The 44,409-nt window shown below is 62.8% G+C and carries 48 protein-coding genes, 1 tRNA gene and 1 pseudogene; 27 read left to right on the forward strand and 23 right to left on the reverse strand.

All coding sequences use genetic code 11. The features are described 5' to 3' along the window. Positions 1-224: 224 nt before the first annotated feature. On the forward strand, positions 225-1,346 hold the full coding sequence (locus P9230_RS01625) for a sugar ABC transporter permease (RefSeq protein ID WP_095802242.1): 1,122 nt from the start codon (positions 225-227) through the stop codon (positions 1,344-1,346). 8 nt (positions 1,347-1,354) lie between these two features. Next, the gene (locus tag P9230_RS01630; RefSeq protein ID WP_067328232.1) at positions 1,355-2,272 is read left to right on the forward strand and encodes a carbohydrate ABC transporter permease; all 918 of its coding nucleotides are present in this window, start codon (positions 1,355-1,357) and stop codon (positions 2,270-2,272) included. Between the two features lie 32 nt (positions 2,273-2,304). Here P9230_RS01630 and P9230_RS01635 read toward each other — a convergent pair whose 3' ends face one another. Further along, entirely contained in the window at positions 2,305-3,048 is a 744-nt protein-coding gene (locus P9230_RS01635) for a creatininase family protein (RefSeq protein WP_278117140.1), read from the reverse strand. 4 nt (positions 3,049-3,052) lie between these two features. Further along, a complete protein-coding gene (locus tag P9230_RS01640; protein WP_278117142.1) occupies positions 3,053-3,619 on the reverse strand; it encodes an SIS domain-containing protein in 567 nt (188 codons plus the stop codon). A 188-nt stretch (positions 3,620-3,807) separates the two neighbouring features. On the opposite strand from P9230_RS01640, the gene P9230_RS01645 reads away from it, so the two are divergent. After that, the gene (locus tag P9230_RS01645; RefSeq protein ID WP_278117144.1) at positions 3,808-4,830 is read left to right on the forward strand and encodes an aldo/keto reductase; all 1,023 of its coding nucleotides are present in this window, start codon (positions 3,808-3,810) and stop codon (positions 4,828-4,830) included. 83 nt (positions 4,831-4,913) lie between these two features. Here the strand turns inward: P9230_RS01645 and hupB are convergent, their stop codons facing one another. The 4 genes from hupB to clpP form a co-directional block, all read right to left on the reverse strand. Beyond that, positions 4,914-5,186, reverse strand: a complete 273-nt coding sequence (hupB, locus tag P9230_RS01650) for a DNA-binding protein HupB (RefSeq protein WP_027166452.1) — start codon at positions 5,184-5,186, stop codon at positions 4,914-4,916. Between the two features lie 195 nt (positions 5,187-5,381). Beyond that, positions 5,382-7,793: an endopeptidase La gene (lon, locus tag P9230_RS01655; RefSeq protein WP_067328448.1), complete on the reverse strand. Its 2,412-nt coding sequence runs from the start codon at positions 7,791-7,793 to the stop codon at positions 5,382-5,384. Positions 7,794-8,067: 274 nt separating this feature from the next. Then, the gene (clpX, locus tag P9230_RS01660; RefSeq protein WP_059185169.1) at positions 8,068-9,342 is read right to left on the reverse strand and encodes an ATP-dependent Clp protease ATP-binding subunit ClpX; all 1,275 of its coding nucleotides are present in this window, start codon (positions 9,340-9,342) and stop codon (positions 8,068-8,070) included. A 296-nt stretch (positions 9,343-9,638) separates the two neighbouring features. Continuing rightward, on the reverse strand, positions 9,639-10,268 hold the full coding sequence (clpP, locus tag P9230_RS01665) for an ATP-dependent Clp endopeptidase proteolytic subunit ClpP (protein ID WP_066998854.1): 630 nt from the start codon (positions 10,266-10,268) through the stop codon (positions 9,639-9,641). Between the two features lie 432 nt (positions 10,269-10,700). Here clpP and P9230_RS01670 point away from each other — a divergent pair, with 432 nt between their 5' ends. Next, on the forward strand, positions 10,701-11,249 hold the full coding sequence (locus P9230_RS01670) for a hypothetical protein (protein WP_278118312.1): 549 nt from the start codon (positions 10,701-10,703) through the stop codon (positions 11,247-11,249). Positions 11,250-11,313: 64 nt separating this feature from the next. Here the strand turns inward: P9230_RS01670 and P9230_RS01675 are convergent, their stop codons facing one another. Together P9230_RS01675 and cysE are read right to left on the reverse strand one after the other, a co-directional pair. Next, positions 11,314-11,517 (reverse strand): DUF3126 family protein, encoded by a 204-nt coding sequence (locus tag P9230_RS01675; RefSeq protein ID WP_040969488.1) that lies wholly within the window; start codon positions 11,515-11,517, stop codon positions 11,314-11,316. A 137-nt stretch (positions 11,518-11,654) separates the two neighbouring features. Next, positions 11,655-12,503 carry a serine O-acetyltransferase gene (gene cysE / locus P9230_RS01680; protein WP_067328223.1) on the reverse strand — a complete coding sequence of 283 codons (849 nt, stop codon included), beginning with the start codon at positions 12,501-12,503 and terminating at the stop codon, positions 11,655-11,657. 121 nt (positions 12,504-12,624) lie between these two features. On the opposite strand from cysE, the gene P9230_RS01685 reads away from it, so the two are divergent. Beyond that, the gene (locus P9230_RS01685; RefSeq protein WP_278117147.1) at positions 12,625-13,239 is read left to right on the forward strand and encodes a hypothetical protein; all 615 of its coding nucleotides are present in this window, start codon (positions 12,625-12,627) and stop codon (positions 13,237-13,239) included. 42 nt (positions 13,240-13,281) lie between these two features. Further along, positions 13,282-14,246, forward strand: a pseudogene (gene speB / locus P9230_RS01690) (agmatinase). A 117-nt stretch (positions 14,247-14,363) separates the two neighbouring features. Here the strand turns inward: speB and P9230_RS01695 are convergent. The 3 genes from P9230_RS01695 to P9230_RS01705 all read right to left on the reverse strand — a co-directional run bounded on the left by P9230_RS01695 (position 14,364) and on the right by P9230_RS01705 (position 16,443). Further along, complete coding sequence (locus P9230_RS01695) at positions 14,364-15,131, reverse strand: alpha/beta hydrolase (RefSeq protein ID WP_095779572.1); 768 nt, start codon at positions 15,129-15,131, stop codon at positions 14,364-14,366. A 15-nt stretch (positions 15,132-15,146) separates the two neighbouring features. After that, positions 15,147-15,659: a DUF192 domain-containing protein gene (locus P9230_RS01700; RefSeq protein WP_095825234.1), complete on the reverse strand. Its 513-nt coding sequence runs from the start codon at positions 15,657-15,659 to the stop codon at positions 15,147-15,149. 190 nt (positions 15,660-15,849) lie between these two features. Further along, positions 15,850-16,443, reverse strand: coding sequence for a cold-shock protein (locus P9230_RS01705; protein WP_278117150.1), 594 nt, complete (start codon positions 16,441-16,443; stop codon positions 15,850-15,852). 259 nt (positions 16,444-16,702) lie between these two features. Here P9230_RS01705 and gloA point away from each other — a divergent pair, with 259 nt between their 5' ends. Beyond that, positions 16,703-17,143, forward strand: a complete 441-nt coding sequence (gene gloA, locus P9230_RS01710; protein WP_066998873.1) for a lactoylglutathione lyase — start codon at positions 16,703-16,705, stop codon at positions 17,141-17,143. 118 nt (positions 17,144-17,261) lie between these two features. Beyond that, the gene (locus P9230_RS01715) at positions 17,262-17,549 is read left to right on the forward strand and encodes a DUF2218 domain-containing protein (RefSeq protein WP_278117152.1); all 288 of its coding nucleotides are present in this window, start codon (positions 17,262-17,264) and stop codon (positions 17,547-17,549) included. 12 nt (positions 17,550-17,561) lie between these two features. On the opposite strand, the gene P9230_RS01720 is transcribed toward P9230_RS01715, so the two are convergent. Both P9230_RS01720 and ilvA read right to left on the reverse strand, forming a co-directional pair. Continuing rightward, positions 17,562-18,134, reverse strand: a complete 573-nt coding sequence (locus tag P9230_RS01720) for a DUF1697 domain-containing protein (protein ID WP_278117154.1) — start codon at positions 18,132-18,134, stop codon at positions 17,562-17,564. After that, a complete protein-coding gene (gene ilvA / locus P9230_RS01725) occupies positions 18,131-19,387 on the reverse strand; it encodes a threonine ammonia-lyase IlvA (protein ID WP_278117156.1) in 1,257 nt (418 codons plus the stop codon). The genes P9230_RS01720 and ilvA overlap by 4 nt, the downstream gene beginning before the upstream one ends. 215 nt (positions 19,388-19,602) lie before the next feature. Between ilvA and P9230_RS01730 the strand changes: the two genes are divergently transcribed. Both P9230_RS01730 and P9230_RS01735 read left to right on the forward strand, forming a co-directional pair. Beyond that, positions 19,603-20,712, forward strand: coding sequence for an alpha/beta hydrolase (locus tag P9230_RS01730; protein ID WP_164746833.1), 1,110 nt, complete (start codon positions 19,603-19,605; stop codon positions 20,710-20,712). A gap of 106 nt (positions 20,713-20,818) precedes the next feature. Further along, positions 20,819-21,982, forward strand: coding sequence for an alpha/beta hydrolase (locus tag P9230_RS01735; protein ID WP_278117158.1), 1,164 nt, complete (start codon positions 20,819-20,821; stop codon positions 21,980-21,982). A 55-nt stretch (positions 21,983-22,037) separates the two neighbouring features. On the opposite strand, the gene ade is transcribed toward P9230_RS01735, so the two are convergent. Further along, positions 22,038-23,849 carry an adenine deaminase gene (ade, locus tag P9230_RS01740; RefSeq protein ID WP_278117160.1) on the reverse strand — a complete coding sequence of 604 codons (1,812 nt, stop codon included), beginning with the start codon at positions 23,847-23,849 and terminating at the stop codon, positions 22,038-22,040. 191 nt (positions 23,850-24,040) lie between these two features. Between ade and P9230_RS01745 the strand changes: the two genes are divergently transcribed. The 4 genes from P9230_RS01745 (at position 24,041) to P9230_RS01760 (ending at position 26,161) form a co-directional block, all read left to right on the forward strand. Then, positions 24,041-24,223, forward strand: coding sequence for a hypothetical protein (locus tag P9230_RS01745; protein ID WP_278117162.1), 183 nt, complete (start codon positions 24,041-24,043; stop codon positions 24,221-24,223). Positions 24,224-24,313: 90 nt separating this feature from the next. Then, on the forward strand, positions 24,314-24,982 hold the full coding sequence (locus P9230_RS01750) for an outer membrane protein (RefSeq protein ID WP_127215175.1): 669 nt from the start codon (positions 24,314-24,316) through the stop codon (positions 24,980-24,982). Between the two features lie 275 nt (positions 24,983-25,257). After that, complete coding sequence (locus tag P9230_RS01755; protein ID WP_278117164.1) at positions 25,258-25,914, forward strand: class I SAM-dependent methyltransferase; 657 nt, start codon at positions 25,258-25,260, stop codon at positions 25,912-25,914. 161 nt (positions 25,915-26,075) lie between these two features. After that, positions 26,076-26,161 (forward strand) — tRNA-Leu (locus P9230_RS01760). A gap of 33 nt (positions 26,162-26,194) precedes the next feature. On the opposite strand, the gene P9230_RS01765 is transcribed toward P9230_RS01760, so the two are convergent. Continuing rightward, positions 26,195-26,773 carry an NUDIX domain-containing protein gene (locus P9230_RS01765; RefSeq protein WP_127241121.1) on the reverse strand — a complete coding sequence of 193 codons (579 nt, stop codon included), beginning with the start codon at positions 26,771-26,773 and terminating at the stop codon, positions 26,195-26,197. 153 nt (positions 26,774-26,926) lie between these two features. On the opposite strand from P9230_RS01765, the gene P9230_RS01770 reads away from it, so the two are divergent. The 3 genes from P9230_RS01770 to P9230_RS01780 all read left to right on the forward strand — a co-directional run bounded on the left by P9230_RS01770 (position 26,927) and on the right by P9230_RS01780 (position 28,671). Then, complete coding sequence (locus P9230_RS01770; protein WP_278117166.1) at positions 26,927-28,030, forward strand: NADH:flavin oxidoreductase/NADH oxidase; 1,104 nt, start codon at positions 26,927-26,929, stop codon at positions 28,028-28,030. 90 nt (positions 28,031-28,120) lie between these two features. After that, complete coding sequence (locus tag P9230_RS01775; protein WP_066998903.1) at positions 28,121-28,399, forward strand: DUF982 domain-containing protein; 279 nt, start codon at positions 28,121-28,123, stop codon at positions 28,397-28,399. Between the two features lie 32 nt (positions 28,400-28,431). Further along, complete coding sequence (locus P9230_RS01780) at positions 28,432-28,671, forward strand: DUF2188 domain-containing protein (RefSeq protein ID WP_067328195.1); 240 nt, start codon at positions 28,432-28,434, stop codon at positions 28,669-28,671. 68 nt (positions 28,672-28,739) lie between these two features. Here the strand turns inward: P9230_RS01780 and P9230_RS01785 are convergent, their stop codons facing one another. Both P9230_RS01785 and P9230_RS01790 read right to left on the reverse strand, forming a co-directional pair. Then, positions 28,740-29,021, reverse strand: a complete 282-nt coding sequence (locus tag P9230_RS01785; RefSeq protein WP_095802225.1) for a hypothetical protein — start codon at positions 29,019-29,021, stop codon at positions 28,740-28,742. A 193-nt stretch (positions 29,022-29,214) separates the two neighbouring features. Beyond that, the gene (locus tag P9230_RS01790) at positions 29,215-30,183 is read right to left on the reverse strand and encodes an alpha/beta fold hydrolase (RefSeq protein ID WP_095802224.1); all 969 of its coding nucleotides are present in this window, start codon (positions 30,181-30,183) and stop codon (positions 29,215-29,217) included. 132 nt (positions 30,184-30,315) lie between these two features. Between P9230_RS01790 and P9230_RS01795 the strand changes: the two genes are divergently transcribed. The 5 genes from P9230_RS01795 (at position 30,316) to P9230_RS01815 (ending at position 33,840) form a co-directional block, all read left to right on the forward strand. Further along, a complete protein-coding gene (locus P9230_RS01795; protein WP_095802223.1) occupies positions 30,316-31,056 on the forward strand; it encodes a competence/damage-inducible protein A in 741 nt (246 codons plus the stop codon). A 103-nt stretch (positions 31,057-31,159) separates the two neighbouring features. Continuing rightward, on the forward strand, positions 31,160-31,993 hold the full coding sequence (locus P9230_RS01800) for a universal stress protein (RefSeq protein ID WP_095802222.1): 834 nt from the start codon (positions 31,160-31,162) through the stop codon (positions 31,991-31,993). 210 nt (positions 31,994-32,203) lie between these two features. Further along, positions 32,204-32,704, forward strand: a complete 501-nt coding sequence (gpt, locus tag P9230_RS01805) for a xanthine phosphoribosyltransferase (RefSeq protein ID WP_066998919.1) — start codon at positions 32,204-32,206, stop codon at positions 32,702-32,704. A gap of 220 nt (positions 32,705-32,924) precedes the next feature. Continuing rightward, on the forward strand, positions 32,925-33,413 hold the full coding sequence (locus P9230_RS01810) for an NUDIX hydrolase (RefSeq protein ID WP_095802221.1): 489 nt from the start codon (positions 32,925-32,927) through the stop codon (positions 33,411-33,413). A gap of 115 nt (positions 33,414-33,528) precedes the next feature. Continuing rightward, positions 33,529-33,840: a PilZ domain-containing protein gene (locus P9230_RS01815; RefSeq protein ID WP_095802220.1), complete on the forward strand. Its 312-nt coding sequence runs from the start codon at positions 33,529-33,531 to the stop codon at positions 33,838-33,840. Between the two features lie 51 nt (positions 33,841-33,891). Here P9230_RS01815 and P9230_RS01820 read toward each other — a convergent pair whose 3' ends face one another. The 3 genes from P9230_RS01820 to P9230_RS01830 all read right to left on the reverse strand — a co-directional run bounded on the left by P9230_RS01820 (position 33,892) and on the right by P9230_RS01830 (position 38,609). Next, a complete protein-coding gene (locus tag P9230_RS01820; RefSeq protein ID WP_095802219.1) occupies positions 33,892-35,697 on the reverse strand; it encodes an ABC transporter ATP-binding protein in 1,806 nt (601 codons plus the stop codon). A gap of 408 nt (positions 35,698-36,105) precedes the next feature. Further along, positions 36,106-37,785 (reverse strand): NAD+ synthase, encoded by a 1,680-nt coding sequence (locus tag P9230_RS01825; RefSeq protein ID WP_278117171.1) that lies wholly within the window; start codon positions 37,783-37,785, stop codon positions 36,106-36,108. Positions 37,786-37,889: 104 nt separating this feature from the next. After that, positions 37,890-38,609 (reverse strand): DNA-3-methyladenine glycosylase I, encoded by a 720-nt coding sequence (locus tag P9230_RS01830; protein ID WP_278117173.1) that lies wholly within the window; start codon positions 38,607-38,609, stop codon positions 37,890-37,892. A 197-nt stretch (positions 38,610-38,806) separates the two neighbouring features. On the opposite strand from P9230_RS01830, the gene P9230_RS01835 reads away from it, so the two are divergent. Next, positions 38,807-39,367, forward strand: coding sequence for a DUF1003 domain-containing protein (locus P9230_RS01835; protein ID WP_127215169.1), 561 nt, complete (start codon positions 38,807-38,809; stop codon positions 39,365-39,367). After that, a complete protein-coding gene (locus P9230_RS01840; RefSeq protein ID WP_067328172.1) occupies positions 39,367-39,975 on the forward strand; it encodes a DedA family protein in 609 nt (202 codons plus the stop codon). The genes P9230_RS01835 and P9230_RS01840 overlap by 1 nt, the downstream gene beginning before the upstream one ends. Positions 39,976-39,998: 23 nt before the next feature. Here P9230_RS01840 and P9230_RS01845 read toward each other — a convergent pair whose 3' ends face one another. Together P9230_RS01845 and P9230_RS01850 are read right to left on the reverse strand one after the other, a co-directional pair. Further along, positions 39,999-40,358 carry a diacylglycerol kinase gene (locus P9230_RS01845; RefSeq protein WP_067328170.1) on the reverse strand — a complete coding sequence of 120 codons (360 nt, stop codon included), beginning with the start codon at positions 40,356-40,358 and terminating at the stop codon, positions 39,999-40,001. A 77-nt stretch (positions 40,359-40,435) separates the two neighbouring features. Then, positions 40,436-40,855, reverse strand: coding sequence for a GFA family protein (locus P9230_RS01850; protein ID WP_278117175.1), 420 nt, complete (start codon positions 40,853-40,855; stop codon positions 40,436-40,438). 323 nt (positions 40,856-41,178) lie between these two features. Between P9230_RS01850 and P9230_RS01855 the strand changes: the two genes are divergently transcribed. The 3 genes from P9230_RS01855 to P9230_RS01865 all read left to right on the forward strand — a co-directional run bounded on the left by P9230_RS01855 (position 41,179) and on the right by P9230_RS01865 (position 43,425). After that, positions 41,179-42,249: a diguanylate cyclase gene (locus P9230_RS01855; RefSeq protein WP_278117177.1), complete on the forward strand. Its 1,071-nt coding sequence runs from the start codon at positions 41,179-41,181 to the stop codon at positions 42,247-42,249. A 71-nt stretch (positions 42,250-42,320) separates the two neighbouring features. Next, the gene (locus P9230_RS01860) at positions 42,321-42,698 is read left to right on the forward strand and encodes an antitoxin Xre/MbcA/ParS toxin-binding domain-containing protein (RefSeq protein WP_066998964.1); all 378 of its coding nucleotides are present in this window, start codon (positions 42,321-42,323) and stop codon (positions 42,696-42,698) included. After that, positions 42,658-43,425, forward strand: coding sequence for an RES family NAD+ phosphorylase (locus tag P9230_RS01865; RefSeq protein WP_066998946.1), 768 nt, complete (start codon positions 42,658-42,660; stop codon positions 43,423-43,425). The genes P9230_RS01860 and P9230_RS01865 overlap by 41 nt, the downstream gene beginning before the upstream one ends. Here the strand turns inward: P9230_RS01865 and P9230_RS01870 are convergent, their stop codons facing one another. Further along, a complete protein-coding gene (locus P9230_RS01870) occupies positions 43,426-44,130 on the reverse strand; it encodes a hypothetical protein (protein ID WP_067000338.1) in 705 nt (234 codons plus the stop codon). Between the last annotated feature and the right edge of the window lie 279 nt (positions 44,131-44,409).

A 44,409-nucleotide genomic window follows, 5' to 3' on the forward strand; every position in this document is an offset into this window, starting at 1 on the left:
GGGTACACGCCCCCCCCCCATCGGGCCCGCTACAACAAAAACCCCCCAAACAACCCCTCGCGCGGATGTTCGGCGGCCCCGTCATACGGCGGGCCCGGGCCCCCGCGGCGCGGGGCCGCATGTTGACCGGCAATGGCCGGTCATTTGGACTTCCAGCAATTCCAGGAAAAGCGTGAAGCGGTTTTCCTCCGGAATTGCATCAAAGCAAGGTAGAGGCGAGAGGCGTGGCTGAGCAGACTTCAACCGCCAATGCATGGCCGGCTAACTCCGCAGCGGCCGATCTGATCCCTCCCGGCCGCAAGCGCCTCGGCTGGGCCCTGATGATCGCCGCGACGCTCGTGCTGCTGGCGACGATCGTCATGCAGATCCTTTACAAGACTGAGGTCGACACGATCGGCTTCTATACCTGGCGTCCGGTGGTCTACGCCTATGTGCTGTGGGGCGTGGCGCTCGGCGCCTGGCAAGTGCTGACGCGCGGCGAGGACGGCCAGCGCGCGCTGTTCCTGCTGCCGGCGCTGCTCTTCACCGTCGCCATGGTGATCTTCCCGACGCTGTTCGGCTTCTATATCGCGCTGACCGACTGGAACCTCAGCTCCTTCGCTGGCCGCAGGTTCAACGGTCTCGACAATTTCTGGCAGATGCTGGCCGACCCCTACTACCGCAACGCGCTCTTCAACATGGTCCTCTATGTGCTGGCGGTGCTAGTCGAATATGTCATCGCCTTCGGACTGGCGCTGCTGCTCAACGCGCAGATCCGCGCCAGAAAATTCTTCCGTGTGGTCTTCCTGCTGCCGCTCATGCTGTCGCCGGTGGCGGTCTCCTGGATGGTTGGCAAGTCGCTGATGGAATACCGGTTCGGACCGGCATCGACGCTGGCGCGCCATCTCGGCTGGGACAATCCCGCCTTCTTCTCCGACCCGATCATCGCGCGCATCTCGATCATGGTGCTCGACGCCTGGACCTTCATTCCGTTCATGATGATCATGCTGCTCGCCGGCCTGCAGGCCATGTCGCGTGAGGTGATCGAGGCGGCGCGCGTCGACGGCGCGACGACATGGCAGACCTTCTGGCAGGTTACCTTCCCGCTGATGCTGCCCGTGTCCGTGACGGCGGTGATCCTGCGCATCATCTTCAAGCTGAAGCTCGCCGACATCATCATTACGGTGACGTCCGGCGGGCCCGGCGGCGCGACCGATTCCGTTTCGAGCTTCATCTACCGCGAATATCGCGACCGTTCGAATGTCGGCTACGGCACCATGCTCGCCATGGTCTATCTGATCATCATCGTCGTGTTTGTCACCTGGCTGCTGAAGCTCGCCAGTCGCTTCGTGCGCAACGTCAACTGAGCGTCCATATGAGCGTCCAGACCACCGAATATACCGTTTCCGAAATCCGCTCCCCGGCGGCCTTCCTCGCCAGCCGCGTCTTCATCTATGGCGCCCTGGTGTTCTGGTCCTTCGTCTGCCTGTTCCCGATCTATTGGACGATCACCACTTCGTTCAAGTCGGCGGTCGATGTCACGCAGGGGCACCTCATCCCCTTCGTCGACTTCCAGCCAGACTGGAAGGGCTGGCGCTCACTCGGCCTGTCGCCGGATTCGATCGTCCAGACCTCGACGGTGCGCGACGAGTTCCTGAAACGCTTCATGAACTCGGTCATTACCTCTGTCGGCGCGTCGAGCCTCGCCATCATTATCGGCAGCCTGGCCGCCTATGGCCTGACGCGTTACCGCTACAAGTTCGCCTGGTTCAAGAACGAGGATATCTCCTTCTTCTTCCTCTCGCAGCTGATCCTGCCGCCCGTGGTGCTGGCGCTGCCCTTCCTGGTGCTTTACCGCGAAGTGGCCCTGCTCGACACCCGCATCGGCCTTGTGCTCCTCTACACGCTGATGGTGCTGCCGATCGTCATCTGGATCATGCGCGACCAGTTCAACTCCATTCCCGTCGAGCTCGAGGAGGCGGCACTCGTCGACGGCCTGTCGATCTGGGGCGCCTTCTTCCGCATTGTCATGCCGATCGCGCTCCCCGGCATGGTCGCCGCCTTCATCCTGGCGATGGTGCTCTGCTGGAACGAATATTTCTTCGCCGCCCTTCTGACGTCGACGGATGCCAAGACCATCCCCGTGATGGTGGCGAGCCAGACCGGCTCGCAAGGTATCAACTGGTGGTCGATGGCAGCCCTGGCGACGGCAGCCATCACGCCGCTGGCGATCATCGGCATCGCGCTCGAACGCTATCTGATCATGGGCATGACGGCCGGTTCGGTGAAGTAGCCGCCTTCCCCCCTTCTTGTGGGAGAAGCGAGCTAGGCCCGCAATATCGCCCGCAAATGCTCGAGGATCATCGCCACACCCTTCCGGCCCAGCTCGGCCGAGGCATCCGATGCGCCTTTTGTGTACCAGCCGGTATTGTCCGCGAAATGACCGGCATCCACCGCTTCGGGACATAGCGCCTGCATCAGCGATGTCTCGCCGATGCCGGCATGGTCGAACGGATATTTGCCGGTCATTGTGGCCGGCATCAGCGGGTGCACCTGCACCCAGTTGAAGACGTTCTCGCCCTGGGCATGGCCGGCATAGTAGTCGACCATCGTGTCCGAGCCCCACCAGCCCTCGCCGCGTTCCTTCTCCAGGAAGCGGAAAATCGCCTGCCGGCCGGCGGTCTTGAAGGCGAGATCGGTCGGCATGCCGGCAACGAAATTCTCGGTCTGGTGATGGATGATGGCGTGGATGTTGCGGAAGCCGATGCGCAGCAGGCCGTAGAACAGTTCCTCCGCAAAGGGCGCCAGCACCGGACCGCCGACCTGCACCGAGCCGCTGCCTTCCGGCGGCGCCACGGCATAACTTGCCGCGCCATAATAGAAGGGCGGCAGGATGACGATGTCCCGCTCCTTCTCGATAAGCTCGAGCGTCTTGATGACGGCCAGCGTGTCCATGCCGACCGCCATGTGCTCGCCATGGTATTCGAGCACGCCGAGCGGCAGCGCGACCGGCCAGTTCTCCTCGATCGCGTTGCGGATCTGGTGCGGCAGCATCAGTTCGTAGCGCATGCCCCTACTCCATGTTGGTGTGCCGGGTGCGCATCGTCTCCGGCGTTGCGCCGGTGAGCGCCTTGAGTTTCAGCACCATCACCTCGAACACCAGGAAAAGCGCTCCCTCGAACAGCGAGCCCATGGGCAGCACCGAGCTTCTGGCGGCGCCTTGGTCGCTCGCCATGGTCTGGGCCGGAACGAGCAGCGTGAAGTCCGCAAGCTTTGCCGCGCTGCCCGCCGGTTCGGCCGTGAGCAACACCACCTTGGCGCCGGCCGCCCTGGCCACGCGCATCAAGGTGAGAACGGTGGCGGTCTCGCCCGGTCCGGAACTCGCCAGGAATACATCGCCCTGGCCGAGTGGCGGCGTGGTCATATCGCCGACCACCGAAACCGGCAGGCCGAGATGGAAGAGCCGCATTGCGAAACCCTTGACCTGCAGCGCTTCGCGGCCGCAGCCATAGACGACGATCTTCCCAGCGCCGGCGAGCATTGCGCAGGCGGCGTCAACCCGACCGTCATCGATGCGCCCCAACACGGCGCCGAGCTCGCCCAGCGCTGTCGCAAACAACTCCGATCCGGCTTGCGTCATGGCTGCCTAATCCTGTCTGCCGATGTCTTGATAGGCATGCGGCTTTGCGGTCGCGTTCGGCGCGAAACGCTTGTTTTCGTTCATGCTATCACCGCGAAAATTCGTGTCCAACGAGCCTCGGCGCTTTTGCTGTGCCACCGGCGTGATAGTGTCATGTCAGACAAATCAATCCAGGACATCGTGCGGATATGAAGACACGGCATTTCGACCGCATCGGCAATGGCGGCATCACCTTCACCGAGCTTGGTTTCGGCACCGCGCCGCTCGGCAATCTCTACCGCGCCGTCTCGGACGAGGATGCCAATGCCACGCTGGAGGCGGCATGGAAAACCGGCTGCCGCTATTTCGACACCGCTCCGCTCTATGGCCTCGGCCTTTCCGAAACCCGGCTCAACCCCTTCCTGCGCGGCAAGAAACGCGAAGACTATGTGCTGTCGAGCAAGGTCGGCCGCCTCATGCGCGTCTCTGCGCCCGACCAGCGAACCGGCATCGGCAAGTTCTTCGAGACGCCCTCGCGCCGGGAAGTCTACGATTACAGTTACGACGGCGTGATGCGTTCCTTCGAGGCCTCGCTGGAGCGTCTCGGCGTCGACCGCATCGACATCCTTTATGTGCACGATGTCGACATCTTCACCCATGGCAGCAAGGAGGCTTCCGACCGGCGCATCGAGGAGTTCATGTCGTCGGGCTATTACGCGCTGCTCGCGCTGCGTGACCAGGGCGTGATCAAGGCCTTCGGAGGCGGTATCAACGAGTGGCAGGTTTGCCAGACGCTCGCCGAGCGCGGCGATTTCGACCTCTTTCTGCTCGCCGGCCGCTACACGCTGCTCGAGCAGGATGCGCTTGCGAGCTTCCTGCCGCTCTGCGAGAAGCGCGGCATCGGCATCGTTCTTGGCGGGCCCTACAATTCCGGCATCCTGGCGACAGGGCCGAAGCCCGGCGCCTTCTACAACTACACAGAGGCGCCAAAAGACGTGCTCGATCGCGTGGCACGCATCGAGGCGGTCTGCAAGCGCCATGGCGTGCGTCTGATCGAGGCGGCGTTGCAGTTCCCGCTGCGGCACCCTTCCGTCATGTCGGTAATACCCGGCGGCCAACGGCCGGCCGAAGTCGAAAGCAACCGTGCGCTGCTCGACGTCAAGATCCCGGCAGCCTTGTGGGCGGATCTCAAGCAAGAAGGCCTGATGCGCGCCGACGCGCCTACCGGCTGATGCCACACATGTGCCCCTGCCGCGGGTCACAAAAAGGAAGAGCCGGGCAAGCCCGGCTCATCTGATCTTAAAAAGAAAAGGTCTTAGTTGACCGCGTCCTTGAGGCCCTTGCCGGCCGAGAACTTCGGCACGGTGCGCGCCGGAATCTTCACTTCCGCGCCGGTCTGCGGGTTGCGGCCGGTCGAAGCAGCACGTTTTGACACGGTGAAATTTCCGAAGCCGACAAGCCGGACATCGCCGCCCTTCTTCAGTTCGCCAGTGATCACAGAGAACACCGCATCGACGGCGGACTGCGCATCAGCCTTCGAAATGCTTGCGGAGTCGGCGACGGCGGACACCAGTTCGTTCTTGTTCATAAAAATTCCCTTCCATGAGAAAACCGGAACTACGACTCATCCGGCAGGAAACGGACTTTAGAAAGAAGCGTTCCGGAACCCAAGCCGAAAACCGCAGAATTCCGGGCTTTTTTCCACTTTTTCGGAGATTTTTCACATGAAAAAGCCGGGCTGAAAGCCCGGCTCTCTCTTTGTGCATTGCAACCTTAGAAGAAACTAATGCGCAAGCGACTTGCCGGCGTCGTCGCCGGCGTCCGCGCCGGCCGGCGGATTGACCGGCTCGACCCATTCGATCGGCTCCGGCATCCTGACCAGCGCGTGCCTCAGCACCTCGCCGACCCGCGACACCGGAATGATCTCCATGTTGTTCTTCACGTTGTCCGGGATCTCCGCCAGGTCCTTGGCATTGTCTTCCGGGATCAGCACCTTCTTGATGCCGCCGCGCAGCGCGGCAAGCAGCTTCTCCTTCAGGCCGCCGATCGGCAGCACCCTGCCCCGCAGCGTCACCTCGCCGGTCATTGCCACATCGGCGCGGACCGGAATACCCGTGAGCACGGACACGATCGCCGTCACCATCGCCACACCCGCCGACGGGCCGTCCTTGGGGGTCGCGCCCTCCGGCACGTGGACGTGGATGTCGCGCTTGTCGAACAGCGGCGGCTCGATGCCGAAATCGATGGCCCGCGAGCGGACGTAAGAGGCCGCTGCAGAGATCGATTCCTTCATCACGTCGCGCAGGTTGCCGGTCACCGTCATGCGTCCCTTGCCGGGCATCATGACGCCCTCGACCGTCAGCAGCTCGCCGCCGACTTCCGTCCAGGCAAGACCCGTGACGACGCCGACCTGATCGTCGGCCTCGACCTGACCGAAGCGGAAGCGCGGCACGCCGAGATAATCGGCGAGGTTATCGGCCGTGATCTTCACCGTCTTCTTCTTCGTCTTCAGGATCTCGGTCACCGCCTTGCGCCCGAGCTTCATCAGCTCGCGCTCGAGGCTTCTGACGCCCGCTTCACGGGTGTAGGTCTGGATGATGCCGCGGATCGCGTCCTCGCCGACCGAGAACTCGTTCGGCTGCAGCGCGTGATCGCGGATCACCTTCGGCATCAGGTGCCGCTTGGCGATCTCGATCTTCTCGTCCTCGGTGTAGCCGGCGATGCGGATGATCTCCATGCGGTCCATCAGGGGCGCAGGGATGTTCAGCGTGTTCGCCGTCGTCACGAACATCACGCTCGACAGGTCGTATTCGACTTCGAGGTAATGGTCCATGAACGTCGAGTTCTGCTCCGGATCGAGCACCTCGAGCAGGGCTGACGACGGATCGCCGCGGAAGTCCTGGCCCATCTTGTCGATTTCGTCGAGCAGGAAGAGGGGGTTGGACTTCTTGGCCTTCTTCATCGACTGGATGACCTTGCCGGGCATCGAGCCGATATAGGTCCGCCTGTGACCGCGGATCTCGGCCTCGTCGCGCACGCCGCCGAGCGCCATTCGGATGAACTCACGCCCCGTGGCCTTGGCAATCGACTTGCCGAGCGAGGTTTTGCCGACGCCGGGCGGGCCGACGAGGCACAGGATCGGACCCTTGATCTTCTTCTGACGGCTCTGCACGGCGAGATACTCGACGATGCGCTCCTTGACCTTGTCGAGGCCGAAGTGATCGGCGTCGAGCACGTCCTGGGCGTAGCCGAGATCCTGCTTGACCTTGGAGTTCTTGCCCCACGGGATCGACAGCAGCCAGTCGAGATAGTTGCGCACGACCGTCGATTCAGCCGACATCGGCGACATCGACCGCAGCTTCTTCAACTCGGCTTCCGCCTTCTCGCGGGCTTCCTTGGAAAGCTTGGTCTTCTTGATGCGCGCCTCGATCTCGGCAGCCTCGTCGCGGCCGTCCTCGCCCTCGCCGAGCTCCTTCTGGATCGCCTTCATCTGCTCGTTGAGGTAGTACTCGCGCTGCGTCTTCTCCATCTGGCGCTTGACTCTGCTGCGGATGCGCTTCTCCACTTGCAGCACGGAAATCTCGGCTTCCATGAAGCCCATCGCCTTCTCGAGACGCTCCTTGACGGAGAGCGTGGCGAGCATCTCCTGCTTCTCGGGGATCTTGATGGCCAGGTGAGAGGCAACGGTGTCGGCGAGCTTGGAATAGTCGTCGATCTGACTGGCGGCACCTACCACTTCGGGCGAAATCTTCTTGTTCAGCTTGACGTAGTTTTCGAAGTCGGTGACGACCGAGCGGGCCAGCGCCTCGATTTCGACCTCTTCCTCCTCCGGCTCGACCAACGCGGTCGCGCGGGCCTCGTGGAAGTCGGCACGTTCGGTGAACGAGACGATCTTGGCGCGCGAGGCGCCCTCGACCAGCACCTTCACAGTGCCATCGGGAAGCTTCAGGAGCTGCAGCACATTGGCGAGCGTGCCGATGTCGAAAATCGCATCGGGTTCAGGATCATCGTCGGCTGCGTTCATCTGGGTGGCAAGCAGGATCTGCTTTTCCTGACCCATCACTTCTTCCAGCGCCTTGATCGACTTTTCACGCCCGACAAAGAGCGGGACGATCATGTGCGGGAACACGACGATGTCGCGCAGTGGGAGGACTGCAAACACGCCGTCGCCGGAAGCCCTGGATATTTTGGCCATTGTCCAACCTTTCATGTCGCGGCCGCTAATTGAGCCAACCGCGAATCTTATATTAACGACCGAGCGTCGTTCCGCCTACCACCGTTTGTGACGGGAATTTTACAGCGCAGAATTGAGGCCCTCGGCCTTCCGCTGTTAGGTGGATGCGGGCGGTGCAAAGATCAAGGGTTAGCATGCTTTGATCAGCCACTCCATCACCTACAGGTAAGCCCCTCACAGCAAAACGGCGCCACACGGGCGCCGTTCCATGAAAATTTGCCGGATCAGTGCCATTTCAGGCGCTGACATTGCCCTTCTTTTCCTTCTGCTCGGAATAGATGTAAAGCGGCCGGGCGTTACCCGAGACCACCTCTTCCGAGATCACCACCTCGCGCACGCCTTCCAGCGCCGGGAGCTCGAACATCGTATCGAGCAGGATCGCTTCCATGATGGAACGCAGGCCGCGCGCGCCGGTCTTGCGCTCGATGGCGCGCTTGGCGATCGCCGACAGCGCGTTCTCGTGGAAGGTGAGATCCACATTCTCCATCTCGAACAGCCGCTGATACTGCTTGACCAGCGCGTTTTTCGGCTCCGTCAGGATCTGGATCAGCGCCGGCTCGTCGAGGTCCTCGAGCGTCGCCAGAACCGGCAGACGGCCGACGAATTCCGGGATCAGGCCGAATTTCAAAAGATCCTCCGGCTCGACCTGGCGGAACAGGTCGCCCGTGCGGCGATCCTCGGGCGACGCCACGGTTGCGCCGAAGCCGATCGAGGTCTTGCGGCCGCGATCCGAGATGATCTTGTCCAGTCCGGCAAAGGCGCCGCCGCAGATGAACAGGATGTTGGCGGTGTCGACCTGCAGGAATTCCTGCTGCGGGTGCTTGCGGCCGCCCTGCGGCGGCACGGAGGCCACTGTGCCTTCCATGATCTTCAACAGCGCCTGCTGCACGCCCTCGCCCGAGACGTCGCGGGTGATCGACGGGTTGTCCGACTTGCGCGAGATCTTGTCGATCTCATCGATATAGACGATGCCGCGCTGCGCACGTTCGACATTGTAGTCGGCCGACTGCAAGAGCTTCAGGATGATGTTCTCGACGTCCTCGCCGACGTAACCGGCTTCGGTCAGCGTCGTGGCGTCGGCCATGGTGAAAGGCACGTCGATGATGCGGGCGAGCGTCTGGGCGAGCAGCGTCTTGCCGCAGCCGGTCGGCCCGATCAGCAGGATGTTCGACTTTGCCAATTCGACGTCGTTGTTCTTGCCGGCATGCGCGAGGCGCTTGTAGTGGTTGTGGACCGCCACCGACAGCACCCGCTTGGCGTAGGGCTGGCCGATGACATAGTCGTCGAGAACCTTGAGGATCTCTTGCGGGGTCGGCACGCCCTCGCGCGACTTCACCATCGAGGTCTTGTTCTCCTCGCGGATGATGTCCATGCAGAGTTCGACGCACTCGTCGCAGATGAAGACGGTCGGACCGGCGATCAGCTTGCGCACTTCGTGCTGGCTTTTGCCGCAAAACGAGCAATAGAGCGTGTTCTTTGAATCGCCGCCGTTGTTGCTAACTTTGCTCATTTTTCTGTCCTTTCACCGCCCTGCCAGCCGATGGTCTGGTCGCATTGGCGTCTCACCAATCTATCGCAGGAATCCGGCGGCGCCAGTGCCCCGGCTCACACAGCGCATTCCGTCCGAAACACAATCAGAAAACGCGACAATGATTCGCAGCAACCCCATGCAAAGCTAAGCCGTCGAAAATCAACATAGCCTTAACGTAGGCAATCCCGAACCTTGAGGGAACAGGCAATTGTGGCCGAAATGCCGCAAGCCGCGCCAAAAGCGCGTTATCCCGCCATTCAGCCCCCAATCAGAGCCTATGCGGCGGGGGTTTCGCCAAGTTCGCGCGTCGTGATGACCTTGTCGATCAGACCAAACTCCTTGGCCTCGTCGGCGGTCATGAAATGGTCGCGGTCGAGCGTCCGCTCGATCTCGTCATAGCTCTTGCCGGTGTGCTTGACATAGACCTCGTTCAAGCGGCGCTTCAGCTTGATGATGTCCTGCGCATGACGTTCGATGTCCGACGCCTGGCCCTGGAAGCCACCGGACGGCTGATGGACCATGACACGGGCGTTCGGCGTGGCAAACCGCATATCCTTGTGGCCGGCGCAAAGCAGCAACGAGCCCATCGAGGCTGCCTGGCCGATGCAGAGCGTCGATACCGCCGGCTTGATGAACTGCATGGTGTCGTAGATCGCCATGCCCGATGTCACCACACCGCCCGGCGAGTTGATGTACAGGTTGATTTCCTTCTTGGGGTTCTCCGCCTCGAGGAACAAAAGCTGTGCACAAACCAGCGTCGCCATCCCGTCCTCGACCGGGCCGGTGATGAAGATGATGCGTTCCTTCAACAGGCGGGAGAAGATGTCGTAGGCACGCTCGCCGCGATTGGTCTGCTCGACCACCATCGGAACGAGGTTCATGTAGGTTTCGACGGGGTTCTTCATGGACTACCCTTGTTGGATGGATTCCGGCGCCGTAGACGTGAGCAATCGGGCGGAATCGGTTCTGGATCGTTGAATCCTAAATAGGATGCCGGCTCACCCTAGCGCAAGGCCGCCCCTCCTAGCCATCTGGTTAAGTCGAAGCAAGCGGCTCGGCCCAAGGAAATGCTGCGGGTTGCGCCGGAGATGGCCCTTTGCCCGAAATGCGAGGGCGCTACCCGGCCGCCACGGTAGCAGTTTCTTAACCGCGCTGCTTAACGACAAGCCGTGAAATCCCCGTCCATGGCGGACCTTCCGATACGCTCCCGCGTTGAACCGGCGTCCTTTTTTCAACGGGTGAACGTCGTGTTTAGCCAGAGTTCCTTTTGCACGAGTTCCTTTTGCAAGAGCTCCCTTCGCAAGGGTGCCGCATCGCTCGCCTCGACCAGCCTCGCAATGCTTGCGGCCGTGTCGCAGGCCGCGGCCGGCGGCCGCACGCTCGAATGCTACGAGCCGGTGCATCGGCCGGCGATCTGCGACACGGTCTATGAAGACGTGGTGGTGAGCCCCGGCGGCCAGCTCGTCCACTATGACCCGCCGATCTACGGCACGACCGAGAGCATCGAACAGATCGCCACGCCTCGCATCAGCTATGAAGTCGTACCGGCCGTGACGCGCACCGTCTATGACACGGTCAAGGTGGATAACGGCGGCTATGCCTGGGAATGGCGGGTCATCCACGGCCGCAAGGTGCTGTGCAAGGTGTGGCGTAAGGCGCGCTACGCGCGGGTTGCCACAACGGTCATCGTCGAGCCGGAGCGCGTCCGGCGCGTCGTCTTTCCGGCCGAATACGAAGGCGTCGCCCGCGAGGTGCTGGTGCGGCCAGGAGAGCGGCGCATCACGGAAATCGCGCCCTCATACCGTAGGGTGGCGCGGCGGGTGGTGGTGCGGGAAGGCTCGACCGACTGGCGGCGGGTGCATATCCCGCGGCACTGCGTGGACTAGCCGGAAAATCACGCAGGGGTGTTTCCGACCGGGGCGGCATGGCGAGCCCGGCCGGAAAGCCGGATTAGGCCAGGTCGACGTCGAGGATCGCCATCGAGAAGTTATAGTCGCCGTCGTCCTCGTCCTTGAAGACGATGCCGAGGAATTCGTCGCCGACATAGACCTCGGCAGAGTCTTCCTTGCGCGGGCGCGCCTTCACCTGCAGCTTGGGATTCTGGAAGACGCGCTTGAAGTAGGCGTCCAGCTTTCTGATTTCGTCTGGCTTCAAAAGTCTTCTCCGAATGCGGCTGTTCGTTGGAACGCGCTTCTGACACGCCGACGATGGCGATGTAAAGGCAAGCCGGCAGCATTACAACCGAGCCTTGAGTGGCGACCGGACTCCGGCCACTGGCGATGACCGCAGAATCAGATGTCGAAGCTGACGACGTGGTCCATCGTCTGCGAGGGCAGGAGCTGGTCCATCTGTCGCGAGGGCTGGTCGCAGCCGGTCTCGCCGACGACACGCGCCGGCACGCCGGCGACCGTCTTGTTATGCGGCACGGGCGACAGCACCACCGAACCGGCCGCGATCTTCGAGCAATGGCCGATCTCTATGTTGCCGAGGATCTTGGCGCCGGCACCGATCAGGACGCCGCGGCGGATCTTCGGATGGCGGTCGCCGCTGGCCTTGCCGGTGCCGCCCAGTGTCACGCCGTGCAGGATCGAGACGTCGTCCTCGATGACGGCGGTCTGGCCGACCACCAGGCCGGTGGCGTGATCGAGGAAAATGCCCTTGCCGATGCGGGCAGCCGGGTTGATGTCTGTCTGAAACACCGAGGACGAGCGGCTCTGCAGATAAAGCGCGAAGTCCCTGCGGCCCTGGTTCCACAGCCAATGCGCCAAACGGTGCGTCTGGATGGCATGAAAGCCCTTGAAATAGAGCACCGGCATGATGAAGCGGTCGCAGGCCGGGTCCCGATCGTAGTAGGCTTGAATGTCGACGCGGACCGTCGTGCTCCACTCCGGATCGTCGGCAAGCATCGCCTTGAAGGTCTGCCGGATGAGGTCGGAACCGATATCCTGATGCGCCAGGCGCTCGGCCAGGCGGTGAATGACCGCTTCTTCCAGGCTCTCCTGGTTGAGGATGGTGGAATAGAGGAAAGCAGCCAGCAACGGATCGCGGTTTACCGCTTCCATCGCCTCATCCCTGATCGCGCGCCAGATCGGGTCGACCGGCTGCACCATGCTGGGGCGGGCTATCGTAACGCTGTTCATCGGCGGTCTCCGGCCTGCTCATTCATCCGGCGGCACATATAGGCCAGATCATAACACGGTTGAACTCAATTTTCCTTAGTGCTTTGTCAAATGAACTTGGTTCACCGAGATTCAAGCGGCGATGGAAAACGAACCCTTGATCGACGATGCGCTGAAAAGCGAGCTTGCCGCGCTCTATCAGACCGCGGATCGCGACTATCACGGCTTGCCTCACATCGAAGCGATGCTGGCGTTGGCAGCCGAACACCGGCACCTTCTTGATGATCCAGAAGCAGTCGAAGCGGCGATCTGGTTCCATGACGCAGTCTATGACAGCCGCGCCAAGGACAACGAGGCAAAGAGCGCGGTGCTCGCAGAAAGGAAACTCTCCGGCCGCACCGACCCGGCCCGGCTTGCCCGGATTCTGGCCATGATCAGCGCCACCGCCACGCACGAGTTGCCGCCGCTCGAAGATGAGGGTGCCGCGAGTGATGCCGCCCTTTTCCTCGACATGGACTTCGCGATCCTCGGTGCCGACCCGAACCGCTTCGACGCTTACGAGAAGGCGGTCCGGCGCGAATATGGCTGGGTCGAGGAACCGATGTGGCGCGCCGGTCGCGCGGCTGTCCTGACGAGCTTCCTGGCCCGTCCGCATATTTTCTACACACAATCGTTTCGCGATAGGTTCGAGGCGCGGGCCAGGGAAAATCTGGTCCGATCGCTGCAGGTCCTGCAAGACCAGTCTCAACAGACCTGATCGCCACGCCAAACGTGAACGCCCTCTGAGATGACCGACACCATCGAAAACAACTTCTTCCAACCCGTCGACGCCGCCCAGGTGCCGCGATTTGCCGGGCTTTCCACCTTCATGCGGCTGCCGGCGGTGCCGAACGCGAAGGGGCTCGATATTGCCCTTGTCGGGATTCCTTGGGATGGCGGCACGACCAATCGGGCCGGCGCCCGCCACGGTCCACGCGAAATCAGGAACCAGTCGAGCCTGATGCGCCGCGTCCACCACGTGTCGGGAACCGAGCCGTTCAGCATTGCCAATGTCGCCGATGTGGGAGACCTCTCGGTCAATCCGATCAACTTGCTCGACGGATTGAAGCGCATCGAGGACGGCATTGCCGCCATCGTTGCTGACGGCGCTCTTCCTTTGGCCGCCGGCGGCGATCATCTGACGACCTTGCCGGTGCTGCGCGCCATCGCCCGCAAGGAACCCGTCGGCATGATTCACTTCGACGCGCATTCCGACACGAACGACCGCTACTTCGGCGAGAATCCCTATACACACGGGACGCCCTTTCGCCGCGCGATCGAGGAAGGGCTGCTCGACCCGAAGCGGGTTATTCAGATCGGAATTCGAGGCTCGATCTATGAGCCGGGCGAACACGACTGGGCGACCGCTCAGGGCGTGCGCATCGTATATATGGAAGAGTTCGTCAAACGCGGCACCGCTTCCGTCATGCAGGAAGCACGCGATCTTGTCGGCGACAGCCTCACTTACGTGACCTTCGACAACGATTGCATCGATCCGTCGATGGCCCCTGGCACCGGCACACCGGAGCTCGGCGGCTTCACCACCCGCGAGGTGCAGGAGCTGGTTCGATTGCTCGACGGATTGAATTTCGCCGGAGCCGACGTCGTCGAGGTCGCGCCTCCTTTTGATATTGGCGGCATGACGGCGCTTGCCGGCGCGACCTGATGTTCGAGCTGCTTTGCGTCATGGCGAAATCCATCGCCGACAGGAGAACGCGCGGCTAAAGCATTCTCCCCGAAGTGCTTCCAGTTTCGGGAAAAGGACATCGCAAAGGTCAAAAGCAGGTCGCGTTTCGCGCAACCTGCTTTAGACGCGTCGTCGCCCGCAGCGGACGGTATGGGTCAGAGCGGATTTTCGGCGTAGAACTCCAGCACGCGCTGCTTGAAGCTCTTGTCGCCGACGGCGAGCATGTGGTCGCGGCCCTCGATGCGAAAAGCCTCTGCGTGGGGCATCAGCGCGGCAAGCTCGTCGGGCGAGCCGGCGATGTCGTCCTTGGTCCCGACGGCAATCAGGGTCGGCTGGGCGATCCGCGCGACATCGTCCTCGCTCATTGACGCGCGTGAGCCGACTATGCAGACGGCCAGCGCCCGGCGGTCGCTGCGCGTCTGGTCGGCGAAGGCGCGAAACGAGCGGCCGCGCGCATGGCTGATCGTACCAGCATCCTCGGCCAGAAGCGCATCGGCGATTGGATCCCAGTCGCCGACGCCGTCGACAAGACCGATGCCGAGGCCGCCGAACACCAGCGTCGCCACCTTGTCCGGATTGGACAACGCCATGAAGGCGGATACCCGCGCGCCCATCGAATAGCCCATGACATGGGCGTGCTCGATGCCGAGGTGATCGAGCAGCGCGGCCGCGTCCGAGGCCATCTTGGCCGGCGTGTAGTCCGCCTCCTGGTAGCTCTTCGTCGACGCACCGTGGCCGCGATTGTCGACGGCGATGGCGCGGTACCCCGCGTCGTTCAGCGTCTTGAACCAGCCCGGCGAGACCCAATTGACGTAGTGGCTGGAGGCGAAGCCGTGGATCATCAGCACCGGATCGCCCTGACCGGACGCCGGCCGGCGGTCGAGGTAAGCGAGTTCGAAGCCGTCATGGGAAAAATATTGCATCTGGTGCAGCCGCGGTCAGTTGGAGCCGGCGCCCGAGGTCTTATCGATCGCTGGGTGACGCAGGAGATCGCCGTCCTTCAGACCGTCCTTGGCGGCCGTTCCCGCCTTCAGCTCAAGCACGAAGCTTACCGGCTGTCCGGGCGAGATGATCGCCTCCGACTCCGGTTCGCCACGCTTGACGGCCTTGATCCTGCCGTCCTGGCCGATAAAGACCAGGTCGAGTGGCATCGGTGTATTCTTCATCCAGAAATTCACCTCAGCGGGCCGCTCGAACACGAACAGCATGCCGTGATCGTCGGCCATGTCCTTACGAAACATCAGCCCGGCCTCGCGTTCTTCCGAGGTGTCGGCGATCTCGATGGAGAAGGAATGCTTGCCGGAGCCGGTGATCGCGACGAGCGGCGTCGGATCGGCAGGCAGCATCATCGCCTGACCGTCCGCCGAACTCGGTTTCAAGGCGCTGAAAATGGCGGCCAGAGCGATGGCGGCGCAAAGCGCGCCTGCGGTCAGCCAGTTGCGATGAGCCATGTGATACCTCGTCCAGGCCCTGTCCTAGACCATGATCCGAGCGAGTGGAACTGGTTTTTGGACAGGAACGGCCTTGCACCGGGCAGGGCATCCCGATCGTATCGAGAGAGCCCGATGCATGTCGCCCAAAACTGCCAAGCGGTTTTGGCGAACATACATCAAGCAAAAATAAAGTGCGTCGGGCCGCGCTTTAATGCGAGACCGGCAAGGTGCCCATATCGGGGTGTATTTCGGCGGCCATAAGGCCTTTCTCGCCGCGTCCGAAGCGAACCAGTACGACCTGGCCGGGCCTCAACTCGGTAATGCCATAGCGGCGCAGCGTCTCCATATGGACGAAGATGTCCTCGGTGCCCTCGCCCCGGGTCAGGAAGCCGAAGCCCTTGGTGCGGTTGAACCACTTCACCAGCGCCCGCTCGAGCCCGCTCTCGGCAGTCACGGTGACATGCGTGCGCTGCTCCTGCTCGGCCGGATGCACCGCTGTCGAGGCGTCCATGGAAAGAACCCGGAACGCCTGCAGGCCACGCTCGCCCTGCTTGACGAGACAGACGACGCGCGCGCCTTCCAGCGCGGTCTGAAAGCCATCTCTTCGAAGACATGTCACATGGAGGAGAATATCACCCGAGACGCCGTCGTCCGGAAGAATGAAGCCGTAGCCCTTGGCCACGTCGAACCATTTGATAGCGCCGGCGATTTCGACAAGCCCGGCGGAGTCGCCGCCACTGTCTCGCGTCAAGGCGTCGTCAAGGCTTCCGTCCCGCCTCGTAAAAGAGGCTTTTTCCCCCATAAGAACGCCCCCTTTTCCAACTGCAACCGCTAGTGATTCTTGCCATCAGATTAACACTGCGGCTTCCGGGGTGTGCAAGACCTGACGTGCCTTTTTTCACCGTTGAGCACCGGAAAGCCTCAATTGTTGTTTACCGGCGCGGCCTGAAGCGCAAAGGCGCGGCTGAAATCGATCACTCCATCGGTTTTGTCGGACGATTGCCCTTTGGCGGAGCGGCTCCTATGGTGCGCCGCAAACGTAACGCCGCGAGGAATCCGATATGCGCTATCTTCACACAATGGTCCGCGTCGCCGACATCGATCAATCGCTCGATTTCTACTGTAACAAGCTCGGCCTCAAGGAAGTGCGTCGCTACGAGAACGAGCAGGGACGCTACACGCTGATCTTCCTCGCCGCGCCCGATGACGAGCAAAGCGGCATTGCAGAGAAGGCGCCGCTGGTCGAGCTGACCTACAATTGGGATCCGGAGGAGTACAAAGGCGGCCGCAACTTCGGCCACCTCGCCTATGAGGTCGACGACATCTACGCCACCTGCCAGAAGCTGATGGACAATGGCGTGACCATCAACCGGCCGCCGCGCGACGGCAACATGGCCTTCATCCGCTCGCCGGACGGCATTTCCATCGAGCTCCTGCAGAAAGGCCCGGCCAAGGCAAAGGCGGAGCCATGGGCCTCGATGTCGAATACGGGAAGCTGGTAGGCGCCTGCCCCTCCCGGGGATTTGACCGGCCGGTCTATGGCGTTTTGCCGGATCGCGCCTATCTAAGCGCTTGTGGCGCCAGCCAGATCAGGCTGGCTTGATCCGCCGGGAGAATTTCATGCCGACCAGCCGCGCCGACGTCGCCACTGAAAACGCCAGCCGCTATCTGCAGCAGCTCTGCAAGCACTGGGCGCACAAGTTCCCGGTCGAATTCGACCCGCATCACGGCGCCATCCAGCTCTCGCTCGGCCGCACCGTGATGGATGCAGACGACAAGGCTCTCCACATCGCGGTCGCCGCTGACGACGCCGCCTCGCTCGAGCGGCTGGAAACCGTGGTCGCCGACCACATCAAGCGCTTCGTCTTCCGCGAGGAGCTGACCTTCGACTGGCAGAAGGCTGCCTGAAAGAATTGAGCGTCAGCCGGCGGCCTTGCTGGCCATTTCGAGCAGCGCAAGCACGCTGCGCCAGTTGCGCGCCGTGCCCGGCACCTTGAGCGTTCGCCCAATAAGATTGGCAAACACCGATTTGCCAAGCCCTTCCGGCGCATGCAGGTAAAGCACGTCGCCTTTGATCTCGAAGCGCTCTGGGCCGGCACACTTTTCCGCCAGCCGCTTCGCCTCTTCCGCGGTCGGCTCTCGCTCCAACGCATAGGCATGCAGCTTGGTAGGCTCGCCCGCAACCTCCGGATAGGGATTGTCCTTCACCAGGCGCTCGAACCAGCCGGCATTGCGCACCATGATGCGGGAATTGAACCCCCATTTCTTCTCGAAGGCCGCTTCGAGTGCTTTGGTCAGCGCCACAGCATCGCTGTTGTTGGCACGAAACACGACGTTGCCGCTTTGCACGTAGGTCGATACGTCTGTGAAGCCGAGGTCTTCGAAGAACGACCTCAGCTCCGCCATCTTGACGATGCGGTTGCCACCGACATTGATGCCGGAAAACAGGGCTACGAACACCGTTCCTTTGTCGCCCGTTTTTGGCCCGCTCATATGATGAACCCCGCGAGCGTCTCGTTGTCGGTGATGTCCTGATACTGCACGCCCTCGGCGTCGAAATTGGCCTTCAGCAGATCGAAATTGCGCCGGTCCTTGGTCTCTATGCCGATCAGCACCGAGCCGAAATTGCGCGCCGACTTCTTGAGATACTCGAAGCGCGTGATGTCCTCGTCCGGGCCGAGCATTTCGAGGAAATCGCGCAATGCGCCCGGCCGCTGCGGGAAGCGGATGATGAAGTACTTCTTCAGCCCTTCGAAACGCAGCGCCCGTTCCTTGACGTCCGGCAGGCGCTCGAAATCGAAATTGCCGCCCGAGACGATCGCGACGATGGTCTTGCCCCTCATCTCCTTGCGGGAAAAATCCTTGAGCGCGTCGATCGCCAATGCGCCGGCTGGCTCCAGCACCACGCCCTCGACATTGAGCATCTCGATCATCGTCGCGCAAAGCCGGTTTTCCGGGACAAGGCGCACCGCGTCGGCGGTGAATTCCTTGAGATGGCGCAGCGGCTCGCGGCCGATTTCAGCCACCGCCGCCCCATCGACGAAGTTGTCGACCTTGGCGAGCCTGATCCGCTTGCCGCCGGCGAGACTCTCGCTAAGGCTAGGCGCGCCCGCCGGCTCGCAAAACACGAAGCGCAATTCACGGTGCTGGTCGGCGAAATAGTGGGTGACGCCGGCAGCCAGGCCGCCTCCGCCCACCGGCAGCATGACGATGTCGGGCATGCGCCCGCCCGGCATCTGGGCTGCGATCTCATAGGCGACCGTCGCCTGCCCCTCGATGATATCCTTGTGGTCGAAGGGCGGCACCATATGCGCGCCGGCGGCTTCGGTGAACTCGAAGGCGGCGCGATAGCAATCGTCGAAGAAGTCGCCGACCAGCCTGATCTCGACGAAATCGCCGCCGAAAAGGCGCGTCTTGTCGATCTTCTGCTGCGGCGTCGTCACGGGCATGAACACCACGCCCTTTTTGCCGAAATGACGGCAGACGAAGGCAAAGCCCTGCGCGTGGTTGCCGGCCGAGGCGCAGACGAACAGCTCGGCATTGTTGCCGGCGGCGAGCGCCTTGCGGAAGAAGTTGAAGGCCCCCCTGATCTTGTAGGAGCGGACCGGCGTCAGGTCCTCGCGCTTCAGGAGGACGCGGGCGCTGGTCTTTTTCGACAGATAGTCGTTCTCCTGCAGCGGCGTTTCCGGAAAGATCCCGCGGATCGCCTCCGCGGCGCCTGCGACGCGGGAAGAAAAACTGTTCATGAGGCAACCGGCTCCGAGACCATGTGGTTCGCAGCCCAAGCCTATTGCATAGTTTGGTTTTCGCGGCCACCGATGCAGCCGCTCGCCGGCCTGCTGCCGCCACTTTGGTTTTCGCGCAACAGTGCCAAGGCGGTTGGCACCCGCCGATCAAATTTCCGCTGGACACGACTTACTTCCGCCGCACTTCCCCTGTCCGGGAGATTTCGCGGAGGCAGATGGCCAATTGCGGCCGGAATGGAAGTTTCGACGTGCATTTGAAGACGATTTGCATCATTGCCCTGGCCTTGCTGGTTGTAGGCTGCGCGGGACGACCGTCACAGGAAATCCTGGGCAGCGTCGTGGTGCCGACTACGGCGACCGAGATCGCCGGCAACCATTCGATCTTCATAGCCACCACCCGCAAGCGCTCAGACGACCCGAACAAGGTTTTCGACGGCGAGCGCTCGGCGACGCTCAATTACGCCCGCGTCAACGTCACCGTCCCGCCGGTTCATGAGACCGGTCAGATCGAGCGTCGCTCGCGCGGGACGTCGAACGATCCGACCAAATATTTCATGGCTTCCGAGGTCGTCGGCTACGACACGCAGCCGAAATTCTCCAGCGCGCTCAATGCCGACATCGACGCCCGCGGCGGCCGCGTCATGGTCTTCGTCCACGGCTACAACACCGGCTTCGACGATGCCGTCTACCGTCTGACCCAGATCGTCCATGATTCCGGCTATCCCGGCACGCCGGTGCTTTTTTCATGGGCTTCGGGCGCCAAGACCACCGACTATGTCTATGACAAGGAAAGTGCCGCCGCCGCCCGCGACCAGTTGGAAGTGACGCTGAGAATGCTGGCGCAGACCGGTGCGCGCCGCATCGACATCGTCGCCCATTCGATGGGGACGTGGGTGACGATGGAAACACTGCGACAGCTCGCCATCACCGGTGACCGCGACCTCGGCGGCAAGCTCGGCGATGTTCTCCTGGCCTCGCCCGACATCGACGTCGATGTCTTCAAGAGCCAGATGCGCCGCTACGGCAAGCCCGACAAGCCGTTCATCCTGCTCCTGTCGGACGACGACCGCGCTCTCCGGCTCTCCGGCCTGATTGCCGGTGCACGGCCGCGCGTCGGCGACTACAGGGACGCGGCCGACCTCGCCTCCTACGGCGTCACGGTGGTCGACCTCTCCAAGGTGAAGGGCAACGACAGCTTCAACCACACCAAATTCGCCGACAACCCGATGCTGGTGAAGATGATCGGCCAGCGGCTGCGCGAGGACGACGGCTTTGCCAGCGACCGCGACGTCACCGACCGGATCAGCCAGCTCGCCACTCAATAACCGTGTTCACGCGGTTGCCGCCCTGCACGGACTTTGAACTGGACCAGACCGCTCGCTGGTTTTATCGAAGGAGCCCGAGAGGTTTGCCGCCCTTGGGGGATCCCGGGTGATCGTGCGTTCGAAGATCGTCCTTGGCCTTGCCATCACGCTTGCCCTGACGGGCTGCGCTGGGCAGAACGCGCATGACCTGCTCAATCGGAAGGCCGTTACCGCGCCTGCATCGGACATTGCCGCCAAGCACGAGATCTTCGTCGCCACGACCCGGCAGCAGGCGACTAAGGACCCGCGGCAGGTTTTCGACGGCGACCGTTCGCTGACCACCAGCTACGCCCGCGTCGATGTCACGGTTCCAAAGATCCACCAGGTTGGCGCGATCGAGCGAGCCAAGGGTTCGGCCGACAGCATTCCGGCCAGGCAGTTCACCGCAACCGATGTCGTCCACTATGGGAACGCCTCGCAATTCGCCAAGGCGGTCGGCACCGATATTGCCATACGCGGCGACCGCGCCCTGGTCTTCGTGCACGGCTTCAACAACGGCTTCGACGATGGCGTTTACCGCCTGACGCAGATCGCGCACGACACGAATTATCCGGGCACACCGGTGCTGTTCTCGTGGGCGTCGAGCGGCAAGACGACCGGCTACATTTATGACAAGGACAGCTCCACCGCCGCGCGCGACGACCTCGAAGCGACACTGAGGATGCTTGCCAAGTCCCGCGCCAAAAGCATTGACATCATTGCCCATTCGATGGGGACCTGGCTGACGATGGAAGCTTTGCGCCAGCTCGCCATCACCGGCGACCGCGATCTCAACGGCAAGCTCGGCTACGTCATCCTCGCCTCGCCTGACATCGACGTCGATGTCTTCAAGAAGCAGATGATCCGCTACGGCAAGCCCGACAAGCCTTTCGCCATCCTTCTCTCGGGCGACGACCGGGCGCTCAAGCTGTCCAGCTTCATTTCCGGCGAAAAGCCGCGCGTCGGCGATTACGACAACGCGGCAGATCTCGCCAACTACGGCGTGACGGTGGTCGATCTGACCCGAACCAAGGGCGGAGACCGGTTGAACCATGCCAAATTCGCCGACAATCCGATCCTGGTGCAGTTGCTCGGCAATCGGCTGCGCACGCCTGCCGGTCTTGCCTCCGACGAGCCGGATCCAACGCAGCTCAACAATATCGGTCAGGGTCTCGGCAGGGCGGTCGGCTCGGTCGCCGAGGTGGTCATCACCACGCCGTTCAGGGTGCTGACGATCGCCACTGGCGGCTGAGCACCGGTTAGGGCGTGTCGAGGTTCGGGTCAGGCTGACCTCACCCGAACATCGACTAGACGAACAGATCGACCTTCTGGAACGACGTCACGTCGACAAGGCCGACATCGGAAATCCTGAGTTCCGGGATGACGACCAGCGCCAGCAGCGAATGCTGCATGTAGGCGTTGTTGAGCGAACAGCCGACCTTGCGCATCGCTTCCGTCAACTGCTCGGCTTTGGCCGCGACGATCTCGGCGCGCTCGTCCGACATCAGCCCTGCGATTGGCATTTCCACCAGCGCCAGTTCCTTACCCTTGGAGTAGAGCACGACGCCGCCGCCGACCTCGCTCAGCCGGTTGACGGCTAAAGCCATGTCCTCCTTGTTGGTCCCGACGGCGATGATGTGGTGCGCATCATGCGCCACGCTCGAGGCCATCGCGCAGTCTTCCATATAGCCGAACCCCGACACGAAGGCGTTGGTGACGCCGCCCGTGCCCCTGTGGCGTTCGACCAGGGCGATCTGGCAAATGTCGTTGCGGCGATCCATGGCGACCAGCCCGTCCTCGACGGGCAGGTCGGCCTCGAGCGCTCTTGTCGGCGCCTGGTTCTCGATAACGCCGATCACCCGCGCCCGCACCTCGTTGGCACCCTGTGGCGCGGCGATGTCAAAGTCAGACGCCTTGAGCCTTTTGCCGAGCTTGACCGTGTTTTTCGCCGTCCCGGGATAATCATAGGCCGGAATGTCGATCTCGAGCTTGCCGGCTTTCGCCAGCCTGACGCCGCGGCCATAGACCTCGTCTATCGTCATCTGGGCGAGATCGGAGACGATCAAAAGATCAGCCAGCCGCCCCGGCGCGATCGACCCGATCTCGCGCTCCAGCCTGAAATGCTGGGCGGTGTTGAGCGTCGCCATCTGGATCGCCGTCACCGGCTTCAGGCCCTGGCGGATGGCGTGCCGCACCACACGATCCATATGGCCCTCATGCACCAGCGTGCCGGAATGGCTGTCGTCGGTGCATAGGATGAAGTTGCGCGGGTCGATGCCGCCTTCGGTGACCGCCTTGATCTGCGCAGCGACGTCGTACCAGGCGGACCCCAGCCTCAGCATCGCCTTGATGCCCTGGCGCACGCGGGCGATCGCATCCTCGGCGCGCGTGCCCTCATGGTCATCCTCGGCGCCGCCGGCGACATAACCGTGGAACGGCAACCCGAGATCGCGCGAGGCATAGTGGCCGCCGACGGTTTTGCCGGCCTTCACCGTCTCAGCGATCTCGCCCGACATCACCGGATCGTTGGCGGCGACTCCCGGGAAATTCATCACTTCGCCAAGGCCGATGATGTTCTCCCAGGTCATCGCCTCGGCGACGTCTGCGACCGTAAGCTCCGCGCCGGCATGCTCCAGGCCGGGCGCCGAAGGCACGCAGGACGGCATTTGCACATGGACGTTGATCGGCATCGCGACCGCCTCGTCATGCATCAGCCGAACGCCCGGCAGGCCCAGAACGTTGGCGATCTCGTGCGGATCGATGAACATCGAGGTGGTACCGTGCGGGATCACCGCGCGGCAGAATTCCGTCACCGTGACCATGCCGCTTTCGACATGCATGTGCGCATCGCAGAGGCCGGGCACCAGATAGCGGCCGCCCGCATCGACCACCTTGGTCCCCTGCCCGATCGTGTGGCCGGCATTCGGCCCGCAATAGGCGAAACGTCCGGCCGCGACGGCGATGTCGGTGCCCGGAATGATCTCGCCCGAATGGACATTCACCCAGCGCCCGTTGCGGATCACGAGATCGGCAGCCCGGCGCCCCATCGCGACGTCGACCAGTTGCGTCGCCACTTCGGTCCAGGGCTTGGGTTTCGTCGGATTGGTGCGGCTCGCCATGAAGAAACTCCTGTTTGCCCGACTGTGCCAAGCTGGCGCGGTTTTGACCAGTTGGCAAAACTGCTTTGTTTTTAAGGCAGGACCGGTTCCCGACAGATCTCTCCTGCGGCAGGGCGAAATCTCGCCTAGACTGGATCTCCGGCTATTCGGGTTGCAGAAGAGATGGCAAAAAGATCCGGTTCGCAATTTTCATGCTGTCGGCATGTAGCGCCGGCCTGGCCTTCTTCACCTTGCATTCATTCTGGGCATGGGCCGCGCCGATCGCCATCTTCATCGCCGGTTCGTTACTAGCCGAATATGCTTTCACGCGGCTGGCCACTCCCGAGGAGAACCAGCGCGACCTGGAGGATCGCGTGCGCAACCCGCCGAAGTAAACCACTGTTGCAGGAATACAATTCCGTTTTCGGGCGAATAACGCTAGGTTGCACCGAGAAGTTTTCGAAACCGCCATTTCGGAGCGCTCGATGGGTCGCCTGACACTTGCCAGTGCCGGCTTTTTCGCCCTGCTGTCCGGGCCGGCCTTGGCCGCGGACGCGATCGCCGACCTGCCCATGACTGCGCCGGGCTTCGATTGGACAGGCTATTATGCCGGCCTGCAGGCCGGCTATGGCTGGGGCTCATCTGACATCTCCGGCACGGAAGGCGAGCCGTTCGCCGCTTCTCCCGATGTCGACGGCGGCTTCGTCGGCGGCCATGTCGCCGGCCTCTGGCAGTTCAATCAGGCGGTGATCGGCGCGCGCGCTGAGCTCAACTATGCCTCGATCGACGCTTCGGCCTTGCTCGACCCTGGCAATGCCGTCGGCACCGAGGTCAAATGGCTGGGATCGATCAATGCCGAAGCCGGCTTGGCGGTCGATCGCTGGCTGATCTATGGCGTCGGGGGCGTCGCCTTCGCCGGTATCGAGACCTCGCAAGACGTCGGCGGCAGCGGCTTCGCCAAGACACGCACCGGCACCGGCTGGACGATCGGCGCCGGGGTCGACTATGCGCTGAGCAGCAACATCGTCGTCGGCGCCCAATACCGTTACTACGATTTCGGCAAGGAGCATTTCGACGTCCCGGACGACTTCTCCGATCGTGATCAGGACCTGAAGCTCCATACCCTGGGCGTAAGCTTCAGCTACAAATTCTGATTTACGGAGCAGCACGGAACGAAGGTGGCCGGCGACCGCGGGATCAAAACAGAGTCGACCCACCGGGTTATTTGATGTCCGCCCTATAAGCAGCTCTCGAAGCGGCCGGCGCCGACTTCATTCCCGAGTACGGCGGCGGTGCCGGGGTGAGAACTGCGGAAGCCATGAAGCGGATAGCTGCTCCCCTTGGCAAGCCAGCTTGCGTGCGCCTCCTTTGCCTTTGACGGCCAATCCCTCTAAAATGTGCGGCCAAGAAGAAAGAGGGGGGAAGGCTTATGACTGAGCCTGACGCTGCGCACGAAGCAATCGTCGATACGTGGCGTAGTTTTGGCGCCTCCGATTATGAGTACTTTGAGAAATACGAAAACCCTGAGTTGGTGGCTTGGTTTTGGGCACCGGCGAGCCGCTTTCGCAAAGCTTTTGAGCGATATTTGAACTTGGATGATGTGCTCGAAATAGCCAGCGGTGCCGGACGTCATTCGGCGCAGATCGTCGGCCGTTGCAGGCGACTGACGTTGATCGATACTTCGGTCGATGCCACTGCATTGGCTAGGAAACGGTTTTCAAGCGCTTCTCATGTGACCGTGACGCTTTCACCGGACGGCAAGAGTCTACCGTTTGAAAAGGGGCGCTTTTCCTCCGTTTTCAGCTACGACTCGATGGTTCATTTCGAACCGCTGACCGTGGCGTCCTACATCATGGAAGTCGCCTCCGTCTTGAAACCGGGGGGACGAGCTCTCCTTCATCATTCGAACTACTCGGATAATCCAACCGCATCCTTCAAGGAAAATCCCGATTGGCGGAATTTCATGCCAAAGGGATTTGTCGAGCATGTCAGCGATCGTGCAGGGCTGACCGTCATCGAACAGCAGACGTTCCCGTGGAACGGGAACAGCGAGACTGACGCTCTCACCGTCGTGGAGAAGGGTTAACAGCGCGCCCTGCACTGGTCTTCTGCGGCCCGGAAGGCGAGCCATAGCCGGTCCAGTTGCGATGAGAACCGATGCGGAAGAGCAATATTCGGTGGCAATACGGTGCCATCCCGCCCACAAGGCTGGACTCGTGTCGGCCCAAGTGCTTGAAATCGCGGCGCGCGGACGTGGCGGAATTGGTAGACGCAAGGGACTTAAAATCCCTCGATCTCTGATCGTACGGGTTCGATTCCCGTCGTCCGCACCACCTTCGCTCCTCGAGCTTCGGGTGGCAGGCCACTCAAACCTTGATCGGATTGAGCTTCAGGTGCTGGATCAAAATGATGGTCTTGGCGTCGACGATACGGCCGTCGGTGATGCCGGCCAGTGCCTCGTCCAGCGGCATTTCCAGCACCTCGATGTCTTCGCCCTCTTCCGGAGCTCCGCCGCCGTCGGAAATACGGTCGGCCGGCGAATAGCGCGCGGTAAAGAACCAGAGCCGTTCCGTCACGCTGCCGGGGCTCATATAGGGCGCGAACAGCCGCTCAACGTTCTTCAAATGATAGCCGAGCTCCTCTTCCGCTTCCTTGCGGATGCAGGTTTCCGGATCGTTTTCGTCGAGCAGACCGGCACAGGCCTCGATCAGCGGCTCGCGATGACCGGTGACATAGGCCGGATAGCGGAACTGCCGCACCAGCAGCACCGTCGAGCGCTGCGGATCGAAAGGCAGGATCACCGCGCCGTCGCCGCGATCGTAGGTTTGGCGGATCTGCGTCTCCCAGCGCCCATCACGGCGGCGATAGTCGAGCACCGTCTTCTTGAGCACCGCCCAATCGTCGGACAGGACTTCTTCAGACTGGATGCGGACGCGATCTTCCATGATTGGCTCCGTGCTGTCGGCAAGCGTTATCGGCGAACAGGCGCGGGCGCAATCCTGGAAACCGACTGGTCCAGCGAGACTTTCACTGGCTGTTGTCTGGCGCGAAGTGCCGCGGCTGCCTAGATAGCGATATCTCTCCCAGGAGCCGTTTCCATGACATCATCGCTTTTCCAGCCGATCACCCTCGGCGGCCTGACCTTTCCAAACCGTATTGCTGTAGCGCCGATGTGCCAGTATTCGGCCGAGGACGGTTCCGCCAGCGACTGGCATCTGCACCACTGGATGAACCTGGCCATGTCCGGCGCCGGCATGGTGACCGTCGAGATGACCGACGTCGAGCGGCGCGGCCGCATCTCGCATGGCTGCCTTGGCCTCTACTCCGACGGCAACGAGGCGGCGGCCAAGCGCACGCTCGATGCGGCCAGGCGCGTCGCTGCGCCCGGCACCAAATTCGGCGTCCAGCTCGCCCATGCCGGCCGCAAGGCATCCAACAGAAGGCCTTGGGAAGGCGGCGGCCCCCTGCAAGCGGGCGAGGATCCCTGGCAGACCGTTTCGGCTTCGGCCATCGCCTATGACACAGGGTGGAATATACCGCACGCATTGGGCGAGGAAGAGATCCGGCAAGTCATCCAACATTTCGCCGATGCGGCCAAGCGGGCCGAGCGCGCCGGCTTCGACTTCATCGAGCTGCACGCCGCTCACGGCTATCTGATCTTCCAGTTCCTGTCGCCGCTTTCCAACCAGCGCACCGACCGCTGGGGTGGCCCGCTGGAAAACCGCATGCGCTTCGCCGTGGAGATCGCCAGAGCGGTGAAGAAGGCAGCGCCGGGCCTGATGCTGGGGGCCCGCCTTTCGGTGAAGGAATGGGTCGACGGCGGCTTCGAGATCGAGGAGGCGATCGAAGTGGCCAAGGCGCTGAAGGCGGAAGGCGTCGCCTATCTGTGCTGTTCCAGCGGCGGCAATTCGCCGTTGCAGAAGCTGCCCAGCGGCCCCGGCTACCAGGTGCATCTGGCCGAGGCTGTGCGCAAGGGCGCCGGCATTCCGACGCGCGCCGTCGGCCTGATCGACGATCCGCAGCAGGCCGAGGCGATCGTGGCCGACGGCCGCGCCGACATGGTGGCTCTGGCGCGCGCCTTCCTTGCCGATCCGCGCTGGGGCTGGCGCGCGGCGGCGACGTTCAGCGAGGAAATCCGTCCGGCGCCGCAGCTGGCACGCTCGGTCACGACGATGCAGCACTGGATGAAGGCCGCGGGCTGAACGGCTTGCACAGGTGACGATTGGCTGAGACCTTTGGGCGCAGCCTTCCGCCACCATTGCAACCAAATTGGCCGTTTTACGTTGGCGGCCATGACAGACAGCAAGCCATTTGAGAAGCCGGTGGTGGTCGAACTCGGCCATGTCGGCAAATATCGCCAAATAAGCAGCACCCGCGAAGCGGCCGAGTGCCTGATGACCGTATGGCCGCTCAATCGCGGCCAGCGGCATCGTGATGCTCTCGATACTTGCCTGAAAGCGCTGGAGGGGTATCGTTCGACGGCGGACGCGCGCCGCGCGCTGATCGAGGCAGCCGAGGAATCTGAAGTGCTGGTTCCCGAAGAAAGGCTGTCCGACGGAAAGCTGCATTGAGCAGGCAAAGGGCTTCTCGACCGGAGGATTCCATGGCGAAACTGACCTACAAGATCGTCGAGCATGACGGCGGCTGGGCCTACATGGTCGGCTCGACTTTTTCAGAAACATTTCCCACCCGCCAGGACGCGCTGCGCGCGGCTGAAATTGCTTCGGCCGAGCAGCAGGTCGCCGGCACCACGGATGGCATCCAGTATGAGGATTCCGAGGGTGTCTGGCATGACGAACTGGCCGATGGCCGCGACCGGCCGCAGACCGAAGTCTCAGATTAATTTCCGTCGCTCGACCTTGCTGCGACCGACTGTAAAAGCTTCACGTCGGTCGCTCGCTGGCGAACGGACTACTTGCCGCAATACTGGTCGTTGACGTTCGGGCCGGCATTCGCGTCGGGGCCGGCCGTATCCGAGGCGCATGGGCCGACGGCACCGTTGCCGAAGCTGTTTAGCGCGCTGGCGTCGCGATCGGAGTAAATGCTGCCCGTGGTGTAGGGATCAACCGGCACTTGCTTGCTATGGACCGGGCGATCACGATGCCACCACCACCAAGCGTCCGACGATTGTGCCATAGCCGAGGTGCCCATGGCCAGAACAAGCGCCGAGGCTGCAAAAATCTTCGTAAGCATGATTGGTCTCCATCTGGTGATTTGCCGCATTCTTGCTGGCCGGAAATTCGCCAGCCCGACACGGATTAGAACCGAGGGTTGGAGCCGAAGTTCCCGTTTAAAGTGTAGGTGAGGCAGAATGTCCGACACTTTTGTGTGACGGTTCGTGAACGGACGCGATCCCCTCTCGGCCTTTGACCCGAACGGGATCAATTCACGCTGGGAATGCGCGCGCGGCGATGCGCTCGATGAAGGCCACGACGCGTTCCGGTTCCACGAATTGCGCCATGTGCCCGAGCCCTTGGACGCGTTCGAAATCGAGCTCCCTGATCCTGCCCGGCATCGGTTCGCCATGAGCAGCGATGCCGATCACCCGGTCATCCGCGCCGAACAGAATGCCGGCCGGCATCAGGATCTCGCCATAGCGCTGTTCGAGGCGGCCGAGATCCTCTTCCACCGCCACGATATCGGTGGAGGTCGCCTGAAAATGGGCGGGCCGCAACCCGAGCCAACCACCTCCGGCGATCATGTAGTCCCTCGGCACGGCTTGCGGCGCAAAGATGAACTTCATCGTCGGCTCCGCATATTTCAGGCTGTACGGTATCGCTAAAGTATGGGCCAAGATCCAGCGCTTCAGGCGCGAGGGAACATAGAGCAGGTCGAATTTCTGGCGCACCCTCGCCTCCAGATGCGTCAGCGGCGCGATGAGCGCGATGCCGGAAATCGCCGTCGGATGCTCGATCGCAAGTGCAAGCGCGATGGCGCCGCCCAGCGAATGACCGACGATCAAAGGCCGTTCGAGCCCAAGCTCCTCGATGAAGCGCCGCACCACTTCCGCCTGTTCGGGCAGACGGCCGCTCGCCCCGCCCGCCCGCACCGAGTATCCCGAGCCCGGCCGGTCGAGAGCGATCAGCCGGTAGCCGGCGCCGAAGCGGCCGAACAGCGTGTGCCGGAAATGGTGGAGTTGGGCGCCGAGCCCGTGCAGGAACACGATCGGCCTGCCCTCGCCTGCTTCGACATAGTGGATGCGGCTGCCGCCGATCTCGATGAACTTGCCGCACGCCGGTACCAGCCTCTCGGCCTTGGTCGCAATCCACCAGGTTGCGAGCATGAAGCCGAGCACGACCGCGGCGGCCGCAACGAGCAGGCCACCGATCAGCCACGGCAAAATCGATATCAGCATCTCATCTTGCACCCGAGCCCTACCGACGCACCTTACTCGCAACCGTGTCTGCCACAAGAGCCCCGCCTCGCGTGCGCATTGCGGCCGGCTATCCGCCGCGTTATTTCAGGCCACCTGCAGCCGGAGTGAGCCATGCCCGAAATCGTCACAGCCGCCATGCTCGTCATCGGCGACGAGATCCTCTCCGGCAGGACCAAGGACAAGAATATCGGCCATCTCGCCGATATCATGACCGCGATCGGCATCGACCTGAAGGAAGTGCGCATCGTTCCCGACGAGGAGGACGAGATTGTCGCCGCCGCCAACGCGCTGCGCGCCCGCTACACTTATGTCTTCACCACCGGCGGCATCGGCCCCACGCATGACGACATCACCGCCGATTCGATAGCCAAGGCCTTCGGCGTGTCTTGCGAATACGATGCCAGGGCTTACGCCATGTTGGAGGCAAGCTATGCCGAGCGCGGTATCGAATTCACCGAGGCGCGCAAGCGCATGGCGCGCATGCCGCGCGGCGCCGACCACATCGATAATCCGGTGTCGATCGCGCCAGGCTTCCGTATCGGCAACGTTCACGTGATGGCCGGTGTGCCGTCGATCTTCCAGGCGATGCTCGACAATGTCGTGCCGACGCTGAAAACCGGCACCAGGATGCTGTCGGCCACCGTGCACTGCCCCTTCGGCGAAGGCCTGATCGGCGGACCGCTCGCCGACATCCAGAAGGCGCATCCCGACACCATTATCGGCTCCTACCCGAAATATGGCGACGGCAAATTCTGGACCGAGCTCGTGGTACGTGCCCGCGACGAAGCGGCTCTCGAGGCCGCGCGCCAGGACGTTGCGGCCATGGTGGCGGGCCTGTCGGCTGCGAGCTGACCCCGGAACCAGAAGGCGCGCGCCGACGTTTCTGGCACGGCACTTTCGTTGCGGCTATTGATGCCGGTGGCGATCTTGCGCCGATAAATTTGAGGGATCTGCCATGCGCTTCAAGACGATCGTCGCCATTCTGCAGAACGAACAGGACGCCGAGCGCGTGCTCGATTGCGCCATCCCGCTTGCCGAGCGGTTCGAAAGCCACCTCGTCGGCATCCACGCCGAAGCGCTTCCGGTCCCCTATACGTCGGCAACCGGTTTCCCCGACACCGAATTCCTGCAAGTCTCGGCCGAGATGAACAAGGAGCGCGCCGACAAGCTGCAGGCTGTCTTTCTCAGGCGCGTCGAGGATTCCGACCTGTCCTTCGAGTGGCGGAGCCTCGAAAGCTTCTCCGGCGACAGCGCGCTGACCGGCATTTCGAGCGTGCGGGCGGCTGACCTGATTATCGCCGCGCAGCGCGACACCGGGGGCGATCCGGGCGCCGATGTCGATACGCTGGTCTACGATGCCGGCCGGCCGGTGCTTGTCGTTCCGCATGCCGGGCCGCTCGTCACCACCTTCAGGCGTGTGCTGCTAGCGTGGAACGGCAGTAAGGAGGCGGCTCGTGCAGCATTCGATGCCCTGCCCTTCATCAGCGAGGCGGACAAGACCGACATTCTCGTCATCGATCCGCCGGAAACGCTCGACGAGGCTCCCGAGGCGGCGGGCGCCGAGATCGCGGCTGCCTTGTCACGCCACGGCGCCAATGTCAGCGTTTCCGTGCAGAAATCGGGGGCAAGCTCGGTCGACGACATCATCCAGGAGAGGATCGCCGAATCCGGCGCCGATCTGCTGGTGCTCGGCGCCTACAGCCACTCATGGCTGCGACAGCTCCTGTTCGGCGGCGTCACCCGCACCGTGCTGCGCACGGCAAACGTGGCAGCCTTCCTGTCGAGATAAGCCTGTCTCCGCGAAGTGGGAATCGGGTTCGGGGGACAAGGACATGTACCAAATAGGAACTTGCACCGCGTCGCCTGAACAGCGCGACGCGGTATAAGTACACAGCCATCCCTGGCGGCCACCTTGCCAAGGCCGGCGCTTTCCGGCTAATTCCGGCTGCATTCCATTGTATCTGCGCGCTGCGGCGCGCGCTTGCGGAGTGCACGAACCATGTCCCTTCCCGAAAAAGCCTTTCCGGTCTCCTGGGACCAGTTCCACCGCGATGCCCGCGCGCTCGCCTGGCGGCTTTCCGGCACCAACAAAGGCCAGTGGAAGGCGATCGTCTGCATCACCCGAGGAGGCCTGGTGCCCGCCGCGATCATTTCGCGCGAGCTTGGCATCCGCGTCATCGAAACGGTCTGCGTCGCCTCCTATCACGACTACACCAGCCAGGGTCAGTTGCAGGTGCTGAAGGAGATCTCGCCTTCGCTTCTTGCCGATGACGGCGCGGGGGTGCTCATCATCGACGACCTCACCGATACCGGCAAGACAGCCGGCATCGTGCGCGCCATGATGCCGAAGGCGCATTTCGCCACCGTCTATGCCAAGCCGAAGGGCAGGCCTCTGGTCGATACATTCGTCACCGAGGTCAGCCAGGACACCTGGATCTACTTCCCGTGGGACATGGGCTTCACCTATCAGAAGCCGATTGCCGACGATCACGCCGGCTGATCGTTGGAAGCTGCTGTTTCCGTCCAGCGCCCGCCCAAATCACTGTTTGCTGCATAGAGAAGGCTCTCGGGGAGAAGGCTCTCGGCGGCGATGATTTCGCAATGGCCTGCCCTGTCCGGGTTAAGCAAACCGAGTGAAGTTTTTTACTTTTATCGTCCACAATACGTCGTAAGATTCGTTTGACGGCAAATGATTCTAGAGGCTCGGGGCAGCTTCTACGATGTTGACGAGGCCAACGACGCACAACCAGATGGCCGAAAGAGTCCGACGACTCTTCGGCTCAGTGCCTTGCCGCCTGCAGGTTGCAGCCCTGCCTTGGCGTGAGAACGAAAACGGCGTCGAGATCATGCTGATCACCAGCCGCGATACCGGGCGCTGGGTGCTGCCGAAAGGCTGGCCGAAAGCCAGGGAGCCGCTTTGCGTAGCTGCCGCCCGCGAAGCGGGCGAGGAAGCGGGGTTGCACGGCACGGTCTCGCATCTCGAAGCCGGCCGCTATTTCTACGGCAAGGTCCTGGCATCCGGCGAGGAAGTGCCTTGCGAGGTCCTGGTGTTCCCGCTCAAGGTCGACCGGGTCGCGGACCGCTGGAAGGAAAAGCGCGCCCGCACCCGCAAATGGGTCGGCTCCGCCGAGGCCGCCCGCATGGTCAACGAGCCCGATCTTTGCCAGATCATTGCCTATTTCTGCGCCGATCCGCGAAAATTCGCCTGAGTCATCGCTCACATAACGCATATGTGACCCGACGAGCATGCCGCGCGTTGCGGTGCGCGAACATCGGTGCTTTGTGTGGTTAATGCAGTGCCGATTCGGCTGATGGCGTCGATCGATGACGAACTCCGCGCAACCACTTGAAGAAGACTCCGGCGAACACCGGCGCGAGCACCGCCAGCGCGTGCTCAAGGGCGGGACGATCATCACCGGTATCCAGAATTCCGAGGTCAGTTGCACGTTGCGCAATCAGAATGCCGGTGGCGCCGAGCTGAAAGTCGCACCGGAATCACGCGTTCCCGATCGTTTCCTGCTCTACGTCCCGCTCGATGGCGTGGCGTATCGCGCGGAAGTCCGCTGGCGCCGCAACGACCGCGTGGGCGTCAAGTTCACCGGTACCGAGGCCAAGCCCAAGTTGCACTACGGCTAACGGTCGGCCCGCAAGGCGGGAAGGCACCCGGCCGAAGCCGGATGCCTTTCCTCAGGCGACCAGGCCTTTGGTGAGTTCGAGCGCCTGGCGCTCGAACAGCCGGCGGTAGATACCGCCGTTCAGCCGGATAAGCTCGTCGTGCGAGCCTTCCTCGATGATGCGGCCGCGGTCGAAAACCAGCAGCCGGTCGAGTGCCCGCACGGTCGAAAGCCGGTGCGCGATGACCAATGTCGTGCGCCCGACCATCAGCCGCTCCATCGCCTTCTGGATGAGCACCTCCGATTCGGAATCCAGGCTCGATGTCGCCTCGTCCAGGATCAGGATACGCGCATCGGCCAGGAAGGCGCGCGCGATCGCCACGCGCTGGCGCTCGCCGCCCGACAGTTTCACGCCGCGCTCGCCGACCAGGGTTCCGTAACCCTTGGGCAGATCGGCAATGAAGTCGTGCGCGCTGGCGAGCTTCGCGGCATGCTCGATCTCGGCCTGCGTTGCGCCCGGCCTGGCATAGGCGATGTTCTCGGCCAGCGACCGGTGAAACAGGATCGGCTCCTGCTGCACGATGGCGATCTGGCTGCGCAACGATGATTGCGCAACCTTCGAGATGTCCTGGCCGTCGATCAGGATCCGGCCCCCGTTCACGTCATAGAGGCGCTGGATCAGCTTGACGAAAGTCGTCTTGCCCGATCCCGAATGCCCGACCAGCCCGACGCGTTCACCCGCGGCGATCTCGACCGAGAAGTCGCGATAGAGCGGCAGCCGGTGATTGCCGTAATGGAACGTCACCTTCTCGAACGCAATGCTGCCGTCGGTGATCCGGATCGGAGCGGCACCGGGCCGGTCCTCGATGCCGAGCGGTTCGGACTGGAAGTCGACCAATTCCTCCATGTCGTTGATCGAGCGCTGCAGGTTGCGGATATGCGTGCCGATATCGCGCAGATAGCCCTGCAGGACAAAGAACGACGTCAAAACAAAAGCGATGTCGCCGGCACTCGCCTCGCCCCACGCCCAAAGCATGAGCGCAAGGCCGATCACGGCCGCCCTCATCAAGAGCAGCATCGTGCCTTGCGCGGTGCCGTTGAACGTGCCGCGCACCCAGGTACGGCCCGTGCGCAGACGCCATTTGGCGACCACGCGGGCAAGCCGCGCTTCCTCGCGCGCCTCGGCGCCAAAACCCTTGACCACGGCATTGCAGCTCACCGCGTCGGCCAGCGCGCCGCCGAGGCGTGTATCCCAGCTGTTGGCGAGGCGTGCCGCCGGCGCGACGTAGCCAAGCGACAGCATGGCGGTGACGGCGATGAACAGCACCGAGCCGATCGCGACCACCAACCCCATCATCGGCCAGAACCAGCCGAGCAGCAGCGTCGAGCCGACCAGCATGACGAACGACGGCAGCAGCGCGATCAGGATCGTGTCGTTCAGCAGGTCGAGCGCCCACATGCCACGCGTTATCTTGCGCACCGTCGAGCCGGCGAAGCTGTTGGCGTGCCAGTCCGTCGAGAAGCGCTGGACGCGGTGGAACGCGTCGGCGGCGATGTCCGACATCATCTTCAACGTCAGTTCGACAATCCCCATGAAGGCGGCGTTGCGCAGCACCACAGCCGCCAACGCCAGCGCCATCAGGATGGAGAACGCCGTCATTGCGGCATGCCACGCAACCTCGTCGGCGCCGGCGCTGCTGGCGACCGCGTCGACCAGCCGGCCGGAATAGAGCGGCGTCAGCACGTCGGCCAGCGTCGAGAGCAGGAATGCGCCCATGATGAGCGACAGGCGCCACGGCTGGCGGCGCCAGTGGCCAAGCGTGAAGCCGAGCACGCTGCGAAAGGCGCTGGCGCGCAGATCTATTCTGAAACGAGCCATGATGTCATCCGGGAGCAGAGAGGCCCGGTCCCGCTAAAATCAAATTGGAAAACCCGCGCCGGCGCCCTATGGCGCCCTTAAAACGGGGAGGTTCAGTATGGCTGGTCGCGCGCCCTCGGTGGCGACCGGCAGAGCCAGATGCCTGCCTGCGGATGGCCTTCCGAACGGAGTTCGGACGGCCGGTGCAGATCTAGGCTTCGCGGCCTCGCATAACGATGTCAAATCCTGCCATACGGTCCTCCCGAAAGGGAATCGCGGAAGCGCTCTTATAGACGCGGCTCACCATCTCGCCAAGGCAGGGCGGCGCCAGGAGGGCTTCTTGTCCGGCCACTGAGACGATTTTGCAACAATGGTGGATTGCGCTGCGAACAGCGCCGGTTCAGGCGAACAGCTTTGCGTTTCAGCGGACTAGCGGCGATCCCGGAACCGATTGGTGATCGGGTAGCGGCGGTCGCGGCCGAAATTCTTCTTCGTGATCTTCACGCCTGGGGCCGCCTGCCGGCGCTTGTACTCAGCAATGTAGAGCAGATGCTCGACGCGCGTCACCGTCGCCCGGTCGTGGCCGCGCGCGACGATGTCGTCAACGCCCATCTCGTGCTCGACCAGGCATTCGAGAATGTCGTCCAGCACCGGGTAAGGCGGCAGCGAATCCTGGTCGGTCTGGTTTTCGCGCAGCTCCGCCGACGGCGCCTTATCGATGATGTTCTTCGGAATGACCTCGCCCGATGGGCCGAGCGCCCCCGGCGGCACATGCGCGTTGCGCCAGCGCGCCAGCGCATAGACCTGCATCTTGTAGAGGTCCTTGATCGGGTTGAAGCCGCCATTCATGTCGCCATAGAGGGTGGCGTAGCCGACCGACATCTCACTCTTGTTGCCGGTGGTGACGACCATCGAACCGAACTTGTTCGAGATCGCCATCAGGATCGTGCCGCGCGCACGGCTCTGCAGGTTTTCCTCGGTGATACCTTCCTGAGTGCCCTCGAAGAGCTGGGTCAGCGCATGCCGGAAACCTTCGACCGGCTCGGAGATCGGCACGATGTCGTAACGGCAGCCGAGCGCGCGGGCGCAATCCTCGGCGTCCTTCAGCGAGTCCTTCGAGGTATAGCGATAGGGCATCATGACGGTGCGCAGCCGCTCCTCGCCAAGCGCGTCGACCGCCAGTGCAGCGCAGATCGCGGAGTCGATGCCGCCGGAGAGGCCGAGCACCACGTTCTTGAAGCCGTTCTTGTTCACGTAGTCGCGCAGGCCCAGCATGCAGGCCCGGTAGTCGGCCTCCTCCCGCTCCGGAATCTTCGACATTGGGCCTTCGGAACAGACCCAGATGCCATCCCTTCGCTTCCAGGTGGTGACGTCGACGGTCTCCTCGAACTGGCTCATCTGGAAAGCAAGCGTCTTGTCCGCGCCAATGGCGAAGGAGGCGCCGTCGAAGATGAGTTCGTCTTGGCCACCAAGCTGATTGGCGTAGATCATCGGCAATCCGCATTCGATGACCTGACGGATCACCACCTGGTGGCGGACGTCGATCTTGGCGCGGTAGTAGGGCGAGCCGTTCGGCACAAGCAGGATCTCGGCGCCGCTCTCGGCCAGCGTCTCGCAGACGGCGATGTCGCCCCAGATGTCCTCGCAGATCGGGACACCGATGCGCACCCCGCGAAAATTCACCGGCCCTTGCAGCTCCGGCCCGGCCTGGAAAACGCGCTTCTCGTCGAACTCGCCATAGTTCGGCAGGTCGAGCTTGTAGCGCTCGGCGATGATCTTGCCGCGATCGGCGAAGACGATGGAGTTATGCGTGCCGCTCTTGCGCTTCAGCGGCGTGCCGATGATGACGCCAGGACCGCCATCGGCAGTGTCGCCGGCGAAATCCTGCGCTGCCTTTTCGCAAGCCTTCAGGAAGGCCGGCTTCAACACCAGGTCTTCCGGCGGATAGCCGGCGAGGAAGAGCTCGGTGTAGAGCACCAGATCGGCGCCCTGGCGGGCCGCATCCGCCCTTGCCTCGCGCGCCTTGGCGAGATTGCCGGCGACGTCGCCGACGGTCGGGTTGAGCTGGGCGACGGCAATGCGCAGTAGGTCGGGAGCGGTCTGGGTCATGAATTGGATTTAGCGTGGCGGCAATCGCCGGGCAATGGCGATTGCTTGTGCCACCCAGGACTGGCCGGCGAATGCCGGTCAAGTCCCGCTGCAGCCGCAGGCGATCAGGCCAGCTCGCCCATATATTCGCGCAGCGTCTCCGGCGAATGGTTCTCGCCGATCGACATCGCCAGAATGCGCGAGATGTGCCGGCGCGGCAGCTCGGTCTCGGCGGACCATCGGTTGATCTGCGCCTGGATCTTGTCGAGGTCCCGCTTCGAGGTCGGGCTTTCGGCGATGTCGAGACCGGCGTCGCGCAGCGCCGCCGCCATGTCGGCGGAAACAATGAAGGTGTCCCACTCCAGCCAGCGCAGAAAATACTGGCCGGTGTTGCCGCCGAGCCGGCTGCCATGCTTGCCGAGATAGGCGGTCAGCCCGACCTGGTCGTCGGCCGGCCAGTCGGCCAGGAACTTGCCGAAGCCGCCATGTTCCTTCGAGACGCGGTCGACGAAAGCCGCGTTGTCGCGCACGGATTTGATCTTTTGCGGGTTGCGCACGATGCGCTTGTCGGACGCCAGCTCGTGCCAGAAGTCGTCCGGCTGGAACAGGAGCCGCTTCGGCTCGAAGCCAAGGAACGCCTCCTCGAAACCAGGCCATTTCTGCTCGATCACCCGCCAGACGAAACCGGCGGCAAAGATGCGCTCGGCCATGGTGGAGAGGATGCGGTCGTCATGAACCTTCGCCACGGCAGTGTTGTCGGGCATGGGTCCGAGCAGCGACGCCAGCGCCTCTTCACCGCCCTTGCGTTTTGCCGCCCGGGCACGAATTTGCTGAAAGTCGGCCATTTCCGCCCTCGCCTGTTCCGACCAATCTATCACTTCCCGTCAGGCTCGGTAGCCTCTACCTCTATAAGCAATTCCAGGAAAAGTGCGCAGCGGTTTTCCGTCCGGAATTGCGTGAGGTAAGTGAGCAATCTCAGGAAAAACGCGCAGCGGTTACCATCCGGATTCTTGGAAACGCGGGCCTGACGACGGAGAGGACGATGAACAAGACGGTCGAGGATCTGTCGAACCGCTGGCTGAAGCGACAGCCGGACGGTCTCTCTCCTCTCGAGAGCCGCGTGCTCAAGTCGACGCTGGAACGCACCACCATCACCAGGGACACCAACGAGGCAGTCGCCTTCCATCAGAGCTATGGCGATCGCGTTGCCGACACGATCGCCCGTATCGGGGGCTCATGGTCCTTCATTCTGGGCTTCATCGCCTTTCTGGTGCTGTGGACCTTTGGCAATGTCTGGCTCTTGTCGCGGAACGCCTTCGATCCCTATCCCTTCATCTTCCTCAACCTCGTGCTCTCGATGGTCGCCGCCTTGCAAGCACCGGTGATCATGATGTCGCAGAACCGCCAGACCGAGCGTGACCGCATCGACGCCGCCCATGACTATGAGGTCAACCTGAAGGCCGAGATCGAGATCATGGCGCTGCATGAGAAGCTCGACGAACTGCGCCACAGTGAGCTCATCGGCATGCGCGACGAGATCCTGCGCATGGCTGAGCAGATCAGGCGGATCGACGAGAAGCTGTCGGCGCGGTCGGCGGGCTGATGACCGAGGCCATCCATCGTCTCATCGAGCAATACGGGCTGATCGCGGTCTTCCTTGGCTGCGTCGCCGAGGGCGAAAGCGCTGCCATCCTCGGCGGCTTCTTCGCCCATCAGCACATATTCGTGCTCTGGCAGGCTTTCCTGGCCGCGTTTCTCGGCGCCTTCGCCGGCGACACGGCTTTCTTCACCCTCGGCCGCAGCTTTGCCGATCATCCCTATGTCGTCAGGCTGCGCAGGCGGCCGGGTTTCCGCCGCGCCTACCGGCTGCTCAACACCCATCCCAACATCTTCGTGCTGACGAACCGCTACATCTACGGAATGCGGCTTGTCGGCGGCATCGCCGCCGGGCTGTCGACCGTGTCGGTGCCGCGCTTCGTCATCCTGAACGCCATCTCGTCGGCAGTCTGGGCAGCCCTCTTCGGCACGGTCGGCTATGTCTTCGGGCTGGGGGCGGAGCGCATGGTCGGCCAGGCATTTGCCCGCCATGAGCGCGTGCTCGTAGCCCTCGCCGTCGGCATCGCTGTGGCCGTCCTGGCCGGACTGGTTGCCCGCCATTTTGCCGGAAGGGAGCGCGCAAAGGACGCAAAAGAGGATCAGGCCGAATCCTAAGCTGTCGGACCGATGCCTCCCGGTCAGATCGGCGCGCCGATGATGCGCTCGATGATGGCAATGCCCCAGACGCCCCCCGCGATCACGATCGAAATCAGCACCGCCAGCGAGCCGCAGTCCTTGGCGAGCTGGATGTCGATGTGGAACTCGCGGGAGATCGCGTCGCACGCAGCCTCGATGCCTGTGTTGAGCACCTCGACCAGAATCATCAGCAGAACCGCGCCGATCAGCAAGGCGTAGCCGCGCCAGGATACCGAGATGAACCAGCCGGCCGGCAGAGCGAGCGCAAGCAGCATCAACTCCTGCTGGAACGCCTTTTCGTGAGCAGCCAGCTTGCGGAAAGCCCGCACCGAGTTGATGAAAGCGTCGATCAGCCGCTGCATGCCCAGCCCCGTTTCGAATCACCGTGAGGGGATATCGCAACAGCCGGGTCAAGGGAATAAGGCAGGCGGCCCAAAAGTCACTCGTCCGCGACCTTTATCGACGGCGTCGACTTGTCGAACTGCGGCAGGCCGTCGTCGATTGCATAATAGTCGCCCTTGTCGCCGACGAAGATGTGGCTTTCGGCCGAAAGCCCGGTCGGCTTGTCGAACGAGCCGGCCATGATGGAGATCGTGTCGAGCTCGTTGCGCTTCCAGAACAGCACCGAGCCGCAGCTGCGGCAAAAACCGCGTTTCGCTATGTCGGACGCGCCGTACCAAGCAAGCGCGTCGGCCCCCTCGATGTCGATGTCGGCGTCCCTCGAAGAAGTCGCTGCAACGAAATGGCCTGTTTGCTTGCGGCACTGCGAGCAGTGGCAATAGACCACCCCGCGCAACGCTCCTCTCGTCGTGAAGCGCACCGCTCCGCACAGGCACGATCCCGTGTGATTTTCGCCCATCCCCGGCCTCCTTCAACGCCATACGCCTCGATCGCGCCACACAAGATTCCAGTTTTGCGCTCTTCCGGCGCAGGCAAATGCGACACCGAAGCGGCGCGTTTCAAAAGCTGCGCCTGCACTGCAGTGCAACCTGAAGCAGCAAAAACGGTCTGGAAACGCCCGCCATTAAGGAAACTTTAGCGCAGCTGCATTTATGGTTCCTGCAGGCGATGGTCGTGTTGGGGACGCGGCCTAACATCGCAATTCTGATTCGATCCCCGCATTGGCGGCTCCCGGCGGTGGCAGGTCTCCGGTCGCGCACTGAAGGGGGTAGTGAACAGACTATGCAGCCGGCAGCCGTCCCGAGCGACAGAAATGGCGACATCGCCAGCACCGTTGTGGCGACCATGCGCCAGCTCGGCCTGCTCGGCCTGCCGCGCAACTACGAAATCTTCTATGAAGCGCTGAGCGGCAGCAATCACGAGCTCAGCCTCGCTGTCGTCTCGTTGAGCAACCGCCCGACGCAAGAGGATCTCGATCGCATCGGACGCACCTTCTTCCCGCAGCACCACGGGCCTGCGATCGTCGAACACGCCCGCGAGGTGGTCGCCAAGGAGCTTGAGGACGTCGCCGCGCTGCTGCGCAGCGAGCGCAGCCATATCGAAAAGTACGGCCGCATCCTCGACGAGACGTCGAGCGGCCTGAGCAATCGCAGCCTGCTTTCCCAGGATCTGCTGCAAAAGATCGCCGGCGCGATGTCTGCCGCCACCAGCTCGACGCTGGATCACAACCGCCAGATCGCGAGCACGCTCAGCGAAAAGACGGCCGAGCTCGAGAGCGTCAAATCGAAGTTGGAGGAATACAAGCGGCTCGCCAATACCGATCCGCTGACGCAGATCTGGAATCGCCGCGCCTTCGACAAGGAAATCACGCGCATCTACAACAGCAACCGCGGTATCCTCTTCAACGCGCTCATCCTTGCCGACATCGATCGCTTCAAGGATATCAACGACCGTTACGGCCATCCGGTCGGCGACAGGATCATCCAGATCATCGCCGACATCTTCCAGTCCAGCATCCGCGCCGACATGTTCGTGGCGCGCACCGGCGGCGAGGAGTTCGCGCTGATCGTCGAAGGCGCCAGCGAGGACACCACCTATGAAATCGCCGAGCGCATCCGCGTGCTGATCGAACAGACGCCGTTCACAAGCAGCCAGTCCGGGATGAACTATGGCACGGTGACTGTCTCGATGGGCATTTGCATGGCTTCCGAGGCCGACACCCCCGAAGACCTCTACACCAAGGCCGACCGCGCGCTCTACCGCTCCAAGATCGGCGGCCGCAACCGCGTCACCAGGCATTCCACAATGGCCGGCCGTGCCGGCAAGGGCTGGCTGCTCTACAAGAAGGACTGAGGGCACATTGGATACCCTTTCCAAATGAATTTCTGTGGACTATATTTTCCACGGAAATGAAGGGTGCGCTCATGCCACGTCCAGTCGCTGCCGCGACGGCGGCAGAAAATGCCGTCATCACCAAGGCCACGCTGCGCGCGGCCGACCTGCTCGAGATCACGGCGCGAACGCTTGCTCTGGTCATCGGCGTCTCTGAGGCGACGGTCTCGCGCATGCGCAAGCAGGAGTTCCTGCTCGAGCGCGGCACCAAGCCGTTCGAGCTTGCGGTGCTGTTCGTGCGGCTGTTCCGCTCGCTCGACGCCATCGTCGGCGGCGACGAGACGGTCGCCCGGGCATGGCTGAAGAACCCGAACACGGCGCTCGACGGCACGCCGCTCGAAAAAATCCTGACCATTGCCGGACTTGTCGATGTCATTGCCTACCTGGATTCCCGACGCGCTCTCGTCTGAGGCCGTCAGGCTCGAAGGCAAATATTGGCGGATGGTCGAGGCGCAGCATCGCGTCTCGACCCTGAAGCTCGTCGACAGGCTCGACGAGCAGGGCCTGCTCGAAGACCTCATCGAGGAAAGCAAGCCGCGGATCCCGCTGGAATGCCGCCATCTTCACTATCTTCTGGCGACGCCCTTCCGCTACGGCTCGATTTATCCGTACGGCTCGCGCTTCCGCCGCGCCGGCAAGACCAAGGGCGTCTACTACGCCGCCGAGACGGTGCTGACGGCAGTGGCGGAAATGGCCTTCTACCGCTTGCTGTTCTTTGCGGAATCACCGCAGACGCAATGGCCGAACGACGCGGCCGAATATACCGCCTTTGCCGCGGCGATCAGATGCGAGAAGGCCGTCGACCTCACGCGGCCGCCGCTCGACCGCGACGAGAAGGCTTGGACGGATCCGACTGACTATGCCGCCTGCCAGGCCATCGCCGACGTGGCGCGCGAGGCGGGGATGCAGGCAATCCGCTACCGCTCGGCGCGCGATCCGAAGGGCGCCAACATCGCGCTCTTGACGTGCAGCGGTTTTGCCAAGGCCAAGCCGCTGGAGCCTCATACCTGGCGCATCCGCATCGGCTCGTTCGGGGTCCAGGCAATCTGCGAATTTCCAGACAGGCGGCTGGAATTCTCAAGGACGAGCTTTGTCGATCCGAGGCTGGCGAATATGCGCTGGGAGCGCGGGCGCTAGTTAAGCCAGAATGTTGACCGCACGCGCGGCGACCAGCGCGATCGTCAGCAGCGAGATCATTGCCTCGGCCATCATCAGGAGCTTGGCGCGCTGAGTGAGCGGCAATGTGTCGGTCGGCGAGAACGCCGTCGCATTGGTGAAGGCCAGGAACACGTAATCGACAAAGCCGGGCAGCCAGTCGCGGATCTCGCGATCGGACAGCGTCATCTGCGGGAACAGGAAATCGGCATGTGCGCGCTTGACCAGGCCGCAGGTCGGCGGGCCGCCGCGGTCGGTGCTCCAGAACCACAGCGCGAAGACGATGACGTTGGTGACCCAGATGTTGAGCGCGTCGACAAGCAGCGTCGTGCCGGCGCCGGCATGGCCTGCCAGCAGCTTCTGGACCAGAAAGACCAGCGAGCCGCAATTCATGATGCTGATGACGCCGGTCATGACCAAGGCGGTACGGCGGATGAAGACGCGAAACCGGCCGATCGCATACCAATGCTCGTGATCGACGGCCTTCTGAGTCGCCATTTGCGTCCAGGCCGTTGCGATCGACAAAGGCACGAGCAGCGCCGCCTCGATCGCGGGCGCGAGCCACCGCGGACCGAAGGACAGGTCGTTGATGACCAGAAGCTGCAGGCAGATAACGACGAGCACCGCCGCCCGCGCCGACCAGAAATCGATCGCGCGGTGATGAACGATGGCATGCTCGTGGCGCATGGGGGGACCTGTGTCGTGTGCGCGGTTTTTCGACCGCGGGCGACACCTCCACCTCAATCTTGGTCTTGCGATGGTCGCGTAACTATAAATTTTCGTAAGGTTTCGGCGGCCGGCGCCTCGCAGGATCGGCCCAAACGAAAAGGGGGGGGGGGGGGGGGGGGGGGCCCCCGGGGGGGGGGGGGGGGGGGGGCGGGGGGGGGGGGGGGGGGGGTGGTGGGGGGGGTGGGGGGGGTTTTTTTTATAGGGGAACAAGAAAAGCAAAAGGAAGAAGGGGGGGGG

The sequence above is a fragment of the Mesorhizobium sp. WSM4887 genome, from assembly GCF_029625865.1.
In the GTDB taxonomy this organism is placed as follows: domain Bacteria; phylum Pseudomonadota; class Alphaproteobacteria; order Rhizobiales; family Rhizobiaceae; genus Mesorhizobium.

What these genes read in the sequence shown, in the direction of transcription:
- P9230_RS01630 (WP_067328232.1), top strand. Translation starts at nt 1,355, where the DNA reads ATGAGCGTCCAGACCACCGAATATACCGTTTCCGAAATCCGCTCCCCG.
- P9230_RS01635 (WP_278117140.1), bottom strand. Translation starts at nt 3,048, where the DNA reads ATGCGCTACGAACTGATGCTGCCGCACCAGATCCGCAACGCGATCGAG.
- P9230_RS01640 (WP_278117142.1), bottom strand. Translation starts at nt 3,619, where the DNA reads ATGACGCAAGCCGGATCGGAGTTGTTTGCGACAGCGCTGGGCGAGCTC.
- P9230_RS01645 (WP_278117144.1), top strand. Translation starts at nt 3,808, where the DNA reads ATGAAGACACGGCATTTCGACCGCATCGGCAATGGCGGCATCACCTTC.
- hupB (WP_027166452.1), bottom strand. Translation starts at nt 5,186, where the DNA reads ATGAACAAGAACGAACTGGTGTCCGCCGTCGCCGACTCCGCAAGCATT.
- lon (WP_067328448.1), bottom strand. Translation starts at nt 7,793, where the DNA reads ATGGCCAAAATATCCAGGGCTTCCGGCGACGGCGTGTTTGCAGTCCTC.
- clpX (WP_059185169.1), bottom strand. Translation starts at nt 9,342, where the DNA reads ATGAGCAAAGTTAGCAACAACGGCGGCGATTCAAAGAACACGCTCTAT.
- clpP (WP_066998854.1), bottom strand. Translation starts at nt 10,268, where the DNA reads ATGAAGAACCCCGTCGAAACCTACATGAACCTCGTTCCGATGGTGGTC.
- P9230_RS01670 (WP_278118312.1), top strand. Translation starts at nt 10,701, where the DNA reads ATGCTTGCGGCCGTGTCGCAGGCCGCGGCCGGCGGCCGCACGCTCGAA.
- cysE (WP_067328223.1), bottom strand. Translation starts at nt 12,503, where the DNA reads ATGAACAGCGTTACGATAGCCCGCCCCAGCATGGTGCAGCCGGTCGAC.
- P9230_RS01685 (WP_278117147.1), top strand. Translation starts at nt 12,625, where the DNA reads ATGGAAAACGAACCCTTGATCGACGATGCGCTGAAAAGCGAGCTTGCC.
- P9230_RS01695 (WP_095779572.1), bottom strand. Translation starts at nt 15,131, where the DNA reads ATGCAATATTTTTCCCATGACGGCTTCGAACTCGCTTACCTCGACCGC.
- P9230_RS01700 (WP_095825234.1), bottom strand. Translation starts at nt 15,659, where the DNA reads ATGGCTCATCGCAACTGGCTGACCGCAGGCGCGCTTTGCGCCGCCATC.
- P9230_RS01705 (WP_278117150.1), bottom strand. Translation starts at nt 16,443, where the DNA reads ATGGGGGAAAAAGCCTCTTTTACGAGGCGGGACGGAAGCCTTGACGAC.
- gloA (WP_066998873.1), top strand. Translation starts at nt 16,703, where the DNA reads ATGCGCTATCTTCACACAATGGTCCGCGTCGCCGACATCGATCAATCG.
- P9230_RS01715 (WP_278117152.1), top strand. Translation starts at nt 17,262, where the DNA reads ATGCCGACCAGCCGCGCCGACGTCGCCACTGAAAACGCCAGCCGCTAT.
- P9230_RS01720 (WP_278117154.1), bottom strand. Translation starts at nt 18,134, where the DNA reads ATGAGCGGGCCAAAAACGGGCGACAAAGGAACGGTGTTCGTAGCCCTG.
- ilvA (WP_278117156.1), bottom strand. Translation starts at nt 19,387, where the DNA reads ATGAACAGTTTTTCTTCCCGCGTCGCAGGCGCCGCGGAGGCGATCCGC.
- P9230_RS01730 (WP_164746833.1), top strand. Translation starts at nt 19,603, where the DNA reads ATGGCCAATTGCGGCCGGAATGGAAGTTTCGACGTGCATTTGAAGACG.
- ade (WP_278117160.1), bottom strand. Translation starts at nt 23,849, where the DNA reads ATGGCGAGCCGCACCAATCCGACGAAACCCAAGCCCTGGACCGAAGTG.
- P9230_RS01745 (WP_278117162.1), top strand. Translation starts at nt 24,041, where the DNA reads ATGCTGTCGGCATGTAGCGCCGGCCTGGCCTTCTTCACCTTGCATTCA.
- P9230_RS01750 (WP_127215175.1), top strand. Translation starts at nt 24,314, where the DNA reads ATGGGTCGCCTGACACTTGCCAGTGCCGGCTTTTTCGCCCTGCTGTCC.
- P9230_RS01755 (WP_278117164.1), top strand. Translation starts at nt 25,258, where the DNA reads ATGACTGAGCCTGACGCTGCGCACGAAGCAATCGTCGATACGTGGCGT.
- P9230_RS01765 (WP_127241121.1), bottom strand. Translation starts at nt 26,773, where the DNA reads ATGGAAGATCGCGTCCGCATCCAGTCTGAAGAAGTCCTGTCCGACGAT.
- P9230_RS01770 (WP_278117166.1), top strand. Translation starts at nt 26,927, where the DNA reads ATGACATCATCGCTTTTCCAGCCGATCACCCTCGGCGGCCTGACCTTT.
- P9230_RS01775 (WP_066998903.1), top strand. Translation starts at nt 28,121, where the DNA reads ATGACAGACAGCAAGCCATTTGAGAAGCCGGTGGTGGTCGAACTCGGC.
- P9230_RS01780 (WP_067328195.1), top strand. Translation starts at nt 28,432, where the DNA reads ATGGCGAAACTGACCTACAAGATCGTCGAGCATGACGGCGGCTGGGCC.
- P9230_RS01785 (WP_095802225.1), bottom strand. Translation starts at nt 29,021, where the DNA reads ATGCTTACGAAGATTTTTGCAGCCTCGGCGCTTGTTCTGGCCATGGGC.
- P9230_RS01790 (WP_095802224.1), bottom strand. Translation starts at nt 30,183, where the DNA reads ATGCTGATATCGATTTTGCCGTGGCTGATCGGTGGCCTGCTCGTTGCG.
- P9230_RS01795 (WP_095802223.1), top strand. Translation starts at nt 30,316, where the DNA reads ATGCCCGAAATCGTCACAGCCGCCATGCTCGTCATCGGCGACGAGATC.
- P9230_RS01800 (WP_095802222.1), top strand. Translation starts at nt 31,160, where the DNA reads ATGCGCTTCAAGACGATCGTCGCCATTCTGCAGAACGAACAGGACGCC.
- gpt (WP_066998919.1), top strand. Translation starts at nt 32,204, where the DNA reads ATGTCCCTTCCCGAAAAAGCCTTTCCGGTCTCCTGGGACCAGTTCCAC.
- P9230_RS01810 (WP_095802221.1), top strand. Translation starts at nt 32,925, where the DNA reads ATGTTGACGAGGCCAACGACGCACAACCAGATGGCCGAAAGAGTCCGA.
- P9230_RS01815 (WP_095802220.1), top strand. Translation starts at nt 33,529, where the DNA reads ATGACGAACTCCGCGCAACCACTTGAAGAAGACTCCGGCGAACACCGG.
- P9230_RS01820 (WP_095802219.1), bottom strand. Translation starts at nt 35,697, where the DNA reads ATGGCTCGTTTCAGAATAGATCTGCGCGCCAGCGCCTTTCGCAGCGTG.
- P9230_RS01825 (WP_278117171.1), bottom strand. Translation starts at nt 37,785, where the DNA reads ATGACCCAGACCGCTCCCGACCTACTGCGCATTGCCGTCGCCCAGCTC.
- P9230_RS01830 (WP_278117173.1), bottom strand. Translation starts at nt 38,609, where the DNA reads ATGGCCGACTTTCAGCAAATTCGTGCCCGGGCGGCAAAACGCAAGGGC.
- P9230_RS01835 (WP_127215169.1), top strand. Translation starts at nt 38,807, where the DNA reads ATGAACAAGACGGTCGAGGATCTGTCGAACCGCTGGCTGAAGCGACAG.
- P9230_RS01840 (WP_067328172.1), top strand. Translation starts at nt 39,367, where the DNA reads ATGACCGAGGCCATCCATCGTCTCATCGAGCAATACGGGCTGATCGCG.
- P9230_RS01845 (WP_067328170.1), bottom strand. Translation starts at nt 40,358, where the DNA reads ATGCAGCGGCTGATCGACGCTTTCATCAACTCGGTGCGGGCTTTCCGC.
- P9230_RS01850 (WP_278117175.1), bottom strand. Translation starts at nt 40,855, where the DNA reads ATGGGCGAAAATCACACGGGATCGTGCCTGTGCGGAGCGGTGCGCTTC.
- P9230_RS01855 (WP_278117177.1), top strand. Translation starts at nt 41,179, where the DNA reads ATGCAGCCGGCAGCCGTCCCGAGCGACAGAAATGGCGACATCGCCAGC.
- P9230_RS01860 (WP_066998964.1), top strand. Translation starts at nt 42,321, where the DNA reads ATGCCACGTCCAGTCGCTGCCGCGACGGCGGCAGAAAATGCCGTCATC.
- P9230_RS01865 (WP_066998946.1), top strand. Translation starts at nt 42,658, where the DNA reads ATGTCATTGCCTACCTGGATTCCCGACGCGCTCTCGTCTGAGGCCGTC.
- P9230_RS01870 (WP_067000338.1), bottom strand. Translation starts at nt 44,130, where the DNA reads ATGCGCCACGAGCATGCCATCGTTCATCACCGCGCGATCGATTTCTGG.